This window comes from Pseudomonas fluorescens (assembly GCF_902498065.1).
GTDB classification, from domain to species: domain Bacteria; phylum Pseudomonadota; class Gammaproteobacteria; order Pseudomonadales; family Pseudomonadaceae; genus Aquipseudomonas; species Aquipseudomonas fluorescens_BJ.
In genome coordinates this window covers 1,824,005-1,880,171 of record NZ_CABVIR010000001.1, presented here as the reverse complement: position 1 = coordinate 1,880,171, position 56,167 = coordinate 1,824,005, and the positions used below count along the sequence as shown (strand labels likewise).

Annotated in this window: 54 protein-coding genes (2 of these 54 cut by a window edge); 36 read left to right on the top strand and 18 right to left on the bottom strand. The window is 57.7% G+C overall.

The genetic code is table 11. The features are described from left to right. Window positions 1-1,233, top strand: partial view of an OprD family porin gene (locus F8N43_RS08830; protein WP_150632610.1) — the 3' portion only. The gene continues 78 nt to the left of window position 1, outside the view; 1,233 of the gene's 1,311 nt are visible here — the last part of the coding sequence; its start codon lies beyond the left edge, outside the window; its stop codon occupies window positions 1,231-1,233. Between the two features lie 57 nt (window positions 1,234-1,290). Here the strand turns inward: F8N43_RS08830 and F8N43_RS08825 are convergent, their stop codons facing one another. After that, window positions 1,291-1,779 (bottom strand): MarR family winged helix-turn-helix transcriptional regulator, encoded by a 489-nt coding sequence (locus tag F8N43_RS08825; RefSeq protein WP_150653627.1) that lies wholly within the window; start codon window positions 1,777-1,779, stop codon window positions 1,291-1,293. 212 nt (window positions 1,780-1,991) lie between these two features. On the opposite strand from F8N43_RS08825, the gene F8N43_RS08820 reads away from it, so the two are divergent. The 6 genes from F8N43_RS08820 to F8N43_RS08795 all read left to right on the top strand — a co-directional run bounded on the left by F8N43_RS08820 (window position 1,992) and on the right by F8N43_RS08795 (window position 10,320). After that, the gene (locus F8N43_RS08820) at window positions 1,992-2,822 is read left to right on the top strand and encodes a p-hydroxycinnamoyl CoA hydratase/lyase (protein ID WP_150632608.1); all 831 of its coding nucleotides are present in this window, start codon (window positions 1,992-1,994) and stop codon (window positions 2,820-2,822) included. Window positions 2,823-2,929: 107 nt separating this feature from the next. Further along, the gene (locus tag F8N43_RS08815; protein WP_150639497.1) at window positions 2,930-4,378 is read left to right on the top strand and encodes an aldehyde dehydrogenase; all 1,449 of its coding nucleotides are present in this window, start codon (window positions 2,930-2,932) and stop codon (window positions 4,376-4,378) included. A 160-nt stretch (window positions 4,379-4,538) separates the two neighbouring features. Beyond that, entirely contained in the window at window positions 4,539-6,422 is a 1,884-nt protein-coding gene (locus tag F8N43_RS08810; protein ID WP_224787803.1) for a feruloyl-CoA synthase, read from the top strand. Next, window positions 6,419-7,660 carry a thiolase family protein gene (locus F8N43_RS08805; protein WP_150653625.1) on the top strand — a complete coding sequence of 414 codons (1,242 nt, stop codon included), beginning with the start codon at window positions 6,419-6,421 and terminating at the stop codon, window positions 7,658-7,660. Before F8N43_RS08810 ends, F8N43_RS08805 begins: the two co-directional genes overlap by 4 nt. 82 nt (window positions 7,661-7,742) lie before the next feature. After that, a complete protein-coding gene (locus F8N43_RS08800) occupies window positions 7,743-9,500 on the top strand; it encodes an acyl-CoA dehydrogenase (RefSeq protein ID WP_150632604.1) in 1,758 nt (585 codons plus the stop codon). Between the two features lie 106 nt (window positions 9,501-9,606). Next, complete coding sequence (locus F8N43_RS08795) at window positions 9,607-10,320, top strand: GntR family transcriptional regulator (RefSeq protein ID WP_150632603.1); 714 nt, start codon at window positions 9,607-9,609, stop codon at window positions 10,318-10,320. Between the two features lie 12 nt (window positions 10,321-10,332). Here F8N43_RS08795 and F8N43_RS08790 read toward each other — a convergent pair whose 3' ends face one another. The 3 genes from F8N43_RS08790 to F8N43_RS08780 all read right to left on the bottom strand — a co-directional run bounded on the left by F8N43_RS08790 (window position 10,333) and on the right by F8N43_RS08780 (window position 14,467). After that, on the bottom strand, window positions 10,333-11,283 hold the full coding sequence (locus tag F8N43_RS08790) for a PDR/VanB family oxidoreductase (protein ID WP_150632602.1): 951 nt from the start codon (window positions 11,281-11,283) through the stop codon (window positions 10,333-10,335). A gap of 99 nt (window positions 11,284-11,382) precedes the next feature. Next, a complete protein-coding gene (locus tag F8N43_RS08785; protein ID WP_150632601.1) occupies window positions 11,383-12,441 on the bottom strand; it encodes an aromatic ring-hydroxylating oxygenase subunit alpha in 1,059 nt (352 codons plus the stop codon). Window positions 12,442-12,682: 241 nt separating this feature from the next. Continuing rightward, window positions 12,683-14,467: a sigma-54-dependent Fis family transcriptional regulator gene (locus tag F8N43_RS08780; RefSeq protein WP_150653624.1), complete on the bottom strand. Its 1,785-nt coding sequence runs from the start codon at window positions 14,465-14,467 to the stop codon at window positions 12,683-12,685. 292 nt (window positions 14,468-14,759) lie between these two features. Between F8N43_RS08780 and F8N43_RS08775 the strand changes: the two genes are divergently transcribed. From F8N43_RS08775 to F8N43_RS08740, 7 genes are all read left to right on the top strand, one after another. Continuing rightward, window positions 14,760-16,235, top strand: coding sequence for a benzaldehyde dehydrogenase (locus F8N43_RS08775; RefSeq protein ID WP_150639492.1), 1,476 nt, complete (start codon window positions 14,760-14,762; stop codon window positions 16,233-16,235). 67 nt (window positions 16,236-16,302) lie between these two features. Further along, window positions 16,303-17,070: a coniferyl-alcohol dehydrogenase gene (locus tag F8N43_RS08770; protein WP_150653623.1), complete on the top strand. Its 768-nt coding sequence runs from the start codon at window positions 16,303-16,305 to the stop codon at window positions 17,068-17,070. 101 nt (window positions 17,071-17,171) lie between these two features. Further along, a complete protein-coding gene (locus F8N43_RS08765; RefSeq protein ID WP_150653622.1) occupies window positions 17,172-18,821 on the top strand; it encodes a DUF1302 domain-containing protein in 1,650 nt (549 codons plus the stop codon). Between the two features lie 15 nt (window positions 18,822-18,836). Next, on the top strand, window positions 18,837-20,198 hold the full coding sequence (locus F8N43_RS08760) for a DUF1329 domain-containing protein (protein WP_150653621.1): 1,362 nt from the start codon (window positions 18,837-18,839) through the stop codon (window positions 20,196-20,198). Between the two features lie 69 nt (window positions 20,199-20,267). Further along, window positions 20,268-21,371, top strand: coding sequence for a WD40/YVTN/BNR-like repeat-containing protein (locus F8N43_RS08755; RefSeq protein WP_150632597.1), 1,104 nt, complete (start codon window positions 20,268-20,270; stop codon window positions 21,369-21,371). Between the two features lie 52 nt (window positions 21,372-21,423). Beyond that, window positions 21,424-23,847, top strand: coding sequence for an efflux RND transporter permease subunit (locus F8N43_RS08750; protein WP_150639490.1), 2,424 nt, complete (start codon window positions 21,424-21,426; stop codon window positions 23,845-23,847). Between the two features lie 454 nt (window positions 23,848-24,301). Beyond that, a complete protein-coding gene (locus F8N43_RS08740) occupies window positions 24,302-26,428 on the top strand; it encodes a TonB-dependent siderophore receptor (RefSeq protein ID WP_150653620.1) in 2,127 nt (708 codons plus the stop codon). A 362-nt stretch (window positions 26,429-26,790) separates the two neighbouring features. Here F8N43_RS08740 and F8N43_RS08735 read toward each other — a convergent pair whose 3' ends face one another. The 4 genes from F8N43_RS08735 to xylA all read right to left on the bottom strand — a co-directional run bounded on the left by F8N43_RS08735 (window position 26,791) and on the right by xylA (window position 32,034). Further along, window positions 26,791-27,927 carry a sugar ABC transporter permease gene (locus F8N43_RS08735; protein WP_150632594.1) on the bottom strand — a complete coding sequence of 379 codons (1,137 nt, stop codon included), beginning with the start codon at window positions 27,925-27,927 and terminating at the stop codon, window positions 26,791-26,793. Continuing rightward, window positions 27,928-29,484, bottom strand: coding sequence for a D-xylose ABC transporter ATP-binding protein (xylG, locus tag F8N43_RS08730; protein ID WP_150632593.1), 1,557 nt, complete (start codon window positions 29,482-29,484; stop codon window positions 27,928-27,930). A gap of 82 nt (window positions 29,485-29,566) precedes the next feature. Further along, window positions 29,567-30,568: a D-xylose ABC transporter substrate-binding protein gene (gene xylF, locus F8N43_RS08725; RefSeq protein ID WP_123366393.1), complete on the bottom strand. Its 1,002-nt coding sequence runs from the start codon at window positions 30,566-30,568 to the stop codon at window positions 29,567-29,569. Window positions 30,569-30,717: 149 nt separating this feature from the next. Continuing rightward, window positions 30,718-32,034 (bottom strand): xylose isomerase, encoded by a 1,317-nt coding sequence (gene xylA, locus F8N43_RS08720; protein ID WP_150653619.1) that lies wholly within the window; start codon window positions 32,032-32,034, stop codon window positions 30,718-30,720. Window positions 32,035-32,210: 176 nt separating this feature from the next. Between xylA and F8N43_RS08715 the strand changes: the two genes are divergently transcribed. Continuing rightward, complete coding sequence (locus F8N43_RS08715; protein ID WP_150639486.1) at window positions 32,211-33,386, top strand: XylR family transcriptional regulator; 1,176 nt, start codon at window positions 32,211-32,213, stop codon at window positions 33,384-33,386. Window positions 33,387-33,443: 57 nt separating this feature from the next. After that, window positions 33,444-33,632, top strand: a complete 189-nt coding sequence (locus tag F8N43_RS08710; RefSeq protein ID WP_150632590.1) for a hypothetical protein — start codon at window positions 33,444-33,446, stop codon at window positions 33,630-33,632. Between the two features lie 317 nt (window positions 33,633-33,949). Here the strand turns inward: F8N43_RS08710 and F8N43_RS08705 are convergent, their stop codons facing one another. Beyond that, entirely contained in the window at window positions 33,950-34,999 is a 1,050-nt protein-coding gene (locus F8N43_RS08705) for a tyrosine-type recombinase/integrase (RefSeq protein WP_150653618.1), read from the bottom strand. A gap of 1 nt (window position 35,000) precedes the next feature. Next, a complete protein-coding gene (locus tag F8N43_RS08700) occupies window positions 35,001-35,243 on the bottom strand; it encodes a DUF4224 domain-containing protein (RefSeq protein WP_150653617.1) in 243 nt (80 codons plus the stop codon). Window positions 35,244-35,344: 101 nt separating this feature from the next. Here F8N43_RS08700 and F8N43_RS08695 point away from each other — a divergent pair, with 101 nt between their 5' ends. Both F8N43_RS08695 and F8N43_RS08690 read left to right on the top strand, forming a co-directional pair. Continuing rightward, window positions 35,345-35,554 carry a hypothetical protein gene (locus tag F8N43_RS08695; RefSeq protein WP_150653616.1) on the top strand — a complete coding sequence of 70 codons (210 nt, stop codon included), beginning with the start codon at window positions 35,345-35,347 and terminating at the stop codon, window positions 35,552-35,554. Window positions 35,555-35,583: 29 nt separating this feature from the next. Then, window positions 35,584-36,546: a HEPN domain-containing protein gene (locus F8N43_RS08690; RefSeq protein ID WP_150653615.1), complete on the top strand. Its 963-nt coding sequence runs from the start codon at window positions 35,584-35,586 to the stop codon at window positions 36,544-36,546. Between the two features lie 52 nt (window positions 36,547-36,598). On the opposite strand, the gene F8N43_RS08685 is transcribed toward F8N43_RS08690, so the two are convergent. After that, window positions 36,599-37,234 carry a hypothetical protein gene (locus F8N43_RS08685; protein WP_150653614.1) on the bottom strand — a complete coding sequence of 212 codons (636 nt, stop codon included), beginning with the start codon at window positions 37,232-37,234 and terminating at the stop codon, window positions 36,599-36,601. Window positions 37,235-37,286: 52 nt separating this feature from the next. On the opposite strand from F8N43_RS08685, the gene F8N43_RS08680 reads away from it, so the two are divergent. After that, a complete protein-coding gene (locus tag F8N43_RS08680; RefSeq protein ID WP_150653613.1) occupies window positions 37,287-37,934 on the top strand; it encodes a hypothetical protein in 648 nt (215 codons plus the stop codon). 167 nt (window positions 37,935-38,101) lie between these two features. Here F8N43_RS08680 and F8N43_RS08675 read toward each other — a convergent pair whose 3' ends face one another. Further along, entirely contained in the window at window positions 38,102-38,878 is a 777-nt protein-coding gene (locus tag F8N43_RS08675; RefSeq protein WP_150653612.1) for a DUF2786 domain-containing protein, read from the bottom strand. Between the two features lie 170 nt (window positions 38,879-39,048). Between F8N43_RS08675 and F8N43_RS08670 the strand changes: the two genes are divergently transcribed. After that, window positions 39,049-40,176: a putative phage abortive infection protein gene (locus F8N43_RS08670; RefSeq protein WP_224787816.1), complete on the top strand. Its 1,128-nt coding sequence runs from the start codon at window positions 39,049-39,051 to the stop codon at window positions 40,174-40,176. Between the two features lie 306 nt (window positions 40,177-40,482). Here F8N43_RS08670 and F8N43_RS08660 read toward each other — a convergent pair whose 3' ends face one another. Then, window positions 40,483-40,755, bottom strand: a complete 273-nt coding sequence (locus F8N43_RS08660) for a hypothetical protein (RefSeq protein WP_150653610.1) — start codon at window positions 40,753-40,755, stop codon at window positions 40,483-40,485. Continuing rightward, entirely contained in the window at window positions 40,752-41,027 is a 276-nt protein-coding gene (locus F8N43_RS08655; RefSeq protein ID WP_224787802.1) for a hypothetical protein, read from the bottom strand. Before F8N43_RS08655 ends, F8N43_RS08660 begins: the two co-directional genes overlap by 4 nt. 353 nt (window positions 41,028-41,380) lie before the next feature. Here F8N43_RS08655 and F8N43_RS08650 point away from each other — a divergent pair, with 353 nt between their 5' ends. Further along, a complete protein-coding gene (locus tag F8N43_RS08650) occupies window positions 41,381-42,316 on the top strand; it encodes a hypothetical protein (RefSeq protein ID WP_150653609.1) in 936 nt (311 codons plus the stop codon). Here F8N43_RS08650 and F8N43_RS08645 read toward each other — a convergent pair. From F8N43_RS08645 to F8N43_RS08635, 3 genes are all read right to left on the bottom strand, one after another. After that, the gene (locus F8N43_RS08645; RefSeq protein WP_150653608.1) at window positions 42,294-42,575 is read right to left on the bottom strand and encodes a hypothetical protein; all 282 of its coding nucleotides are present in this window, start codon (window positions 42,573-42,575) and stop codon (window positions 42,294-42,296) included. The two genes, F8N43_RS08650 and F8N43_RS08645, sit on opposite strands and share 23 nt — an antisense overlap. 385 nt (window positions 42,576-42,960) lie before the next feature. Further along, window positions 42,961-43,212 (bottom strand): DUF1654 domain-containing protein, encoded by a 252-nt coding sequence (locus F8N43_RS08640; protein ID WP_150653607.1) that lies wholly within the window; start codon window positions 43,210-43,212, stop codon window positions 42,961-42,963. Between the two features lie 145 nt (window positions 43,213-43,357). Beyond that, window positions 43,358-43,993, bottom strand: a complete 636-nt coding sequence (locus tag F8N43_RS08635; RefSeq protein WP_318182892.1) for an XRE family transcriptional regulator — start codon at window positions 43,991-43,993, stop codon at window positions 43,358-43,360. Between the two features lie 107 nt (window positions 43,994-44,100). On the opposite strand from F8N43_RS08635, the gene F8N43_RS08630 reads away from it, so the two are divergent. The 9 genes from F8N43_RS08630 to F8N43_RS08590 all read left to right on the top strand — a co-directional run bounded on the left by F8N43_RS08630 (window position 44,101) and on the right by F8N43_RS08590 (window position 49,664). Next, entirely contained in the window at window positions 44,101-44,313 is a 213-nt protein-coding gene (locus F8N43_RS08630) for a transcriptional regulator (protein ID WP_150653605.1), read from the top strand. Between the two features lie 66 nt (window positions 44,314-44,379). Next, window positions 44,380-44,802: a phage regulatory CII family protein gene (locus tag F8N43_RS08625; protein WP_150653665.1), complete on the top strand. Its 423-nt coding sequence runs from the start codon at window positions 44,380-44,382 to the stop codon at window positions 44,800-44,802. Window positions 44,803-45,086: 284 nt separating this feature from the next. Then, window positions 45,087-45,794: a helix-turn-helix domain-containing protein gene (locus tag F8N43_RS08620; protein ID WP_150653604.1), complete on the top strand. Its 708-nt coding sequence runs from the start codon at window positions 45,087-45,089 to the stop codon at window positions 45,792-45,794. Further along, window positions 45,787-47,166 carry a replicative DNA helicase gene (gene dnaB, locus F8N43_RS08615; RefSeq protein ID WP_150653603.1) on the top strand — a complete coding sequence of 460 codons (1,380 nt, stop codon included), beginning with the start codon at window positions 45,787-45,789 and terminating at the stop codon, window positions 47,164-47,166. The genes F8N43_RS08620 and dnaB overlap by 8 nt, the downstream gene beginning before the upstream one ends. Continuing rightward, window positions 47,166-47,375, top strand: a complete 210-nt coding sequence (locus F8N43_RS08610; RefSeq protein ID WP_150653602.1) for a hypothetical protein — start codon at window positions 47,166-47,168, stop codon at window positions 47,373-47,375. Before dnaB ends, F8N43_RS08610 begins: the two co-directional genes overlap by 1 nt. After that, a complete protein-coding gene (locus F8N43_RS08605; protein WP_150653601.1) occupies window positions 47,366-47,668 on the top strand; it encodes a nuclease domain-containing protein in 303 nt (100 codons plus the stop codon). Before F8N43_RS08610 ends, F8N43_RS08605 begins: the two co-directional genes overlap by 10 nt. Next, window positions 47,665-48,978, top strand: a complete 1,314-nt coding sequence (locus F8N43_RS08600) for a tyrosine-type recombinase/integrase (protein ID WP_150653600.1) — start codon at window positions 47,665-47,667, stop codon at window positions 48,976-48,978. The genes F8N43_RS08605 and F8N43_RS08600 overlap by 4 nt, the downstream gene beginning before the upstream one ends. Continuing rightward, on the top strand, window positions 48,950-49,270 hold the full coding sequence (locus tag F8N43_RS08595) for a hypothetical protein (protein WP_150653599.1): 321 nt from the start codon (window positions 48,950-48,952) through the stop codon (window positions 49,268-49,270). The genes F8N43_RS08600 and F8N43_RS08595 overlap by 29 nt, the downstream gene beginning before the upstream one ends. Window positions 49,271-49,274: 4 nt before the next feature. Then, window positions 49,275-49,664: an antiterminator Q family protein gene (locus F8N43_RS08590; RefSeq protein ID WP_191630111.1), complete on the top strand. Its 390-nt coding sequence runs from the start codon at window positions 49,275-49,277 to the stop codon at window positions 49,662-49,664. Between the two features lie 106 nt (window positions 49,665-49,770). On the opposite strand, the gene F8N43_RS08585 is transcribed toward F8N43_RS08590, so the two are convergent. Then, the gene (locus tag F8N43_RS08585; protein WP_150653598.1) at window positions 49,771-51,039 is read right to left on the bottom strand and encodes an AAA family ATPase; all 1,269 of its coding nucleotides are present in this window, start codon (window positions 51,037-51,039) and stop codon (window positions 49,771-49,773) included. A 330-nt stretch (window positions 51,040-51,369) separates the two neighbouring features. Here F8N43_RS08585 and F8N43_RS08580 point away from each other — a divergent pair, with 330 nt between their 5' ends. The 6 genes from F8N43_RS08580 to F8N43_RS08555 all read left to right on the top strand — a co-directional run. After that, the gene (locus tag F8N43_RS08580) at window positions 51,370-51,714 is read left to right on the top strand and encodes a phage holin family protein (protein ID WP_150653597.1); all 345 of its coding nucleotides are present in this window, start codon (window positions 51,370-51,372) and stop codon (window positions 51,712-51,714) included. A 26-nt stretch (window positions 51,715-51,740) separates the two neighbouring features. Then, window positions 51,741-52,475 (top strand): hypothetical protein, encoded by a 735-nt coding sequence (locus F8N43_RS08575; protein WP_150653596.1) that lies wholly within the window; start codon window positions 51,741-51,743, stop codon window positions 52,473-52,475. 174 nt (window positions 52,476-52,649) lie between these two features. Next, window positions 52,650-53,201 carry a terminase small subunit gene (locus F8N43_RS08570; protein WP_150653595.1) on the top strand — a complete coding sequence of 184 codons (552 nt, stop codon included), beginning with the start codon at window positions 52,650-52,652 and terminating at the stop codon, window positions 53,199-53,201. Then, a complete protein-coding gene (locus F8N43_RS08565; RefSeq protein WP_224787801.1) occupies window positions 53,164-55,215 on the top strand; it encodes a phage terminase large subunit family protein in 2,052 nt (683 codons plus the stop codon). Before F8N43_RS08570 ends, F8N43_RS08565 begins: the two co-directional genes overlap by 38 nt. Further along, entirely contained in the window at window positions 55,203-55,412 is a 210-nt protein-coding gene (locus F8N43_RS08560; RefSeq protein ID WP_150653593.1) for a primosomal replication protein PriB/PriC domain protein, read from the top strand. Before F8N43_RS08565 ends, F8N43_RS08560 begins: the two co-directional genes overlap by 13 nt. Beyond that, window positions 55,409-56,167, top strand: partial view of a phage portal protein gene (locus tag F8N43_RS08555; RefSeq protein WP_150653592.1) — the 5' portion only. The gene runs 777 nt beyond the window's last position; the window shows 759 of its 1,536 coding nt (coding positions 1-759); its start codon is at window positions 55,409-55,411; its stop codon lies beyond the right edge, outside the window. Before F8N43_RS08560 ends, F8N43_RS08555 begins: the two co-directional genes overlap by 4 nt.

Here is a 56,167-nt window from a genome sequence, read left to right as displayed (position 1 = left end):
CTGAGTTTGATTGCGCCATCGGCGCTGGCTGACGGTTTTATCGATGACAGTCATGGCACCTTGACCTTGCGCAATTACTACCTGGATCGGGACTACAAGGATGACGGGGCGAAAACCGCGGCACGGGAATGGGCTCAGGGTTTCATCATGAACGTGGAGTCGGGCTTTACCCCGGGGAGTGTCGGCTTCGGCCTGGATGCTCGGGGGTTGATGGGGGTCAAGCTGGATTCGTCGCCGGACCGTAGCGGCACCGAGTTGCTGCCGGTGTCCAGCAGCGACAAGCATGCGGCGGACGAGTATTCGCGCCTGGCCATGACTGCCAAGATGCGTGTTGCCCAGACCACGGTGAAAACCGGCGACGTGTCGATCTTCCTGCCATTCGCTTTCGCCAGCCCGTCGCGGCTGCTGCCGCAGACTTTTCGCGGCACCACGCTCAGCTCAAAGGACATCGACGGACTGATCTTCAACACCGGCTACATCGATCGCATCAACAAACGTGATTCCACCGACTACCAGCCAATGAGCATCGCTTCGCCAAACCGACGTTTCAACGGCGCGGCCACTTCATCGCACATGGCCTATGTCGGCGGCGATTACCAGGTGAACAAGGACCTCAGCCTGCGCGCTTATCACGCCGAAGTGGCGGACCTGTATCAGCAGAACACCTTGGCGTTACTGCACACGCTGCAGGTGGGCGAGGGCACGCTGACCAGCGACCTGCGCAGTTTTTTCAGCGATGAAGACGGCAGCGCCAAGGCCGGCAAAGTGGACAACCGCAACCTCTCGGCGCTGTTCGGCTATCGCTTTGGCGGCCATCGTCTGAGCGTCGGCTATATGCACGCCAGTGGCGACACAGCGACACCCTATGTCTCGGGCACCGAGTTGATGGGCATGAGCGAGCTGACCATGAGCTCGGACTTCCTCAATGCCAAGGAGCGGACCTGGCAAGCGATGTACGATTATGACTTCGCCGCCGCCGGGGTGCCTGGCCTGAAGAGCCGGCTGCGTTATGTGCGCGGTGACCATATCGAACTGGCGGCGTTGAATGCCGACGACCGCAAGGAGCGGGAGTTCCAGATGGAGCTGGGGTATGTGATCCAGAGTGGCCCGCTGAAGAATGTCGGGCTTATGGCGCGCAAGTCGATCTATCGCAATGACTTCCCCGCCGGCGCAGCGTTTCGCGATGAAAACCAGACCCGCTTTCTGGTGCTCTACACCTTGCCGATCTGGTAAGCCGTTTCACCTGTAATGACGCCGGCCGCTCCCCAGGAGCGTGCCGGCGCTTGCGTTTCAGGCTTGATAGACTTTTTTCAGCAACCTGAGCAGTACTTCGCGTTCCTGGCTGTCGAGAGCGGACGTGGCATCCATGTCGCTCTCGGCGGCGATCAGTTTCAACTCCTTGAGCAGCGTCTCGCCGGTTTTGCTGAGGAATATTCCATAAGAGCGTTTGTCCGGTTTGCAGCGTACCCGTACCGCCAGTGCCCGCTCTTCCAGCTTGTTCAGCAACGGCACCACTTGGGGTGGCTCTATGGCCAGGGCCTTAGCGAGGTCGGACTGCATCAGCCCGGGGTTCTGCTCGATGATCGCCAGGGCAGAGAACTGCGCGGGCCGCAAGTCGTGGGCAGACAGTCGGCTGATCAAATTCTGGAACAGTTTCAGCTGGGCTCGGCGCATGGCGTAACCGATTAGCTCGTCCAATGCGGAGTCCATGGGCGCCTGAATTTCGACGTCGTCGGCGAGGGCATCGGGGGCAGCGACATTTTTTGACGACTTGGCCATTGCGGGAAAATCCCTCGGGTTTCAGGTTAATAAAGATATCTAGTTTGACGAGGTTGGCCAGGAATAGCTACGGCAGGAAGCTAAAGTATTGACCTTTTGCAGGATTCGAAGGTGAAAAATATTTGGTTAATTCAATTAATAGTTAATTGACATAACTAGTTTGTCGGTTTAGTTTTTACCCATCGTCAAGCCAAGAACAAGAGAGCATCACCATGAGCAATTACGAAGGTCGCTGGACAACAGTCAAAGTGGAAATCGAGGAAGGCATCGCGTGGGTCATCCTCAACCGCCCGGAAAAACGCAACGCCATGAGCCCGACCCTGAACCGCGAGATGATCGACGTTCTGGAAACCCTCGAGCAGGACCCGGACGCGGGCGTACTTGTGCTGACCGGTGCGGGCGAAGCCTGGACCGCCGGCATGGACCTCAAGGAATACTTCCGTGAAGTGGACGCCGGCCCGGAAATCCTTCAGGAAAAAATTCGCCGCGAAGCCTCTCAGTGGCAATGGAAACTACTGCGCATGTACGCCAAGCCGACCATCGCCATGGTCAACGGCTGGTGTTTTGGCGGTGGTTTCAGCCCATTGGTCGCCTGCGACCTGGCGATCTGCGCCGACGAGGCAACCTTCGGCCTGTCAGAGATCAACTGGGGCATTCCGCCGGGCAATCTGGTGAGCAAGGCCATGGCGGACACCGTGGGCCATCGCCAGTCGCTTTACTACATCATGACCGGCAAGACCTTTGGCGGTCAGAAAGCTGCCGAGATGGGCCTGGTCAACGAGAGTGTGCCGCTGGCGCAACTGCGTGAGGTGACCGTCGACCTGGCGCGCAATCTGTTGGAGAAAAACCCGGTGGTGTTGCGTGCGGCCAAACATGGTTTCAAACGCTGCCGCGAGCTGACCTGGGAGCAGAACGAGGACTACCTGTACGCCAAGCTCGACCAGTCGCGACTGCTCGACACCGAAGGCGGCCGCGAGCAGGGCATGAAGCAATTCCTCGATGACAAAAGCATCAAGCCCGGCCTGCAGACGTATAAACGCTGAAACACGCAGCGCACGGCGGGCGCATCCTGCTGTTCGCTACCGCGTCCTGGCCCTGTTGTCACACCGCTTGAACGAATTCCCGATAAAGACAATAAAGAGGAATCACCATGTTGGACGTGCCCCTGCTGATCGGCGGCAAGTCGTGCCCAGCCCGTGACGGGCGAACTTTCGAGCGCCGCAACCCGGTGACGGGCGAGGTCGTGTCGCGAGTGGCCGCCGCTACCTTGGAAGATGCCGATGCGGCGGTCGCCGCGGCCAAGGCTGCGTTTCCTGCCTGGGCCGCACTGGCGCCCAATGAACGCCGCACGCGCTTGCTCGCCGCTGCCGAACAATTGCAGGCGCGCAGCGCGGAATTTATCGCCGCCGCCGGTGAAACCGGCGCCATGGCGAACTGGTATGGCTTCAACGTGCACCTGGCGGCCGGCATGCTGCGCGAGGCGGCATCGATGACCACGCAAATCAACGGCGAAGTGATTCCCTCCGACGTCCCAGGCAATTTCGCCATGGCCCTGCGCCAACCCTGTGGCGTGGTATTGGGAATCGCACCGTGGAACGCGCCGGTTATTCTCGCCACCCGTGCGATTGCCATGCCCCTGGCCTGCGGCAATACGGTGGTGCTCAAGGCCTCCGAACTGAGCCCGGCGGTGCATCGGTTGATCGGCCAGGTGTTGCAGGATGCCGGTCTGGGCGATGGGGTGGTCAATGTCATCAGCAATGCCCCGGCAGATGCCGCGGCCATCGTCGAGCGGCTGATCGCCAATCCGGCGGTGCGTCGAGTCAACTTTACCGGCTCAACCCATGTCGGGCGTATCGTCGGCGAACTGTCGGCGCGACACCTCAAGCCGGCACTGCTGGAGTTGGGTGGCAAGGCGCCGTTCCTGGTGCTGGACGACGCGGACCTTGACGCGGCGGTCGAGGCTGCAGCCTTCGGCGCCTACTTCAACCAGGGACAGATTTGCATGTCCACTGAGCGCCTGATCGTCGATGCCAGGGTCGCGGATGTGTTTGTCAGCAAGCTGGCGAGCAAGATCGCCACCTTGCGCGCCGGCGACCCGAACGCTGTCGACTCGGTACTGGGTTCCCTGGTCGATGCCGCAGCTGGCGAGCGCATCCGGGGGTTGATCGACGATGCCCTCGACAAGGGCGCACGCCTGGTTGCCGGTGGTCAGATCGAGCGCAGCATCATGCAGCCGACCTTGCTTGATGGGGTGACCCCCGAGATGCGCCTGTACCGCGAGGAGTCCTTCGGTCCGGTGGCGGTGCTGCTGCGTGGCGAGGGCGACGAGGAGTTACTGCGCCTGGCCAACGATTCCGAATTCGGTCTGTCGGCGGCGATCTTCAGTCGTGATACCGGGCGCGCCCTGGCCCTGGCCCAGAGAGTCGAGTCAGGCATCTGCCATATCAACGGGCCGACCGTGCACGATGAGGCGCAGATGCCCTTCGGCGGGGTCAAGTCCAGCGGCTATGGCAGTTTCGGCGGCAAAGCGGCGATCGAACATTTCACTCAATTGCGCTGGGTCACTTTGCAGAACGGGCCGCGGCACTACCCCATCTGATCGTTCGTTGCGTTTCTCGGGCTGCTGTCTCGTGCGAGCAGCCGCTTGCAAATGTAAACAAGGCATAACAATAACAAGGATGCAGCCAGACGCTGCCATGCTTGCACCGAACCGCTTGAGGGCTGGTCGGTGCTGGCATGCCTTGATGGAGGATAACGACGTGAGTTCCGAATTCAGACCGCAGCCCCAATCCGGCGTTGCTCAAACGCGTTACCGCCACGTGTCCATCGGCCATTCCGCAGTGGAGGTCAGTGAACGTCACGGCAACTTGCACATGCGCTCGCTGGAACCGCTGGCGCCACTGCCCATGCGCCTGCTCGACCGATTGGTGCATTGGGCACAGGTGCGCCCGCAGCAGACCTTTATCGCCGCCCGCGAACAAGGCGGCGATTGGCGCCGGGTCAGTTATGCCCAGATGCTCGACAGCGTTCGTGCCATCGCCCAGAGCCTGCTCGGCTACGGGCTTTCGGCCGAGCGACCGCTGGCGATCCTCTCGGGCAACGACATCGAACATTTGCAGATCGCCTTGGGCGCGATGTATGCGGGGATTCCTTATTGCCCGGTTTCTCCGGCCTATTCGTTACTGTCTCAGGATTTCGCCAAGCTGCGGCATGTCTGCGATCTGCTGCGGCCGGGGCTGATATTTGTCAGCGACGCGGCCGCCTACCAGCGGGCGATCGATGTGGTGTTGCCCGCCGAGACTCCATTGGTTGCTGTGCTCGGACAAGTGCCAGGGCGTCGCCAGGTGACTTTCGCCAGCCTGCTCGAACGCCCTGGCGGTGCAGAGGCCGATGTCGCTTTCAACGCCACGGGCCCGGACAGCATCGCCAAATTCCTGTTCACCTCGGGTTCGACCAAATTGCCCAAGGCGGTCATCACCACCCAACGCATGCTCTGCGCCAACCAGCAAATGCTGTTGCAGACCTTTCCAGTGTTTGGCGAGGAGCCGCCGGTACTGGTGGACTGGCTACCGTGGAACCATACGTTCGGCGGCAGTCACAACGTTGGCATCGTGCTTTACAACGGTGGCACCTTTTACCTGGATGACGGGAAGCCCACGGCTCAGGGCTTCGCTGAAACCCTGCGCAATCTGAAGGAAGTTTCGCCGACCGCTTACCTGACTGTTCCCAAGGGCTGGGAGGAACTGGTCTCGGCGCTGGAAAACGATGGCGAGTTGCGTGAACGTTTTTTTGCCCAAATGAAGCTGTTCTTTTTCGCCGCAGCCGGTCTCTCGCAGAGTGTCTGGGATCGGCTCGACCGGGTCGCAGAGCAACACTGTGGCGAACGCATCCGCATGATGGCCGGGCTCGGCATGACCGAAGCGTCTCCCTCTTGCACCTTCACCACCGGGCCGCTGTCCATGGCCGGTTACATCGGCCTGCCGGCGCCGGGTTGCGAGGTCCTGCTGGTGCCGGTGGATGGCAAGCTGGAAGGACGTTTCCGTGGGCCGCACATCATGCCCGGCTACTGGCGCGCACCGCAGCAGACTGCCGAAGTCTTCGACGATGAGGGCTTCTACTGTTCCGGTGATGCCATCAAATTGGCCGACCCGAGCGATCCGCAACTCGGCCTGATGTTCGATGGTCGTCTCGCCGAAGACTTCAAGTTGTCCTCCGGGGTGTTCGTCAGTGTCGGCCCGCTGCGCAATCGAGCGGTACTGGAGGGCTCGCCCTATGTGCAGGACCTCGTTGTCACGGCGCCGGATCGCGAGTGCCTGGGCGCACTGGTTTTTCCCCGCCTGTACGAGTGCCGTCGGCTCTCGGGGTTGACCAAGGCTGCCAGCGATGCCGAAGTTCTGGCCAGCGCGCCGGTTCGGGCGTGGTTCGCCGACTGGCTGCAGCGCCTCAATCGCGAAGCCAGCGGCAACGCCAGTCGCCTGGAGTGGATCGCGGTGCTCGACGAGGCCGCGTCTATCGATCGCGGTGAAATCACTGACAAGGGCTCGATCAACCAGCGGGCGGTCTTGCAGTGGCGTGCAGCCAAGGTCGAAGCGCTGTATCGCGGCGAAGACCTATCGATCCTGCGCGCCGGTCCACGGTCGTGAACTACGCAGGGCAGTATTCGGCCTTCACCGATGTGGCGATTCTCGGGGCCGTGCGCACGCCCTGGATTGACGTTGGCGGTGCGCTGGCTCAGGTGTCGCCCATCGATCTGGGCATCAAGGTCGGTCGTGAAGTGCTGGCCCGTGCCGGGTTCGATCCGCGAGCGGTCGACAGTGTGCTGGCGGGCTCCATGGCCCAGGCCAGCTTCGACGCCTACTTGCTGCCACGCCACATCGGTCTTTACAGCGGTGTGCCGCAACAGGTGCCGGCGCTGGCGGTGCAGCGCATCTGCGCCACCGGTTTCGAGCTGCTGCGCCAGGCCGGTGAGCAACTTCGCGACGGCGTGGAACTGGCGCTGTGCGTGGGCGCCGAATCCATGTCGCGCAACCCGATTGCTGCCTACACCCATCGGGACGGATTTCGTCTCGGTGCGTCGGTGGATTTCAAGGATTTCCTCTGGGAGGCGCTGTACGACCCGGCACCGGGACTGGACATGATCGCCACGGCGGAAAACCTTGCCCGGCGTCATGGCCTGAGTCGCGAAACGGTGGATACCTATGCCCTCAATAGCCACGAGCAAGCGTTGCAAGCGCAGGCTTCTGACTGGTTCGCCGATGAAATCGTCGCAGTGCGCAACGAGTCATTCGAGCTGGACGGCTATCAGCCTCGGGGCATTACGCTGCCGCGTCGGGTAGACGCAGTCACCCTCGACAGCCACATTCGGCCCACTGATTTACTCGCATTGGCGACGTTGCGGGCGATTCATGCGGGGGGCGTGCAAACCGCTGGTAACAGCTGTGCGGTGGTGGACGGTGCGGCGGCGGTGCTGGTCGGTCGCGCATCGGCGGGTACGCGACCGGCACTGGCAAACCTGCTGGCGACGGCGGTGGTCGGCGTGGCGCCGGAGTTCATGGGGATCGGCCCGGCTCCGGCAATCCAGCTGCTGCTGCAACGCAGCGGGTTGGTCCTGGATGATATCGCCCTGTTTGAAATCAACGAGGCACAGGGGGCGCAGGTGCTGGCAGTGGCCCAGGCGCTGGAGCTGGACACCAACAAGCTCAACCGCCGTGGCGGCTCAATTGCCCTTGGTCATCCGTTAGCCGCCACCGGCCTGCGTCTGGTGATGACCCTGGCCCGGCAGTTGCGCGAGCAGAATCTGCGCTACGGAATCGCCGCTGCCTGTGTCGGTGGCGGACAGGGCATGGCCGTGCTGATCGAGAACCCCCAGTACCGCGTCTGAGCCCTATCACCGCTTTGAACAGCGCCGGGCGAATATTGACCGGCCACAGACCCTTGCAACTTTCGACGCTATGAGGCTTTCCATGTGGCACTACCAAGCGCCGCTGCGCGACATGCAATTCATTTTCGAACACTGGCTGCAGGCACCCCGTGCATGGGGTCAAATGTCCGCCTTCGAAGCCCTGGACTTACCACTGGCGATTCAGGTTCTGGAAGAAGCCGGACGTTTCAGTACAGGTATTCTGGCGCCGCTCAACAGCAACGGTGATCGCCAGGGTTGCCGTTTCGAAGAGGGCCGGGTCAGTACCCCGGACGGTTTTGTCGAGGCTTACCGGGCATTCGCCGAAGGCGGTTGGCCGGCGCTGGCCTGTGATGAAGCGTTCGGCGGTCAGGGGTTGCCGCAACTGCTCGATGCTGCACTGCAGGAAATGCTTTATGCCAGCAACCACGGCTGGGCCATGTACACCGGCATCGCCCATGGCGCCTATCTGTGCCTCAAGGCCCATGCACCGCAGTGGATCAAAGACCGTTATCTGCCGCAGATCGTCAGTGGTGAAGCACTGCCTACGATGTGCCTGACCGAGCCTCAGGCTGGCAGCGACATCGGCCTGCTGCGCTGCCGCGCCGAGCCGCTGAGTGACGGCAGCTATCGCCTGAGTGGCAACAAGATCTTCATTTCCGGAGGCGAACACGACCTGACCGAAGACATCCTGCATCTGGTGCTGGCTCGATTGCCCGGGGCGCCGGCAGGCAGTCGGGGCATTTCGCTGTTTCTGGTGCCCAAACGCCTGGATGACGCTCAAGGCAATTCCGTGCGCTGCGACGGTATCGAACACAAGATGGGCATCAAGGGCAGCGCCACCTGCTCGCTGACGTTCGACGGTGCTCAAGGCTGGCTGATTGGCGAAGCCAATCGTGGTTTGGCGGCGATGTTCGTGATGATGAATTCGGCGCGACTGCATGTCGGCCTGCAGGGCCTGGGACACGCCGAAGCCGCTTGGCAGAATGCCCACGCCTACGCGTTGGAGCGCAAGCAAATGCGTGCACCCAATCGACCGGCCGGCATTGGCGCCGAGGCGGCCGACCCCATCCACTATCACCCGGCGATGCGTCGCGCTTTGCTTGAATTACGGGCCTACGCCGAGGGCATGCGCGCCGTCGGTTATTGGGCGGCGCACTTGCTCGATCAGGCCGAGCATGACCCAGACCTGGCGACTCGACAGCGAGCCTTGCAACTGGCGGAGCTGTTGACGCCGGTGATCAAGGCTTTCTTCACCGAGCAGGGTTTTCGTCTGGCCAGCAATGCCTTGCAGGTGTTCGGCGGTTATGGCTACGTCGCCGAGTTCGCCATTGAGCAGACCCTGCGCGACAGCCGGATCGCAATGATTTACGAGGGCAGTAACGAGATTCAGGCCAATGACCTGCTATTGCGCAAAGTATTGGGCGATGAAGGCCGCGCCTTCGGCCAGTTGCTGGCGGTGATGCGCGAAGAAGTCCGGGAAGCCGGCGAGACAGCTGGTTGCGCCAGCTTTTGCGCTGAGCTGGCGCTGCTCTGCGACAAGCTCGAGGGCGTGCAAGCAGAAGTTCGTGACCGGGCAGCCGAGGAGGGTGAGTACCCCTATCGCGCCGCCGGAGATTTTCTGCGCCTGTGTGGTGTGGCCCTGTTGGCTTTTGCCTGGGCCCGGGCGGCGCGTGTCTCTCGGTTACTGGTCGACAGTGATCCACTGCGCGCCAGCAAACTGGAAACCGCGAGCTTCTTTTTTGCGTATTTGCTGCCGGAGGCCGATTACCGGATCGCTGCCATTCGTGCAGCCAGGGCGCCGCTAGCGTTTCTGGAGTGAGTTTGGGTATGTGCCAATGCCGGTAGTGCCCGCTGTGCGAGTTGATCTCCAGCTTGTGCAAGGCTTGCGTTACTATGGCCGCCCACGTTTTCTGGAAGTTGCCTGGATGAGTAAGCCCGGTCAGTTGGTGCTGGTAGCGCTGCGCAAGATGATCGCCTCGGGCGAGCTGGTTGCTGGCGAACGACTGATGGAAATCCCCACGGCAGAGCTGTTCGGGGTGTCCCGGATGCCGGTGCGTATGGCGTTTCGAACCCTCGAACAGGAAGGGTTGCTGGTGCGTTTTGGCGGTCGAGGGTTTCAGGTGCGCTCGGTCAGTGCCGATGACATCGCTGGTGCCGTCGAGGTGCGCGGAGTGCTCGAAGGCCTGGCGGCGCGTCAGACCGCCGAGCGCGGGCTTTCGGCGGAGGGGCGCGCGATCCTGGAACTATGCCTGCTGCAAGGTGACGAGTTGTTCGACAAGGGCTATGTCACAGAAGACGATCTGGAGGTCTACCATGACCTCAACATGCGTTTCCATCAGGTGATCGTCGACGGCAGCCACAACCCGGCCATCGCCGATGCGCTGGCGCGCAATGACCACCTGCCGTTTGCTTCGGTGACCGCGTTGGCGGTGGATCGTAACGACATGGTCCGCGAGTATCGGCGTTTCAACTTCGCCCACATGCAACATCATTCCGTCTTCGATGCCTTGATCAATCGCCAGGGTGCCCGCGCCGAAGCGATCATGCGCGAACACGCCAACGCTACCCTGCGCTATGCCGAGATATTTGGTTCTGCGACAGCCAATGAGCGGATGAAGGTCATTCACCGCTCTGAGTGAGGCTCGGCCTTTTCAGAGGTCCAGCACCAGCAGCGGTGATTTCGAACGCGAGCAGCACGGAGTGAACTGATCATTAAGTGCCTGCTCATTTTCGGTGAGGAACAGGTCGCGGTGATCCGGCACGCCCTCCAGTACCCTGGTCAGGCACGTGCCGCAAATGCCTTGTTCGCAGGACATGGCGATATCGATGCCATGGCTTTCCAGTACTTGAACCACGGTCTTGTCGGCCGGGATTTCGAAGACCTGGCCGGTGCTGCCAACCTTGACCGAAAAGCTCCCGTCGTTGCTGGTATCGGCTGGCGTGGCGGCAAAGTATTCGCGGTGCAGCGAGTCTTCCTGCCAGCCTTGAGCCTTGGCGCTGTCCAGCACGTGCTGCATAAAACCGCCCGGCCCGCAAACATACAGATGAACGTTTTCTCCTGGCTGGGCCAATACCCTGGCGGCGTTCAGCGCTGTTTCGGGTTGTTCATCGAAATGCAGAAATACCCGGTCGGCGAAAGACGAGTTCCTGATTCGTTCGACAAAGGCTGCACGCTCGCTTGAGCGTGCGCAGTAATGCATCTCGAAGTCCGCGTCGCTGTGTGCAAGACGTTCAGCCATGCACAGAATCGGTGTGATACCGATGCCGCCGGCAAACAACAGGCTGCGCCTGGCCTGGTGTGCCAGCGGGAACAGATTGCGTGGCTCGCTGATGCGCAGGCGATCTCCAGTGTTGATCTGTTCGTGCAGGCATTGCGAGCCGCCGCGCGAGTCTGGATCCTTGAGCACACCGATCAGGTAACGGTGGCGCTCTTCGGGGTGATTGCACAGGGAGTATTGACGGATGAGTCCGCCGGGCAGGTGCACGTCAATGTGCGCGCCGGCACTGAAACCGGGCAGTGCGTTGTCATTGACGCAGGCCAATTCATAGCTGCAGATGTCCTGAGCTTCGTTTTTGCGCGATACCACCACTACATCGATCATGCTTCATCCTCGGAGCGTTGCCACCGCAGTGGTCACTTCTGGTTATTTTGAACGTGTGCTGCGCAAGGGACGGGCACGACATGGCGTGCCCTGGCCAGCCTATTGAGCGGTGGCGATCAATTGCGGTTCGGGGGCTCGCTCGCTGGCGATGATGCGTTCCAGGACACGGCGCGACTGCACGCCGCCCGCATCGATATTGAGCTTCAGCACATTGCGTTGGGGGTGGTCCAGCAGGTTTTGCTGCTGGCGTTCGAGCATCTCCAGGTCTTCGCTGAAAATCTTCCCCTGACCCTCGCGAATGGTCGCGGTGAGTGCTTCATCCTGAGGATTGAAGTTGCGCGCCATGCCCCAGAAGTACCAGATGGAGGTCTCGGTTTCCGGGGTGATGAAGTCAACCACGATGCTGGATGCCTTGAACTCGGGGGCGGCGTGGTAGCCGCCATTGCCGGCATGGGCGACACCCACTTCGATCAGTACGTGACTGGGTGGCGAGAAGCGGCAGATTTGCCAGCGGTCCACTGGCACATCGTCGGCCAGATTATTGCCGCGCAAGGCCATGCGCCAGAACGGCGGCGCCATGATGTTTTCCATGTGGCGTGCGGTGACCACTTCGTCGCCCTCGACCGTCGTGGTCGGGGCGGCCTCATCGATTTCTTTCTGGCCGATGCTGGACGCATGTACGTAGGTTTCGTGCGTCAGATCCATGAGGTTGTCGATCATCAGGCGATAGTCGCAGCCGATGTGGAACAGACCGCCGCCGTATGCCCATTGATCGCTTACGGCCCACTCCAGGTGGTGGATCAGTGTCGGGTCGGCCTTGTCCTGTTCACCAGGCCAGACCCAGATAAAACCGTAACGTTCGACCACCGCGAAAGTCTTGTTGCAAGGGAAGCCGCGTACCCGTTGCCCTGGCATTTCGACAGTTTTGCCGTCGCAACCCATGACCAGACCGTGATAGCCGCACACGAGGTTGCCGTTTTCGACATAGCCCAATGAGAGCGGCGCGCCGCGGTGCGGGCAAAAGTCCTCAACTGCTGCAACCTGGTTTTCCTGGCTGCGATAGAAAACGATTTTTTCGCCGCAGATCTGCCGCCCGAGGGGGCCTTGTGCAATTTCATCGGGGGTGCAGGCGACGTACCACGTGTTTTTTGGGTACATGAATATTCTCCAGGTCAGCGCTTGTTTTTGTTTTGATGGATCCATTAGGCGATAAGCGGATGTCGCAAGTCAACCGTGTCCTGCTGCCGTTTATGCTTATAATTAGGCATAAGGAGGTATGCCTTACTCAAGTCGAGTATGTTTTAGACATGCGTAATGGATCCATTGAAAAATATTTATGTACAAAAAAACCGCCAGTGGCGGTTTTTTTGGGGGTGATAAACGTGAATGGCTTTGCGCTTCAGGATGCCCGCTCTGCCGACGCCTGTTGGTACTTCTTCAGCCGATAGGCGAACTGCGCACGACTCAATCCCAGCAGTCGTGCGGCCGCAGCCAGATTGCCTTCGCTCTGTTGCAACGCTTCGTCGATCAAGCGCGACTCCAGTCCTTCAATGGAGAATCCTTGCTCCAGCCGGGTCAAGGTTTCCAGCAAGGCCGGGCGAGGCTGTGCGCTGGCGGGGCTCTGGTCGATGGCCGCGAGGCTACCCTTGTCGTCCAGAGAGTACAGCTCCTGTGGTATTGGCTCGTTGCGAAACAGGTGGACCAGATCGATGGCTTGACCATCCTCGCTGGCGATCAGACCGCGCTCTACCAGGTTCTGCAGTTCCCGCACGTTGCCGGGGAAGTCGTAGCGTAGCAATGCTTTGAGCGCGCGCATGGTCAGCCCGGCGGGTTTGCGCGCGTAGTCCTGGCAGAAGCGCCGCAGGAACGCGTTGACCAGTAACGGGATATCGTCGCGTCGTTCACGCAGTGGCGGCAGGGTGATGGGGAAGACGTTCAAGCGGTAGAACAGGTCCTCACGAAAGTCTCCAGCCGCTACCGCTTTGCGCAGGTCAACGTTGGTTGCCGCCACCACCCGTACATCGACCTTGATTGGCTGACCACCACCGATTCGTTCGATCTCGCGCTCCTGCAATGCCCGCAGCAGCTTGCCCTGACCGGGCAGGCTGAGGCTGGCGATTTCATCGAGAAACAGGGTGCCGCCATGAGCCCGTTCGAAGCGCCCGGGGCGCGAATGGGTGGCACCGGTGTAGGCGCCGCGCTCGACGCCGAACAGCTCCGCCTCGATCAGATTGTCCGGGATCGCGGCACAGTTGAGGGCCACGAAGGGCGCTTGATGGCGCGGGCTGTACTGATGCAGCTGGCGGGCAAATAGCTCCTTGCCGACCCCGGACTCACCGCTGAACAGTACCGTAGCGGGGGTCGGCGCCACGCGCTGCAACGCGAGGGTGGCGGCATTGAAGGCGGCGCTGGCTCCGATAGGTTTTGGCCCGCCAGGCATTTCACTGTCGTCATCGGGGGCGGGTGCTGGTGCTGGATGCTGCCTGGGAGCGACGCTTGATGGCGAGGCGGTGAGATAACTCAGGTCTTGTTCGACATCGCCCCATTGTTCGGCGGTCTTGCCGACCACTCGGCAGGTCTCGTGGCCCATGCCCCGGCATTCGGTTTCACGGAAGATCACCAGGCGGCCGAACAGCCCGCTGACATAACCGATGGCATAGCCCAGTTCGGTCCAGCACACCGGGTCCTGGCCGATCCCGTAAGCGGCGATATGTTCGTCGGCCTCGCAGGAGTGATGCCAGAGGAACTCACCTTCGTAGAAGCCGGAGTCGGCGTCGAACTTGAAGTGCAGGGGTTCGACCTTGGTCATGCCCTCGAGGGTGTGCAGGCGAGTGCCGGCGGAGAAAATCGCCGCGGCATCGGCGTCCGGCCAACGCTCGCGGATCAGCCGTGCATCGCGTGCGCCTGACAGGTAGCCGGTGCGGGTAAACAGACCCCGGGTCTGTTCCAGACCCTGGCGGTCGATGATCTCGCGCCGAAGTGCGCCGAAGGATGAACTGTGCAACAGCAGCATGCGCTGATCGTTGAGCCAGATGCGTCCGTCGACAGGGGAAAAGAACAGGCATTCGGTCAACTCGGCCACGGTCGGTGAGTTGCCCTCGGCTAGCTGGGTACTGTCCCCGCGGGGCGAGAAATGCTCCTCCCGCATCGCGAGACCGGGAAACAGCAAGTGGGGGTTATTCATTGTTATGCCCCTGAGCGCAATGACTGATCTAAATGAGCAACTTCAAAAATAGTTATTAAACATAACTTTATCATTTGAACAAGTGGCCCGGTGCTGGCGGAGTGTCGAGACCCTCGCCTGATCTTTGAGTGCTCATCTTGAGCCCACAGGCCAGAGCCTTCGCCATCTAAATAAGGGTGGCACGCAGGAAATCGGCACAGCCCTTGCTCTAGTGCTTTCACGACGCAGACGACTTCACCGCTTCAGCAAGGCGTCGTCGGGCGATGACAAACACAAGAGCCGGGAGGCCGAAATGTCGGTAAGTGAACCCTCTGATTTTCTGCGGGACGAGGTGTGGCGTGAACGCGTTTTCAATGGCGACTGGATACGCCCGTTAGGCGGAACCAATAGCGTACGCGAGCCAGCCACCGGCGAGGTGCTGACTGTCACCGGCCTGGCCGATGCGGCGGACATCGCGTTTGCCAGTCTCAACGCTGCCCGTGTCCAGCCGGCCTGGGCGGCATTGGGGCCGCGCGAGCGGGCGGAGATCTTTCGCAAAGCCGCAGCACTGGCCCAGCAACACTTTGCCGAGCTGGCGTTGTACATCGCTCGGGAAAGCGGCGGCAGTCTGTTCAAGGGTGAACATGAGGTCCGTGAGGCGATCGTCTTGCTGCATCAGGCGGCCGGTCTGCTGTCGCAACCCCATGGCCTGGTTCTTCCGAGCGAGGCGGGGCGCTTGTCCTATGCACGCCGGTTGCCCCATGGCGTGGTCGGGGTGATTTCTCCGTTCAACTTTCCTCTGGTGCTGTCCCTGCGCTCGGTGGCGCCCGCACTAGCGGCCGGCAACGCTGTGGTGCTCAAGCCTGATCCGCAGACCCCGGTCAGTGGTGGCTTCATCATTGCCCGGTTGTTCGAGGCAGCCGGTCTGCCCAAAGGTTTGCTGCAGGTTTTGCCGGGTGCAGCGGTGGCCGGTGAGGCGCTGTGCCGCGACCCGCATGTGCGGATGATCGCGTTCACCGGCTCTACCGCGGCGGGACGCAAGGTCGCGGAGGTGGCTGGGCGTCATCTGAAGAAAGTGGCCCTGGAGTTGGGCGGCAAGAACTCGCTGATCGTGCTCGAAGACGCCGATCTCGACCTGGCGGCCAGCAATGCCGCTTGGGGTGCCTGGCTGCACCAGGGGCAAATCTGCATGGCCACCGGACGTATCCTGGCCCATGAGTCGATCGCTGAAGAGCTGGTCCGCAGACTGGCAGAGAAAGCACGGACGATCACGGTCGGCAATGCCGCTCGCGGCGAGGCGGTACTGGGGCCTTTGATCAGCAAACGACAGTTGCAACGTGTGCATGAAATCGTCACGGACAGTTTAAGTGCCGGGGCAACACTGGAAGCCGGCGGCGAGTTTGAACAGCTCTTCTATCAACCTACGGTTCTTTCAGGCGTGCGCCCGGGCATGCGTGCGTTCGACGAGGAGATCTTCGGTCCGGTGGCCACGGTGGTGAGTTTTGCCAGTGACGAGGAGGCCATCGAGTTGGCCAATCGCACCGAGTATGGCTTGTCCGCGGCGATCATCTCGCCTTCGGTCGGGCGTGCCATGGCGATGGGTGAGCAACTCAATTGCGGTCTTCTGCACATCAACGATCAGACGGTGGCCGACGAATGCGTCAATCCATTCGGTGGGCGTGGCAGTTCGGGAAATGCCGGCAGCGTTGGTGGCCCGGCCGACTGGGACGAATACACCCAATGGCAATGGGTGACGGTCAAGGACACCGCGCCGCGCTACCCATTCTGACGGGAGCCGGCCTAAGCGAGTGGTTGGCCAACCGGGTGAATACACAAAAACAATAAGAGGACACAACATGAAACTCGACAACAAGATTGTACTGGTGACCGGGGTCTCCTCGGGTATCGGCGCCGCCACTGCAAGCCTGCTGCGCGGCCACGGTGCCCAAGTGATTGGCGTGGATCTGAAGGCCCCGCACATGACCCTGGACGGCTTTGTCCAGGGCGATCTGAGCAGTGCCGAGAGCATCGACCGGCTGTTGCCGCAGTTACCGGCACGGATCGATAGCCTGTGCAATATCGCCGGGGTCCCGGGCACCGCGAATCCGCAACTGCTGGCGCAGGTCAATTACCTGGGGTTGCGCCACCTGAGCAGCGCGCTACTGCCGCGCATCACGGCTGGCGGCAGCATCGTCAATATCGCCTCGATCCTCGGTGCCGAATGGCCGCAGCGCCTGGACCTGCACAAGGCGCTGGCGAGCATCGAAGATTTTGCCGCCGCGCAAACCTGGCTGGCCGAACACCCGGTACCGGACGAGACCTGCTACCAGTATTTCAAGGAAGCCTTGATCGTCTGGAACTACGTGCAGGCCCAGCCCTGGTTTCTCGAGCATTCGGTGCGCATGAACAGCGTGGCGCCAGGCCCGGTTTTCACGCCGATCCTCGGCGACTTCGTAAGCATGCTCGGTGAGGCCCGGACCCAGGCTGATGCCCATCGCATGAAACGCCCCGGTTATGCCGATGAGGTGGCGGCGGTGATCGCTTTCCTGTGTGCCGACGAGTCGCGCTGGATCAACGGCGTCAACCTGGCAGTCGATGGCGGGTTGGCCTCCACCTACATCTGAAACGGACACCCGTAGACAGCGGCGCAAGCCGCTACCCGAGCGTGTTGGCTGGCGCCATGCGTGCAAAGCCATGCAAAAAATAAAAATAATGAGGAGCGTCCATGGACAACGTTAAACGTTGCTTTCGTTTCAAGCATTGCGCCCTGGTTCTGGCGTTATGCAGCACAGGTGTGATGGTCGGAAGGGTCGAGGCCATGCAAATGGACCTCGGTGATTCCGACTGGAAACTGCGTTGGGACAACACCATCAAATACAGCCAGGCCTGGCGTCTACAGGGTCAGGACAGCCGTTTGGTCAACGCGCCGACCGCCAACGGCCTGTATCCCTCGATCCAGAGCCAGGGCGATAAAAATTTCAGTAGCGGTCTGGTCTCCAACCGTCTGGACCTGTTTTCCGAAATGGACCTCAGTCGGCAAAACTACGGGCTGCGTGTGAGTGGCGCGGCCTGGTACGACGATATCTACAACAAGGACACCGACAGCAGCGAGCAAACGCATTTCCTCAGTGAGACCCGTAAGCTCCATGGCCGCGACGGCGAAATCCTCGACGCCTTTGTGTTCCTGCGCGGTGACCTCGGTGAAGACTCCCAGGGCGTGGTGCGTCTGGGGCGGCACAGCCTGATCTACGGTGAAAGCCTGTTCTACGGCGGCAACGGGATTGCCAATGCCCAGGGCCCGACCGACGTGGTCAAGTTGCTTAGCGTGCCGGGGACCCAGTTCAAGGAGATCCTGCGTCCGGTCAATCAGATCTCCGGGCAGTTGCAGATCAATCCGCAGTTGTCGGTGGGCGCCTACTACCAGTTCGAGTGGGAGCGTTCCAATCTGCCCGGTGCCGGCAGCTACCTGAGCGATGCCGATGCCATCGGCTACGGCAGCGGTTCGCTGCGCGAGGTGTTTGGCAACGACACCGTGAATGGCGGCGATCTGAAACCGAAGAACTCGGGGCAGGGCGGTATGCAGATTCGTTTCAAACCGACCGGGACCGAACTGGAACTGGGTTTTTACGCCGCGCAGTATCACGACAAAACCCCGATTGGGCTGTACGCCTACCTTGACGGCGCCGCGGCGGCGGCCACCGGGTTGCCGATCCTGAGTTCTTATCGTCAGGTCTACGCCGAAGATATCAAGACTGCCGGCGTCAGCTTTTCCACTGCCTATGGCCCGTTCAACTTCGCCGGTGAAACCTCTGTGCGCTGGAATGCGCCGCTGGTGAGTAATCTGCAAGTGGTGACACCGGGCACGGATGCAGATGGCGGCGACAACTCGCTGTTTGCTCGGGGCAAAACCGCGCACGCCAACCTGTCGGCGATTTACCTGTTATCACCGACGGCTTTCTGGGACGGCGGCTCGGCACTGGCCGAACTGGCCTGGAACCGAACCCTGAGCGTCACCGAGAACGCCGCGGCGCTGGATTCCAACACGACCCGCGATGCGACGGCATTGCGCGTGTTGGTGGAGCCGGCGTACTTCCAGATTGTCGACGGGATCGACCTGACCGTGCCGATCGGCATGGGCGTGGTGCTCGATGGGAGCTCTTCGGCCGTTAACAAATCGGGCTTCGGCAATACCCATTCCGGCGACTGGAGTGTCGGGCTCAAGGCCACTTATCTACAGCGCTGGGATGTTGGCCTCAACTACGTGAACTTCTTCGGTGCGCCGAAAGCCGGGCTGCGCGAGGACGGGAATTTCAGCTACGGGCAGTCGCTGGCCGACCGCGACTTCGTCTCGCTCTACGTGAAAACCTCATTCTAATAAGGTGGATTCGCCATGCAGAACAAAGCATTTCTCAACACGTGCGTCCTCACCCTGGCCCTTGCCGGCATGAGCCTGACACAGGCAGCGGTGTCGCCCGAACAGGCGGCCCGTTTGAAGTCCGAACTGACACCCCTTGGCGGCGAGCGCGCCGGCAACGCCGATGGCAGCATCCCGGCCTGGGATGGCGGCTACACCAAGGTTGCGCCGGGTTACAAGGCGGGCGACAAACGTCCCGATCCATTCGCCGGCGAGAAACCGCTGTACTCGATCAAGGCCTCGAACATGGAGCAGTACGCCAGCGAGCTGGCCGAAGGTACCAAGGTTCTGTTGAAGAAATACCCGGACTACCGGCTGGACGTTTACCCCACCCATCGCTCGGCAGCAGCCCCGCAATGGGTCTATGACAACACCGCCAAGAATGCCCTCCGCGCCACGCTGGACGTTGAGACCGAGAAAGTCGCCAGCGCCTACGGCGGCATCCCGTTCCCGATTCCGGACAACGGCGCGCAAGTCCTGTGGAACTATCGGCTGTCCTGGCAGGGCGGCGATACCATCAGCTCGCCTTTCGACACTTGGCTGATGACGGCGGGCGGCAAGAAAGTCCAGGCGACCCGTGCCCAGTACACCTACCAGTTTCCCTACTACGTCGAAAACGGCAGCCCGGAGAATTTTTCCGGCAAATACCTGATTGGCAAACTGTTGACCGAACTGCCGTCGTCGAAGGCCGGCGAAGGCCTGATGACCCATTGGGACCTGGACCCGACCAACCGTGCGGCCTGGCAGTACCTGGTTGGCCAGCGTCGTGTGCGCCGGGCGCCGAACATCGCCTACGACACCCCGGACTTCGTCACCTCCGGGGTCGGTCTGTTCGACGAAGCGTTCATGCTGTTCGGACCGACCGATCGCTACGACCTCAAGCTGATGGGCAAGAAAGAACTGATCGTCGCCTACAACAACAACCGCGCCGGTCTTGCCAAGAGCGACGATTTGGTCAAACAGAACTTCCTCAATCCCGATCTGGTGCGCTGGGAGAAACATCGGGTCTGGGTGGTCGAGGCCACGCTTAAATCCGGCAAGCGCCATGTGGTGCCGCGCCGGACCTACTACGTCGACGAGGACTCCTGGCAGATCCTGATGGCCGACGGTTATGACGCGCAGGGCAAACTGGGGCGCCAGATGTATTCGCTGACGCTGTTGGCACCGGACCTGCCGGCGCTCACTGCACAGGTCATGTGGGGCAGTTACAACCTCGACACCGGCGCCTACTTCCTCAACTCCTCGAGCAATGATCTGGCGGTTCAGTACCAGAAAGTCGCGAAGCCTTCGGCCTCCTACTTCACGCCGGATGCCATGGCCAACGAAAACATGCGTTGAACCCTGGGTGGCCGTGGCGGGCGAAAAGCTCGTCACGGTCGCGAGCGATTTTCCAAGCGGGATAAAGACATGAACGTTGAAAAATGCTTTGCGAGTTTCGGCCGGCGATGGGGGGCCTTCGCCCTGACGTTGTGTCTGTTGGCGAGCACGTCCATTGCTGCGCAGGCCGCGACGTTCGCGGTGCTGCAGCAGCCGGCATTGCCGACCGCCAAGGTCCAGCGCTCGGTAATGCTCGGGTTGGCCCGGGCCGGGGAGCGCTTGGTGGCGGTCGGAGAGCGGGGCATCGTGCTGCTCTCGGACGATTCGGGAAATACCTGGCGCCAGGCCAGCGTACCGGTCAGCGTCAGCCTGACAGCGGTGCAATTCGTCGACGCGGAGCAGGGTTGGGCAGTGGGTCATCTAGGTGTCGTACTGCACAGCGAGGACGGCGGTGAAACCTGGCACAAACAGCTAGACGGTGAAAGTGCCGCCAGGCTGGCGCTGCAGGATGCGCAGCGCAATGCCGATCAACCGGGCGGTGCCAGCAACCTGGAACAGGCGCGGCATTTACTGAGCGACGGACCGGACAAGCCGTTTCTCGACCTGTACTTCAGTGACCGGTTACATGGCTACATCGTGGGTGCCTACAACCAGATCTACCGCACTGACGATGGCGGGCAAAACTGGCGACCGTGGATGCAGCATGTGGACAATCCACAGGGCCTGAACCTGTATGGCATTCGTGCGTCGGGCAATGACCTGCTGCTGGTGGGGGAGCGCGGTTTACTGTTGCGTTCGACCGATGCCGGGCATTCGTTCCAGGCCTTGAAATCACCTTATGAAGGCAGCTTTTTCGGTCTGCTCGGCACCCGTGGCGGTGCCTTGATTGCCTATGGCCTGCGCGGCAACGCCTGGTGGTCAGATGACCGTGGCGACAGCTGGCGGCGCCTCGACACCGGCGTCGAGTCAACGCTGGCGACAGCCATCGAACTGCGCGACGGCAGTCTGCTGATGGTCAGCCAGAGCGGTGAACTCTTGTTCAGCCACGACCAGGGTCGCAGCTTCAACAAACGTCAGAGCCGCAGCGGCGCAACGGTCGCCGCCGTGCAACAGGCGGTGGACGGCAGTTTGGCTAGCGTCGGTTTGAGCGGCGTGGCCGCTGACCAGGATCCGCGGGCATCCGGCCAACCTTGAAACTTCACGGTGCAGCGCTATCGGGCCGAGGCCCGTGCAACAGGAGTCAGACTTGAAAGACGACAAAACCCAAACCGTGATCGGCCGCCTGGAAGACTTTGACCAGGCGTCGGGCAACTTCGCCGAGCGGGCGATCTTCAACCATCGACCGCTGGTAATCCTGCTGTGTCTGCTGGTGACCCTGCTGCTTGGCTGGCAAGCCACGGGCATCGGCATCAACGCCAGTTATGAGAAGACCATTCCTACCGGTCACCCCTATGTCGCCAACTTCCTGGAAAATCGCAGCGAGCTCAGCGGCCTGGGCAACTCGCTGCGCATCGCCGTGGAGGTCAAGCAGGGCAGCATCTTCACCAAGGACTACCTCGACACCCTGGCCAGGCTCAACGACGAGCTCTATCTGCTGCCGGGCGTCGATCGGCCTTATATGAAGTCGTTATGGACCCCGACCACGCGCTGGACCGCAGTGACAGAGGAGGGCCTGGATGGCGGTACGGTGATCCCCGACGACTACGATGGTTCTGCCGCCAGTATCGAACAGGTGCGAACCAACGTCGCCCGCTCCGGCGAGGTCGGTCAATTGGTGGCCGGCAACTTCAAGTCCAGCGTGATCTTCGTGCCCCTGCTGGAAATCAGTCCGCAGACTGGCAAAGCCCTGGACTACGGCGAGTTTTCCCGGCAACTGGAAACCCTGCGGGACAAATACCAGACCGATGATGTGCAGATTCACATCACCGGTTTCACCAAGATCGTTGGTGATCTGATCGAGGGGTTGACCCAGGTACTGCTGTTTTTCGTGGTGGCAGTACTGGTGACCGTGGTGGTGCTCTATGGCTACACCCGTTGCGCGCGCAGTACCCTGGTGGTGGTGACGTGCTCGCTGGTGGCGGTGCTCTGGCAGCTCGGTCTGCTCGCCATCCTCGGTTATGAGCTGGACCCTTATTCGGCGCTGGTGCCGTTTCTGGTGTTCGCCATCGGCATGAGTCATGGCGCGCAAAAGATGAACGGCATCATGCAGGACGTCGGTCGCGGCACCCATCGGGTGGTGGCTGCGCGTTATACCTTTCGCCGATTGTTTGCCGCCGGCATGACCGCGTTGCTCTGCGATGCGGTGGGCTTCGCGGTGTTGCTGCTGATCAATATTCGGGTGATTCAGGACCTGGCGATCACCGCCAGCCTCGGCGTGGCGGTGCTGATCTTCACCAACCTGATTCTGCTGCCGATCCTGCTCAGCTACATCGGTGTCAGCCCGGCAGCGGCACAACGCAGCCTGAGTTCGGAAACCGCCGAGCTGCAGGCGCAGATCAAGCATCCGTTGTGGCGTTTTCTCGATCTGTTCACCCAGCGGCGCTGGGCCATTGGCGCCATGCTGGGCGGCCTGCTGCTGGCCGCGTTCGGTTTTGCCGTGAGCCTGCACCTGAAGATCGGCGATCTCGATCCCGGCGCGCCGGAGTTGCGGGCCGACTCGCGCTACAACCGCGACGCGCTGTTCATGACCCGCAACTACGCCGCCAGCTCGGATATTTTCGTGGTCATGATCAAAACTCCGGAGGATCAGTGCACGCGCTACGCCAGCCTGTCTGCGGTGGATGCGCTGGCCTGGCAGCTGGAGCAACTACCGGGTGTGGAGTCGACCACCTCCATGGCGGCGCTGAGCAAGATCGCCACGGTGGGTTACAACGAAGGTAACTTCAGATGGTATGAGCTGATCCCCAATGACGGCGCGTTGGGTGCGGTGCAGACCCGAGCGCCGCGAGAGCTCTTCAATCAGGGCTGCTCGATGCTGTCGCTGTACGTTTACCTGGCCGATCACAAGGCCGATACCCTGAACCGGGTAGTGGAGGCCAGCGAGAAATTTATCGCTGAGCATCAGGTGCCAGAGGTCAAGTTCATGTTGGCCGCCGGCAGTGCCGGGATCGAAGCCGCGACCAACATCGTGGTGAAAAAATCCATGAACGAGATGCTGTTCTGGGTTTACGGTGCGGTCAGCCTGTTATGCCTGCTGACCTTCCGCAGTTGGCGCGCCACCCTCTGTGCAATGCTGCCGCTGATGCTCACCTCGATTCTTTGCGAGGCGCTGATGGTGAGTCTGGGCATGGGAGTGAAAGTCGCGACACTGCCGGTGATCGCACTCGGCGTGGGCATCGGCGTTGACTACGCGCTCTATGTGTTGAGCGTGATCCTGGCTCGAATGCGTGCTGGCGATACCCTGGCCCAAGCGTATTACCAGTCGCTGCTGTTCACCGGCAAAGTGGTCTTGCTGACCGGCATGACACTGGCGGTCGCGGTGTCGACCTGGGCTTTATCACCGATCAAGTTCCAGGCGGACATGGGCATCCTGCTGGCCTTCATGTTCCTGGTGAACATGCTCGGCGCCTTGATCTTGCTGCCAGCATTGGCCTGGCTGCTGCTGCCGCAGAAGGTCTTCGCAAAAAAGCCTGAAACGAGGCTGCTTGCGCAGTTAATCAAGGAGAGCTGAAGGGCTCGGCAAGGAGGCACACCGCGACAACGCCCCGGGTAAGTCCAGGATATCGCCAATGGCATTCTGGTGGGGCATGCCATTGAGAGACCCGGCATCCGGTCTACCGTTTCGCTCACTACGCTCCGGGAGCGCAGAAACAGTCGCCTGGCGTTGAGTTGGGAAAAAATTCTGTTGGAAACTTTAGAAGAGCTTGTGACGGTTGGAGCCTGGAAGGAGGCCACTCTTTGGCTTGGTAGAGAGGGCGCGTGAGAGAGCATCACTTGAGCATCGCAGCGAAAATTCAGTGGATGGCGCACCGCTCGTTTCGCCCATTCTCCGAATGACGTGATGAGTTGTTCATGTGCGCTAATGGGAATTAGTTTTAATTGCGAATGGTTTTGTATAGCATGCGCGGGTCTTTATTGGCGTTTTTACCCTGTGCATTGGCCTATTCGTAAAGGTTTTCCTCTCCATGCGTCGAACCCTGTTTTCCATTTGTGTACTGCAAGCGTTGTCGTCTTCCTCATGGGCTGAACAAACGGATGTAGGCCCCTCAACGCTTGAGCTGGACGCAACCGATGTTGTCGGTACCGCGAATTACGAAAGGGCGGACGGGCCGGTTCAGGGTTATCGGGCAACGCGCTCGGCCAGCGCCACGCGTACCGACACGTCGATCCATGAAACCCCGCAATCGATCAGTGTGGTCTCGAAGGATGCGGTCGAGGATCTCGGAGCGACCCGTTTGCAGGAAGCACTGGACTACGCCGGGGGCGTGGGGCGGGCGAACAATTTCGGTGGGCAGGGCCTGACCACGTTTACCGTTCGTGGCTTCACCACTGGCGAGTTTTACCGCAACGGTTTTCCGATCAACCGCGGCTACCCGAACATGCCGGATGCCAACTCTATCGAGCGACTCGAAGTGCTGCGCGGCCCGGCAACCATGCTCTACGGTCGGGGTGATCCTGGCGGGACGTTCAACGTGGTTTCCAAGCAGCCGCTACCCGAGCGCACCGTCACCTTGGGCAGTCAATTGAACGATCAGGGCATGAAGCGCGGCACGCTGGACGCTTCCGGCCCGCTCGACGAAGAAGGCCGCCTGGCTTATCGACTGAACGTAGTGGGCGAGGGCGGCGACACCTTCCGCGATCACGTCGAAACCGAGCGCTACGGAATCACTCCTGTGCTGACGTGGCAGGCAACCGAAGCGACCAAGCTCATTTTCGAAGGCGATTTCATGCGCAACAACGCGCCTCTGGATCGTGGCGTTACGCGTTACGCCAAACAGATTGGCACCGCCTCCCGCGACAGCTTTTTCGGCGAAAAAGACGTTGGCAAATTGCACAACGACAACAACATGGCGCAATTGCGTTTCGAGCACATGCTCAATGACGACTGGACGCTGGGCGGCGGCTTCCAGTGGCTTGATGGTTCGCTCAAGGGCAACGCGGTCGAGGCCAACGGTATTGCCGATGACGGCCGCACCTTGGGGCGCAACTTTAACTATCGCAAGCTGGAGTGGACCGACAAGGACACCCAACTCAATTTGACCGGCCATTTCGATACCGCTGGTTTGCAGCACACTTTGCTCACCGGTATCGAGTACGAAGATTACGACTACAAGTCGATCATTCAACGCTCCAGCGGTGCTGTCAGCGCGTACCCGATCGACATCTTCGATCCAGTGTACGGCCAGCCGCGTCCGGCGCTGACTCGCACGCCGACTCATGACAAGGAAAACCTCAAGACGTATGCCGCGTTCGTGCAGGATCAGGTGGCACTGACCGACAAACTGAAAGTGCTGGCAGGGGCGCGTTTCGAACGTTTCGAACATGACTACGAAACCTACGTGCCGGGCGGCAAGAGCTGGCAGGCCAGTGACAACGCGGTGACCCCGCGCATTGGCGTGACCTACGACTTGACCGAGACATTAGCGGTCTACGCCGACACCGCGCGATCGTTCAAGCCCAACACCGGGGCAAGCCGTCTCGGCGGTGGGTTTGCGCCTGAGAAGGGCAAGTCTTACGAAATGGGTATCAAGTGGGAAGCACTGGATGAGCAGTTGAGTGTCGACGCGGCGATCTATCAGATCGAGAAGCGTAACGTTTTGACCACCGATCCCGTTGATTCGACCTTCAGCGTTGCTGCCGGTGAAGTGCGCAGCCGCGGTTTCGACGTCAACGTCGCCGGTAACCTTACCCCCGAATGGCGCGTGATCGGCGGCTACGCCTATGTTGATGCCGCGGTGACCAAAGATAACGTGCTGCGCTCTGGCACGCGCCTGCTGAACATCCCGAAAAACAGCTTCAGCCTTTTGAATATGTATGAGTTCCAGGACGGCACCCTCAAGGGACTTGGCTTGGGCACCGGACTCAAGTACGTCGACGAGCGCGCTGGGCAAACCGCCAACACCGCGTTTTCGATGGGCAGCTACACCGTCGTTGACTTGCTCAGCTTCTACAAGATCAATGACAAGGTGCGGCTCAATCTTGACGTGAAAAACCTGTTTGATCGCGATTACGAAGAAGGTGCGTTCGGCAACGTATACGCCTATCCGGGTGCGCCACGAACCGTGCAAGTCGGTATTTCCTACACCTTGTAGCGCGTCTTTGTGGCGCACGCTGAGCTTGCTCGATGAAGCTGGAAGCGAGGCGAAGTTTGCCAGCGCTGGTGGTCCTGCAAAGGCGGCATTTGCAGGCCTCAGTTATTTTCAATCAGCAGGCGAGAGGGGGGTGTAAATTGCGAGATAAATGCGGAAACGAGCTGTGGGTGGCATGTCAATAAAGCTGACGCCCGGAAACGACAAAGCCCTGAATAATCAGGGCTTTGTCGTATAAAGATGGCGGAGGCGATGTCGTTTATTTTGATGTTCATTGATGTTCTGTTTGGTGCATAAGACAAATTCAAAAACAGTCAGTTATGAAGATTTTTGTCTTTTGTGTTCCGTGTACTTTCCGCAGCGAATCAACGTCTCCCGGTCCGAGTGCTCACATCCACCCACACGGCCAACACTAGAATGCTGCCTTTGACGATCATCTGCCAGTAACTGTCGACGTCGAGCATGGACATGCCGTTATCCAGGCTGGTGATGACCAGCGCGCCGAGGAGGGCGCCATAGACCGTACCGGAGCCGCCGCGCATGGAGGTGCCGCCGATGAAGCAGGCGGCGATGGCGTCGAGTTCGCCCATGCTGCCGGCCGAGGGCGAACCAGCGGCCAGGCGTGCGGTGTTGACCACGCCGGCGAGGGCGCACATGACGCCCATGATCCCGAAAATCCAGAGCTTCACGGCTTGCACATTGATACCGGACAGGCGTGTCGCTTCCATGTTGCTGCCCACGGAATAGACGCGTCGGCCGAACACTGTCTGGCTGGTCACGTAGCTGAACCCGCCCAGTAGAACCAGCAGAAGCAGGACCGGCACGGGAATGCCGTCGTAGCTGTTGAGGGTCTGGACGAAGCCGGCCAGCACCGCGCCGATCAACAGCACGCGGACTACGTCACGCACCAGTGAGTGTGCCGCCAGGCCGTGAAGGGCGCGATTGCGCCGTTGTTTCCAGGTCAGGAATAACGTCAGTGCAAACAGCAGAACGCCCAGGCCCGTGCCGATCGAGTGCGGCAAATAACCCTGGCCGATATAGACGAGCTCCGGCGATACCGGGGCGATAGTCGTGCCGCCGGTAATCCCCAGCAAAATGCCCCTAAAAGCCAGCATGCCCCCCAGCCCGACGATGAAAGACGGAATGCGAAGGTAGGCGGCCATATAGCCGTTGGCGAGGCCGATCAACAGTCCGCACAGGGCGACAAGGCTCAGGTTCGCCAGCAACGGTATGTGGTAGATCACGTCGAGAATAGCCGCGACGCCACCGAGCAGGCCCAGCAATGAGCCGACTGATAAATCGATCTCGCCGCTGATGATGACCAGTACCATGCCGCAGGCGAGAATCCCGGTAATGGACATCTGGCGCAGCAGATTGGAGAGGTTGCGCGGTGTCAGGAATCCGCCCTCGGTCTGCCAGCTGAAGAACAGCCAGATGAACGCCACGGCAAACACCAGTGCGAGCATCTTGTAGCGGGTGAAGAGTTGTTTGACCTGATTCATTTACGCGGATTTCCGATCATTATTGTTATTGCCAGCAGGCTGGCTGAGTGCGGCGGCGAGCAACTGTTCCTGAGTGAGTCCGTGGTTGATGAAGTCGCCACGCAACTGGCCTTCGCCGATCACCAGTACGCGGTCGGAAACGCCTAGCACTTCGGCCAGCTCCGACGACACCATGATGATCGACACACCTTCGGCCGCCAGCGCTCCCATCAGCTTGTAGATCTCGTATTTGGCGCCGACATCCACACCTCGGGTGGGCTCATCGAGAATCAGCACCCGGGGTTTGGTCAGCAGCATCTTCGCCAAGACGGCTTTTTGTTGATTGCCGCCGGACAGACTGGTAATCGGCAGGAACGGGCTCGCGGTCTTGAGGTGCAGGCGCGAAATTTCCCGATCGATGCTGCCTAGTTCGGCTTCGGCATCGATGCGGGTCAGTTTCGAGTAACTGTCCAGCACGGCCAGGGTGATGTTCTGGCCGACGCCCAGGTCTGGAATGATGCCCTGGCGCTTGCGGTCCTCGGGCACCAGGCACAGGCCAGCACGGATTGACTTGAGCGGCGTGCGGGTGTCGATGAGTTGGCCTTCCAGCCAGACTTCGCCTTCGTGGCGGCCGGGGTAGGCGCCGAACAGCGCTGTCACCAGTTCGGTGCGGCCTGCACCGACCAGTCCGGCGATGCCGAGAATTTCCCCGCGCTTGAGGCTGAACGAAATATCGTCGACCCGTTTGCGCCTGGGGTTGTCGACGTCGTAGCAGGTGATGTGGCGAGCCTCGAAAATCACCTCGCCAATGTCGTGTGGCTCGGTGGGGTAGAGGTTGCTCATTTCCCGTCCGACCATCTGGGTGATGATCTGTGGAATATCCATGTCCGCCATGGCGGTCGTGGCGATGTGTTTGCCGTCGCGGATCACCGAAATGGTGTCGCACACGGCGGCCACTTCATCGAGCTTGTGGGAGATGTAGACACAGGCAACACCCTTGGCTTTGAGTTCGCGGATGATGTCCAGCAACACCTCGATTTCCGAACGGGTCAGGGCCGATGAAGGCTCGTCGAGGATCAACAGGCGGGCGTGCTTGTTCAGTGCCTTGGCGATTTCCACCAGTTGCTGATAGCCGCCGCCGTACTGCGAAACTGGCAGCGATACGTTCATGTCCGGCACTTTCAGTTCACGCATCAGGGCTTCGGCGCGGTGGATCATCGCCGGATAATTCATCCGCCCACCGGGCAGCGTCAGTTCATGGCCCATGAAAATGTTCTCGGCCACCGACAGGTCGGGAACCAGCGTCAGTTCCTGGTGAATGATGACGATACCGGCGGCTTCCGTTTCGCTGATCGATTGCGCCTTCAGGGGTTGACCGTCCCAGAGGATTTCACCGTCCCAGGTGCCATGGGGGTAGACCGCGGAAAGGATCTTCATCAGCGTGGATTTGCCTGCGCCGTTCTCGCCGCACAACCCGACGCACTCACCCGGCTTGACCTTGATGTCGATGCCATTGAGCGCTTTGACACCGCCGAAAGTTTTGACGATACCGTTCATTTGCAGCAGATAGTCGGACATGGCAGAGACTCATAAGCGGCAGATACGAGGCCGGTCCCGCAGGAGCAAGTTCGCTCCTGCAGGTGGCATTACGGGGCGACGATCACTGCCCGGCAATCTGCGCCTTGGTGTAAAACCCGTCTTGTTCCAGCAAGTCGATGTTGTCCTTGGTCAACGGAGTCGGAGTGAGCAGGATGGTGTCGACTTTTTTGCTGCCATTGTCGTACTGCGAGCTGTAGGCGGGTTTCTCGTTACGCGCCAGTTGCACCGAGAGCTTGGCGGCTTCGGAGGCGATGAGTTTGAGCGGTTTGTACACGGTCATGGTTTGCGTGCCGGCGATCACTCGCTTGACAGCTGCGAGGTCTGCGTCCTGCCCGGAAATCGGCACCTTGCCGGCCAGTTGCTGAGAGGCCAGTGCCTGGATGGCGCCGCCTGCCGTGGCGTCGTTGGAGGCGACGATACCGTCGATTTTGTTGTCGTTGCGGGTCAAGGCGTTTTCAACAATGCTCAGCGCTTCGGTAGGGTTCCATTCCTTTACCCATTGTTGGCCGACGATCTTGATATCGCCCTTGTCGATGGCCGGTTGCAGCACTTTCATCTGACCTTCACGCAGGACTTTTGCGTTGTTGTCAGTGGGCGCACCACCGAGCAGAAAGTAATTACCCTTGGGCGCTGCGTGCAGCACGCCGCTGGCCTGCATCTCGCCGACCTTCTCGTTATCGAAGGAAATGTAGGCGTCGATATCCGCGTTGAGTATCAGGCGGTCATAGGACACGACCTTGATGCCGGCTTTCTTCGCTTCGGCCACCGCATTGGTCAGCACCGTGGCGTTGAACGGCACGATGACGATGACATCGACGCCACGGGAAATGAGGTTTTCGATTTGCGAAATCTGCTTTTGCTCGTTGGCATCGGCAGACTGAACGAAGACCTTGGCGTCCATTTTCTCCGCCGCCGCAACGAAGTAATCGCGGTCACGCGACCAGCGTTCCAGCCGCAGATCATCAATGGAGAAGCCGATTTTCGGGTGGGCAGCATCGGCCATTACCGGTAGCGACAGCAGCGCCAGGGCGCTGGCCAATAGCGCGCGTTTTACATTCTTCATGGTGGTGCGTCCTTTTATTTTTGTTTGAAAGACACTGCCTGACGATGAGTCTCGGGCTGGTAGAACTGTAGAGAATCGGTAGACGCAGCGAACACAGATTTGTCGTGCGAATGTCACAGCGTTGTTGCGCCCGCAGACTCCGTTGGCGATCAGCGATAGATGAACCGGTTGACGACGTTTTCGAGCATTTCCTGCCTGCCGCTGACGGCCTGCGGATTCAGTTCGTTGGCGAAGGCATATTCGGCCAATGACTGGAGATTGAACTCACCCGTCAACACCGCCTGCCCGAACGGCTGCTGCCAGCCGGCGTAGCGTTGATCTTTGAGCTGCTGCAGCTGATCGTTCTGCACCATGGCGGCTGCCCGTTCCAGGGACAGGGCCAGGACGTCCATGGCGCCGACGTGACCATGGAACAGATCGATCTCATCGAGGCTCTGGCGGCGAACCTTGGAGTCGAAGTTGTACCCGCCATTCTTGAACCCGCCGGCCTTGAGAATTTCATAGGTGGCCAGGGTCATTTCTTCGACGCTGTTGGGGAATTGATCGGTGTCCCAGCCGTTTTGCGGATCACCGCGGTTGGCATCGATGCTGCCGAAAATACCCAGCGAGACGGCTGTTGCAATCTCGTGATGAAAGCTATGACCGGCCAGGGTCGCGTGGTTCGCTTCGATGTTGACCTTGATTTCCTTTTCCAGGCCGAACTGCTGAAGAAAGCCAAACACCGTGGCGCTGTCATAATCGTATTGGTGCTTGGTCGGCTCTTGCGGCTTGGGTTCGATCAGCAGGTCGCCTTTGAAACCGATCTTGTGCTTGTGCTCGACCACCATGCGCATGAAGCGACCCAGTTGTTCGCGTTCACGTTTCAAGTCGGTATTGAGCAGGGTTTCGTAGCCTTCGCGACCGCCCCACAACACGTAGTTGGAGCCTTTCAGGCGTTGGGTCGCGTTCATGGCGCTGAACACCTGGGCAGCGGCGAAGGCAAACACTTCGGGGTCCGGGTTGCTGGCGGCGCCGGCGGCAAAGCGCGGATTACTGAAGCAGTTGGCGGTGCCCCACAGCAGTTTGATCCCGCTTTCTTCCTGGTGTCGCTCCAGGTGATCAATCATTTGCGCGAAGTGGTTGCGATACTCCTTCAGCGAATTGCCCTCCGGGGCGACATCCGTGTCGTGGAAGCAGTAATAGTCGATGCCCAATTTGGAGAAGAACTCGAACGCGGCGTCGGCCTTGCCAATGGCAAGCTCCATCGGGTCGCCGGCGTGTTGCCACGGGCGCTTGAACGTTCCTGCGCCGAACACATCGGAACCCGGCCAGACGAAGGTGTGCCAATAGCAGGCGGCCATGCGCAGGTGTTCGCGCATGGGTTTGCCGAGGATGATTTTGTCGGCGTCGTAATGACGGAAGGCGAGGGGAGAATCGCTGGCAGGGCCTTCGTAGCGAATCTTGTCGACTTCGGGGAAGTACGGCATTGGCAATGTCCTTGTTGTTCTTGGCGGTGTCTCGATACTAGCAACGGCCCCATGCCTGCTGATTATGAAAATCACCAACGCGGGGTGCGATTTTGCGTATTGAGATTCATCGTCTGCGCGCCTAGTCTGTGCAAACCGCCTCCGTGAGAAGGGGCCCCGGAACAAGCATAAAAACAATGAAAACAGTACCGCCTGTTCACCGCATCGCACTGTTGTTCAACGGGAGCAAGATCTATGACCGGGGCATCATCAGCGGTATCGGCAACTACCTGAGCAGCACCCGCGCGTCCTGGGACCTGTTCCTGGAAGAGGATTTTCTCTGCCGGTTGAAAGGGATCGAGCGCTGGCAAGGTGACGGGATCATTGCCGACTTCGACGATCCGCTGATTGGCGAGGCGCTGGCCGACATCAAGTTGCCGGTGGTGGCAGTGGGTGGTTCCTATCAGGATGAGCGCGCCTATCCGAAAGGAATTCCTTACGTCGCCACCGACAATAACGCACTGATCACCCTGGCTTACGAACACTTGATCGAGGCGGGGCTGCAGCGTTTTGCCTGCTTCAGCCTGCCTGAAGCGCAGGCCAATCGTTGGGCCCAGGAACGGGAAAAATCCTTTCGACGACTGATGCAACGTGACGGCTTGCACGCTGAGGTCTATCGCGGCATGGGCACCAGCGCACCGCTCTGGGACAGCGCCGTCGAACAACTGATCGCCTGGCTGCAAAGCTTGCCCAAGCCCATCGGTATCATCGCCGTCAGTGACGCCCGCGCCCGGCAGTTGCTGCAAGCCTGCTTGACCGCCGGGATCGCCGTACCCGAGCAGGTGGCATTGATCGGTATCGACAACGACCCCCTGACACGCAGCCTGACCCGGGTCCCCCTGAGTTCTGTTATCCAGGGCACCGAAACCATGGGCCGCACCGCCGCGCAGTTACTTCACCAGATGCTGCACGGCATGCCGTCCACGGGCACGCACATCCTGATTCCGCCTGATGCGATCAACGTGCAGGTGTCGAGTTTGCACCAACCTTTGGGCAACCCCTACGTCATGCAAGCGCTGTTGTTTATCCGCCAATATGCCTGCCAGGGCATCAAGACGGCGCAGGTAGCGGCGTATGTCGGCGTGTCGCGCTCATCGCTGGAGTCGCACTTTCGCACCGTGCGCGGCTGCAGCGTGCACGACGAGATTCTGCGTTTCAAATTGGCGGCGGCCACCAGCGGGCTGGAAAATACTGACACCGCGATTGCGGACGTTGCCCGCAGTTGCGGCTTCAAATCCGCACAATATCTGCACACGGTGTTCCGTCGCGAGTTTGGATGTACGCCTCGTGAATATCAGCAGGGTGCCAGGTAGTCGGTCAAATGCGGTCGTTCTGACGTTCCTGGGAAAACCGACAAGGAGAAAGGGTCAATGGACTTCGTAATCGATTTGATAGCTCATCGCATGGGCGTTTTTGTGCTGGGCTTGCTCAGTGGCGGCCGTTTCAAGGGAGACAGTGGTTTTGCCTGGGGCTGGGCAGTTGTCGTCGGGGGGCTGATTCTGCTTTCTCCATTCGCAGCTTTCATAGCCTTGCTCATCTATACCAGTGGCATTAAATGATTGCGGGAGATTGCGGAGGGCGTTGCGGAAATAGCCGAAAAGATGCGGAAACGTCCACGGAGCGGGCGACCCCAATGCACAAACCCCAGAAACGAAAAAGCCCTGACTAATCAGGGCTCTAACGTATTCAAGATGGCGGAGGCGATGGGATTCGAACTCATGGACCTGTTACAGTCGACGGTTTTCAAGACCGATATTCAAAGCCTGTGAAACCGTGGCTAGTAGCCGACTTTCGTTACGATACCTTTATTTTTCAACATCTCTACAGCCCGCATTCTACAAGGGGCGAAGTTTGAGTTTTGTAACGGTTTTTCGGGCTATTTCGAGGGCTTGGCGATGGCGCCAATTCGTCGATAGACGCGCTCGGTGATGTCCCCTTTGGTGTGCCCCAAGAGCAGGCTCGCATCACCAATATCGAGGATTTCCGACGCCGCTTTCGGTCTGATGTCTCTGAACTGGAAGCCTCCGATTTTCTCCGCCAGCTGAACATCGCCTTTTTCATCAGCTTCTTTCTTGGCCCTTTCTCTGGCGTCGTCCCATCGATCGCGAAGCATCTTCGCGGTCATCCGCTTGCCGCGTGCGCTCACGATCAAATAGCTGCAAATGTGCTGAGCATTGCGCTCGGCCATTTTCCCGATCAACAGGCCCAGGCTGTTTGGCTCATCACCGTCAGTCATCTGGATACGCAGCTTTTTGTGTGTCTTGTTTTGCTGAACTCCCAAGTAATTTCCCTCGACGTCGTCCTTTCTCATAACCAGAACATCTGCCGGTCGCTGCCCGGTCAGATAGGCCAAGTCCATCGCGTCTTTCAGCTCTTGAGCTGCCTTCATGTAAACAGCATCCCAAACCACATCATTCGCGTAATAGTCCCTCGGCGTTTCCTTGTTTTTGCGCACGCCCTGGCAGGGATTCTCTTTGGTCGTCAGTCCCCATTCCCGAGCAATGTTGAACACGTGGGAGAGGGTGGCGATCTCGCGATTCGCGCGAACCTTGGCGGTCCGCGCGTCGCGGTACCCGGCGATAGTTGCTGGGGTGATTGAGTCGATAGGAGCGCTGTCGAACATCGGCCGAAGCTGCTTGATTTCCGCCAAATTATCCTTCTGCGTCCTCGCCGCTTTCTTCGATACGATGTCGCGGATGTATCGGTCGAAGATGCCCTTCATGGTGCGCAGATCGAGGGGCTTCTCCTTCGCCTCCAAATCCGCCCATTTGATCCTGGCCAAGTCCAAATCCCTGCCCAGCGGGATCGCCTTGCCTGTCATGTCCAGGTAGTAATAGGCGATCCACACCTTTCCGCTCTTCCTTTTTCGTGTCCACTGATACATCCGGGGAGGTAAATGGCGTGTTTCGGTCTTGCGGGGGCGCATATCAGTTCACCTGCGAATAGTCTGGCGTCCATGCCGGTGTTGCCGGCGGCGGGTTCGGATCGGCAATCGTAGGGCTGATCATGCCCAGCTTCATGCGGGCGTACATGCGGCCCACCAGCGGGCGCTTGCCGCGGCTTTCGACGAACACCCATTGGCGATCAATTAGCCAGCGTCGCTGGTAGGCCCGAGCCTTGTAGCCAGTGAGTTCGGCCAGTTCCTCGTCGGAGAGGATTTCTGTTTCCATTGTGATGCTCCATGTCGCGCGTGGCGGCAGAAGGTGGTTGATATTGGGTGGTTGCGCTTGGGCTACAGTTGATCGATGCGCAACTGATGCGGAGTATTCGGATGTTCAATAAGTATCCCGAGCAAAAGCAAATCCGGACGGTACTGGGGGCGCTCGGTGCCGCACTCCTGACGCTGGGAATATTTCTGGTCGTCATCGATGCGGTTGGTGGGTTTATTTTCGTCGTCGCGGGAGACGGCCTTGTCATGCTGGCGTGGGTGGCGAGTGAGCGAACATTCGAGAGAGTGCTGCGAGTGCTGAACTGGTTATGATGGAGGTTTTTAACCTGGACGGGGTTTATATGTGGAAGGTCAAGCTATTAACTACTATCAGATATTTGAATTTCAATGTTCCTTCTGGTAGTTATGAGTTTATGCCGGGCGTTAATCTAGTTGTTGGAGCTAAAAATGTATCGGACTATATTGGTTCAGATTTTAGGCGCTACGCGGGGGAAATAGAATACTCTCACTTTCAAGCAGCAAGTAACATAGTGGTTGGTGAGTTTGATCATGCTGCTTGGGGGGATGATTCGCCTGCTTCAGAGGTTCTTTTTTGTTGGTTGGTGTGGATTGAGTGGATTCTGCAAGATTCGTGGCTTGTCTATGATAGTTGTATTCATAGTGAAATTGCTTTCGCAAAAAAAAGTGAAAAAGGCAAAGTGGTAGAATGGTCGAATAATAACTTGGCATCACATGCGAGCAACTCTTATGGTGGGCGGCTAACTGTCAAAACTATTAATTTAAATGATCTGGAGCAGTGGATTGAAAGGAGTTTAAAGCTTAGAACTTATATTCATGATCGTGGCGTAACGATTGCAACCCCCGTCATATCAAAGAGTTATACTCGTTTTGCTAGATTCATAAATTTTGTTCAGCTGGCACGTAGAACCTCGCACCCCGCGATGAAAATAGCTCAGATGTGTAGCGCTCTAGAGAGCTTGTTTTCTACTGATACTTCCGAACTGACTCATAGGCTGTCCGAACGTGTGTCGATGTTCCTGGGCGGTGACGGCGAAGCGATGGAGAAGAGCTATCAGATGATGAAAAAATGTTATGCGGTACGATCTCAAATAACACACGGATCTCATATTAAAGATAGTGTCGCTGAACAGGTACCTGACATGAGCTTAGATATGATGGTTATGTTGCGAGAGATCGCGTTAAAGATTATTGATAGTCCAGAGTTGTCCAAGCTTTTTGATGGTGAGAACGACGGTATTGAAGCGTATTTCAGGAAGCTCTTGTTCGGTATAGCCAGGACGTAGTGAGCAGGGTTTTCCTTTATTTATGGCTAGCACGGAGATAAAGAATTAGTCTTCATATGTTTACGACGTAGTGGTGAACAGCTGACTGTATCGTTTCAACAATGCGGCGCAGGTACGTGAATTCGTGGTTTTCCTCGACCGCGTTGTCGTCGACTGGGTAATGCCATTCATCTCCGAACAGCGCGGCCAGCAGCTTGTCGTGATGCCGGCATTCACTCGGCGACTCGACGCTGCGCAGAGCCTCGATGTCGTGCCAAAGCTCGCGGGCCTCATCTTTGCTCAGCTCATCCAGCTCCCAGTCGTGTCGGCCCGTCTGTTGCTGACGGCGCTGGACGATGCACTTTTTGGCGAAGGTATGAAGCGCAGTGCCACTGAATCGCGTGCTGCTGATCCCGCGATCCAAACAGTTCAAGATGTAGTGCCAGTCGCAGTCGGAGACGAATTCTGCAACGGTTCGGGGGCCCATGCCGCCCCAGTAGGCGTTCCAGCTGTTGTCCCTGCAGTTGATCGTGATCTTGCCTTGGGCGGTCTGGTAGTTCGGATCAGACTCGGTCGGGCAGTTACGGCGCCCGAAGTCTTCGAGGAAAACCGTGATCGGATCAAGCCGTGGAGCGCCGGTGATCACCAGTTTCGTCACAGTCGAGCAATCAACCTTCAGCGGCTCGGTCGGTTTGTTTTCTGTGGGCATGGGGATACCTCATCTGTAGAATTATTTGAGGGTTATTCTGCTAGGGACGCACATGAACATTTGTCTTGCAATTTCAGATGTCGACTGGACATTAACCAAGGATGCATTCAGTTTGCTTGGGACGGCGGTCTCATTAATCGGAGTGATCGCGGCGGTTTGTTTTGGGGCGCAAGGTTTGTCTGCGTGGAAAAAGCAACTTAGGGGCAGTACTGACCATAGTCTAGCGATGGAGATGTTGATAAGTTTATATCAGTTTAGAGATTCAATTTCAGCTGCTCGTGAGCCCGTCTTTATTGCGAATTCATTGAATTTTGGGGGTGCAATGATATCTATGGAAAGACAAGTAGCAAACTATGAGGTCTTGGCCGACGCCTTAAGGGCTAGACATGAGCAGGCTCTTTCAGCTAAGGCGCGACTAGAGGCTGCCGCCATTGGCTGCGAAGCCGCCTGGGGTGATTTAATGGTTGCTCGATTAAAACGTCTACAAAAACTCTATTCAGAGTTGGAAGCGGCTGTAAAAACACTGTTGATAAAAGAAAATCCGCAAATTCTTGGAGATGCTGAAGAGTTCTATGTCGGATTATATAGGGGGGACGAAAATATTGCGTTCGATAACTCTGAACAAGCATCTTCGGCATTCACTGATGAATTTTTAAAGGCGCTGTACGATTTGGAGTCTTCGTTGAAATCCAAGTTATAGAAGTGGCAACGTTATCTGCTGAAAGGAGGTGTGGATCTACTCTGACTCTGTTCACCTGAAATATCAGGGGACTGTCAAATTATCCTCTGACTTTGGTGAACAGATGATTTCTGGGGCCATAGGGCGTCCTATGCAGGGGCATGCCCGGGCGGTGGAGGGTGGTGGTATCAGGCAGTGGATGGTAGGGCAAGAGTGTCTTCGCCGCCGCGCGCAATGCCGGCGTGTAGATCAACCATGCGGCCGGCGAGCATTCCCGCGATTTGCGCATTCAGGTCGATATCGACGTTACGCGCTTTGCGGGCTTTGCCCACGCCTTTGTTTGCGAGGTACTCGGTGATCAGTGCCTTGTCTTGCGCTTCGACGGCGATGATGTCGCGGCCGTCGCTTGCTGACGGGATATCGTCTTCGCCTTTCGGGACAAGGGCGCTTAGCTTCCCGTAAACCTCGTTGACCCATGCCAGGGCGAAGTGGTCGCCTGCTGTTTCAGCTGAGTAGGGGCTGCGGTGCACGCCTGCACGTATCGCAGCGACGTATTCCTTGCGGGCAAACTTCAGCTTTGTCAGCAGCGCCTCAAACGCATAGAGCGCGATATGCTGCGCAGGTGTCACCCCCACGAAGGACACGCGGGCTATGATTCGATCTTTTTCCTTGCAGTACTTCCGACCGTACAGAGAGGTGCACCCGAACACATGAGCGACAGCCCCGCTCAGACTCCGCTCCCACACGGGGAGGCGTTCGACTCGAGAGAATTGCGACTCGACTTCACCGACGTCGCTCAACTTCACATCCATTTCGCTCAGGCGATACTCGCGCATCAGTGCCTGAGCCTGCCGCAGCGCCGTGGCTGCTTCGTTCTCGTTGGCGCTCTGAGCCAGTGCCAAGCAGTGCTTGATCTTGCGAATCGCGCGCTCGAGTTTCTTTTCGTCGATCTGTTGTACGGACATAGAAAGTCCTCCTTATGGGGCGGCGTTATTGACTCAAGAGGGGCGACTGTGAGGAGCTTTTTGACAAGGCTGTACTGAAGTTTCGGCTCCCCAAGGGTGTACTGACGTATTTGGTGGATCAGTGATTGTTTTTTGATATCATTGAGCATTTGGGGAATTGAATTGTGAAGATGCGTATCTCCTTGTCAGCCAAACCTAAAAGGAGTGAGGTGAGAAACGTAGAGGATTTATGGGAAATCTTTTCTAAAGAAGATCTGGAATCGATGAAGCAAGGCTGGAAAGATGCTTGGGCAGCGGTAAAAACAAAATATATCTATTTTTTGGCTTTGGTTGCTATAGCCCCAATTATATTGGTGGTCTCAGCTGTTTTTTTTCACTTTCAAGGTGGTTTCGATCTGCCTTGGGTTAATGTCCAATATCCTGAGACCGCTGCGCATTGGGGGCAACTTGGAGACTTTGTTGGAGGAATACTCAACCCGCTTCTAAGTTTTGTTGCTTTTATAGCGGTTTTAATAAACTTGGTGCTGCAACGGCAGGATTTGTCTCTTGCACGAGACGAGGCAAGAGAAGCAAACAAAACCCAAAAAATGCAAAGTAGGATATTTGAGAAGCAAAATCAGGCAGTCGAAAGGCAGAGTTTTGAGACTACATTTTTTCGCTTGCTAGATATGCATTCCCAACAAGCTAAAGCTGCTTCTGTTACTGTAATAAATACTGGTAATATTAAAGTTGGCGTGCAGTGTTTTGATTGGGTAAGTTCCAAGTTCTTACCTAGAGCAACCTTTGGTGTGGAAGCCGTCGAACTGGTTTTGCAGAACAAAGAGTATTATTCTAATGAGTACTCAATGGGTATGTTGCGTTACTTTAGAAATTTGCATCAAATATTGAAGTTTATCGATGGCTATGGCAATACTAGCGGCCTTCGCGAAGGGGCTCTAGTAGGAATGCGTATTCGTAAAGCTGTAAGGCAATATGGAGATCAGCGAACCTATGCCAATATGCTCCGAGCGCAGCTGAGCAACGACGAGCAGTGCTGCATATTTGTTAATTGCTTAACTGAAAAAGGCTCTGGTCTTAAATATTATGTAGAGAAATACTCTCTGCTCAAAGGCGTGGAGCTCCCTGCTCCCTACAGGGACGATAGGGTAAAAAATCTATATCAGAGCATTGCTTACGCTGACAGTGAAGAAATAACTCAGGCTCAAATTTTCGATGTTATATCCCAAAAATATGCTGGCGCAACATTGCATCGGTCAGCTGGCGATACAGACTTTGGTGACGATTCTGATCATCGGTAATTTGGACTAAGACTGTCGAAACCGTCTCCTGCCATTCCTCGAAGTCGTGACGCTCTCCCAATATTTGTAGCGCGTCATCGAGCGCCTTCGAAACAATCAGCAGCGCTTCTCGACGCCGATCCGTTCGAGTAGAGCATTCTCCTTGGCACGCTTGTCCTGCTGCATATCCGAGTTGCTCTTGGCCATGGTCTACCTCTTCAATCCCACTGGCTGGCAATCCCAACCATGTCGGCCGGCGCCGGGCGTAGGTCAGTTTGTTGAAGCGCCTCATTTGGACGAGGCGAACTGGAAGCTTTTCTTTGGCGATCAGTTCTTTTTGTTTTTGCCGGATGCGGTTTGGGTAGCCGCTGCGCTCGAGGTGATGCCTGTTGCAGCCATGCTCTTGAGCATCGGTGCGAGCTTGTCGCGTTCGAGGCGCAGCTTGTTGCTGTGCGAGGTACCGAACATTGCCTCTCGTTCACCACTCACGACTGCGGGCACCTGCTCAGCTGTCTTGCCAGCGTCAAAGAATTGATCCAGCTGTTTGTTCAAGTTGCTGATGATCAGATCGCGGGGATTGGGTTGTGGTGCGCTGATCAATGCACACCTTCTGCCAAGCGATTGGCCTGCTTCTCGAATGCGATCGCCATGTTCAGCGCGACCTGATAGTTGAAGCGGAAGGCCATGGTCTTGCCAGTGACCTGGTCAACGATGTGGTAGGCATTGCCGACCGTCTTCACCTGAAAGCGAACTTTCTTATCCGGTGCCGCAAGACCTGCAAGGCGAGCGAACTCTCCACGGGCTGCGTGGGTGCGAATCAACAGGGCGTCGAGAACTTCCCGGCGCTGTTGAATCAGTGGGTGCATTTGCATGGCTGATCCCTCGGTGGTGGGGCTGCGTTCATTCGTCACCACTCGGCGCCGCCTGCTGTTTGCCATTGGGCGCAGGGGAGAGTGCTGACGAATAAAGGCAGGCGTAAAAAAGCCCGATCGGAACCGGGTTTTGTATGCTTCACGAAGACCTCCCTACGTGAGCGCTGGTGCCGCCATTGGGAGGGCTTCAATTGAGCTATTACATGGCTGCCAATCCTCAATGTTGGTTGACGTGAAAATGCAGGGGGCCGGGTTGTGCAGTGAGAACTCGTCCGCATTTGTGTATGCCGGTGATGGCTGTTTGCTATACGATTATCTGCCATCCGATTGGCCGGCATAGGAGATGCACAGCGATGGCAATCAGTGTGAAGACCGTTGAAGAGCTTCGAGATCGACCTCTTTACCGTGAGTCACTGAATTTCAGTGATGGCTCACGAGAACTTCTAGATATACTCGGTGAATACACTTTCCCAGAAACGAAAATGATTCCGTGCGGAATACAGGGATGTCGGACACCGCACATGAGAGGTTTCTTAGTTGTTACCACTGATGGTTTTGAAACTAACATTGGGAATGTTTGTGGAAAAAAACACCTTGGTGTAAATTTCCAAGAGAAGCGGACGGCATTCCGCCAGAAACAAAGCGAAGTTAGAAATGTTGAGAAAATATTTGAAGTTAGACAACTGCTTGCAACTCTGCAACCTTCGCTGGACGATCTTGAGCTGCGATCTGGCAGGGTTGCCAGGCTTAAAATTTTCCTGAACAAAGCCCACCCCCAATTGGCTCGCTTGATATTGGGTAGAGCAAAGCTAGCTCAGGTCAAACTGTTCAAGACTGTTTTGATGGACGAGTCAGAAGCTCTACGCCAGTACTCCCATGAAGTTGAGCCTGATAGCAAAGGGAACTTGGAGCCATTCGAGCATTGGTTTGCTCGACGCCGTCCGACGAAATCTGCACCGGCAGGCGTTTTGGCCGGGCTCAGCTTCTGGAAGTACGATCTTCACCAATTGCTTCGGCAAGATATCCTGAACACAGTAAACGAGCTAAACAGACTAAACGATTCCGAAGTTGCTCAATTGACATCGTCAGAGCTGCGCCGATACGCGAAGTGGGCGCAGACGTTAGAACCTCGAATTCATGAAACGACTCTGGTCGTCTTGGAGGGCGAGAGCTTTTTTAGCATAGAAAATATTGAGGCTCTGCGGCTGCTTGAACCTGATTTAGATCGCTCCTCCAGACGCGAAGTCAAAGTAGCGTTGGATCAACTCAAGGCAGCTTCGTCTCAATAATTGATTTTAGTGAAAGCTCAATAAATGCCCGGTCGTTCAGGGCATTTAGTAGATCTGCTTCAGATGGCAATTCATGCCACAGTTCTGCCAATCCATCTGGCAAAGCATTCCCCATGGCCGAGATAAATTCATCGCCAGACCAAGTAGCCAAGTGATAACCATCACATGAGTTGTAAATCAAGATCGTCTGATTGATTGGCGGCTTGATCCAAGCTGTTCGCTTAAAGTAAAAGTTAGTGTCACCCAACACATTTTTCATTTCGTGAACCTCCTGTAGTCATCCCAAAGCACCCTCGCAAGAAGGTGCTTCAGTGATGCTCTCCATCCTATTGCCGCCGGAAGGGGCGGGGCGCGTTGCATACCGGGTCACTCACACGGTAGAGGCGTTTCACCATCGAGCAGCCGTCCAGGTTGTTCCTGTCGTTGGCAGGCTTTCGGGCCTGTCTGCTCGCCGGTCGCCGGTAGAGGCAATGTGGTCTGTTGGTTTGTTTGTTGCGCTGACTGTTAAAGAGCGGCGCAGCTTTCACTGCTGGCCGTGCTGTTCGGCTTGAATCAAATATAAGCGTGCTTATCGCCTCTCGTCAATAAGTAAACTTATAAAATTTACGCGGGACGATAAAAAGCCCGCATTGCGCGGGCTTCGTTCAGTAGTCGAGGTATCTCCTCCAGCCGATCCGTACGCTATCAATATCCAGCCTTTCCACCGTTATACCGTCCGTATCGTCAAGTTCTTGCAAGATGCGATTCCAAGCTTCCAGGGCTTCATCCTCGCGCCTGGTTATGGTGATTGCCTGATACTTCTGCACTCTCGGATCTGACAACATTCGTTGAAATCTTCGGCCTACTTGTTCATAACAGGTATTGGTGCCGGCGACGTTTGTATTGCTTTGATTCATGCCATCTTCCTTGGCGTTGCTGTATGGATAAACAGTATTTCATCCTTGGCAAAACGGCAATGTGTATGGAGTACAATTGTACTCTTTTGTGGGGCGGACATTAAAAAGCCCACCAGGTGGCGGGCTTCGATAACGAGGTCAACGACTAGAGCTTGCCGGTCATTCGAACGGCGACGCCGATTATCCGGCAGTCCTCATCCATCTCAACCATTCTGTATGCCGGGTTGAGCGGCTTCAGATACCGCACACCACCGTCTTCTATAAGTTTCTTGAAGGTGGCCTCGTTGCTGGCCGGGAGTTTCGCGATTACCAATTTTCCAGGTTTAACGTCGGCTTCTGTATCCACCAAAATCATCATGCCTTCAGGAACGCTGACCCCTGACGGTGCCGTCATCGAGTCACCTTTCACCTCGAGCCAAAAAGCCGGGCCTTTCGAGTCGTAATCTGAAAGCTCGTAGCGATCGGAGAATCCGTCAGGGTATGGTTGAACTGCCTCTTCCCAAGAACCAGCGGAAACCCAACTGATTACTGGATATCGATAAAGCTGGGCGGGTTGTGGTGCCATTTTCACGTTGGAGTCGCCCGACAGTTTGTCTGTCATCGATCCAATCCCATCAGAAAGCCAGATCGCACTTACACCGCAAAGGTGGGCAAATTTCGCGAGATGGACGCTCTGCTGGTTTTTTCCTGTCTCCAGTTGCGAAATTACGGGTTGCTCTACTCCGGCCTTATCGGCCAGCGCTTTCTGGGTCAGGTTCGCATGCTTGCGTGCGAGCTTCATGCGTTCGGCTAGTGTCGTCATATCCGTAATTTATAAGTTCCCTTATGCTCTTGCAAATAAGCCTCCTTCTTAATACGATATAAGCATGCTTATTAGGAGGGCTCTTTATGACCCCTATCGAAAGGCTCGTCGAGCACTTCGGCGGGCAGACCAAAACAGCTCTTGCGCTGGGGGTTACTCAAGCCGCGGTTTCCTACTGGGTCACGGGAGCCTATTCCATGAGTGCGAAAACCGCGTTCAAAGCAGAAGAGCTTACCAATGGGCTGATATCGGCCCGCGACCTATGCGCAGAACCAAAAACCGCGGTCAGTGTTGCGTAGTCGATGAAGAACATTTTGCGGGTTGCGGTTGCTACTCGCCACGGAAACAAATTTGAGGGTTTACGAATGGAAGATTTCTTGAGGGCTTGCCACACCACCGTCAAGGAAAGTGGGGCAGAGGAGCTGGCCGGGAAGATGTGCATGGCACACGTGAGCTTGCTCCAGCGCTCGAACCCGGACAACGCGGCGCATCACCTGACTATTGAGCACCTGTTCGGAATCTTGCTGCACACCGAGGACATGCGTCCGCTGAAAGCCTTGGCCGATCAGTTTGGTTTTGAACTCGTTCCAAAGATCGCTCCGGCACCTAAGGAGCTGACCGCGTCTCTGGTGCACGTCGGCAAAGAAGTCGCAGACCTGACTATCGCAGTGCACGAAGCACTGGATGATCAGCACGTTTCGCTAAGTGAAAAGACCGACATTCTCAACGAGATCGGTCATGTCCGCGAAAGTCTGCATTTGCTTGAAAGCTCGGTCAAAGCCGCCTGAATTGCAAGCATAAAAAAACCGCCTGGCAGGGCGGCTTAGTACAACTTCATTTCGAGGTGAATAGTGACCAATAAGACCCCCAGAGTCAACAGTTCCGGTGATGTCGCGACACCTTATGACCAGTCTGCAAAAGTGTCTCGACACCACCATGCAAGCCAGTCTGCAGCGATGAATGCCGCCCTCATGGTTGGTTCGCAGTACTCGCACGAATCCAAATCTCACTTCTGCCGGCAATGCCTGAATCACCTCAAGGCATCACTGGCAACTGTCCAGGATGTTTCTGCATGAGCACCATCATTATGAGTCTGTGTTGGCCGTTGCAGGGCATGAGCGGCCCGCAAAAGGCTGTGCTCATATCGCTGGCAGATAATGCTAACGACGAGGGCGTCTGCTGGCCTTCGGTTGCCCGTATTTCGGAGCGAACCTGCCTTGCTGAACGGACAGTTCAAACTGCAATCAAGTGGCTGGGGCAGGTTGGGTTGCTGTCAGTTCGTGAGCGAATGGGTCGTTCGACAATGTACACCCTAACCCCAGCAGCATATGCACCCCCGCGAGAGTCGCACCCCGCAGCAGCTGCACCATCACCCCCGCAGCTCACTACAGAACCCCCCGCAGCAGCTGCACCCAGAACCGTAATAGAACCATCAAGTGAACCGTCACCTCTTGTCGGCGATGAGCAAACGCCGAAAGTCTCGAAGACGAAATGCCCGACTCAGGCAATCGTGGACTTGTTCAACAAGACCATTCCCGAGTTTCCTCGCGTCGTGATGCTGACCAAGGATCGGATCGCCAAGATCGGTGCTCGCTGGAATGAAAGCGAAGTCCATCAGGATCTCCAGTTCTGGGCTGAGTACTTCGCTTTGGTGCGTTCGAGCAAGTTCCTGATGGGGGAGGTATCCGCTTCCGGGGGCACTCCTTTCCGCTGCAACTTCGATTGGCTGATTGCACCGAGCAACTTCGTCAAGGTCGTTGAGGGTAACTATCATGCGTGACCCTCACAGCATCGAGGCTGAACACGGCCTGCTGGGCGCCATGATGCAGCGCCCAGACCTGATCGATACGCTTTCTGAAGACTTGTCGGCAGAGGCGTTTTACTTCCCGGCAAACGCCGATGTGTACCGCAGCATCATGGCTATCCGTTCGGCTGGTCAGGCGGTTGACTTCCTGACTGTGGGTAATCACGTCGGTTCGATGGACGACGGCAGCCCGGCATTCGCCTATTGCGCCGAAATCGTCAAAAACACTCCGAGCATTGCTAACGCCAGAACATACGCACAGATCGTTCGTGAACGCGCTATTGACCGGGCGCTCTACGAGCTTGGCAGCCAAGCGATGGAAATATCCCAAGGTACCGAGGACACGCAGGCGAAAATTGCCGCTGTTCAGGCTGCGGCCATGGCGATTGATTGCGGTTCGGGTGATGACGACATCGTCAAGGTGGGTGACGTGTTGATCGACCAGATCGAGGTCTGGCAGGAACGCCATGATCGTCATTCTCGCGGTGAAACGCTGATCGGTTTATCCACCGGCCTGAAAGATCTGGATGAAAAGCTGGGTGGCTTACAGCCAGATCACCTGTACATCGTTGCCGGCCGTCCTGCCATGGGCAAGACCACGCTCGCCATGGGGTTCTCAATCGATGCGGCGGTGCGCCAAAACAAGTCAGCGCTCGTCATCAGCCTTGAGATGAACAAAGGTCAGCTGGTGGACAGGGCTACGGCTTCCGAGGGGCGCATCCCACTAACGCTGGTGAAAAACGGAACCGCCTGCGAGACACACGGCACTGAACTACAGGCCGCTGCTGGGGTACTTCGCCGCGCTCCGCTGTACATCGCTGACCGAGCTGGCTCGTCAATTGGACGCATCCGTTCGCTCGCTCGCCGCCACAAAATGCGTTACGGCCTAGACCTGCTGATGATCGATTACCTGCAATTGGTGGAGGGCGAGGGCGGCAACCGGACCGAAGAGGTCAGCAGCATAAGCCGCGGCTGCAAGTTGCTCGCCAAGGAACTGGGCATCCCCGTTGTGTTGCTCAGCCAGCTCTCCCGCAAATGCGAGGAGCGTCCGAACAAGCGCCCAATCCCTTCTGATTTGCGGGAGTCCGGAGCCATTGAGCAGGACGCCGATGTGATCCTGTTCGTGTATCGCGACGAGGTCTATCACGAAAACACGGAAGCCAAAGGCATTGCCGAAATAATCATCGGCAAGGGGCGCGACATCGAGATGGGCACTGTCCGCACGGCGTTTCTTGGTCAATTTAACCGTTTCGAAAACCTTGCTGCCGGGTGGAAGCCGGAGCCTGTCAAGCAGCCGGAAAAAGTCACCAGCCTAGCCAGCCGTTACCGCAAAAAGGATTCGTTTTGATGAATACAAGGCGACTCGCTGTTCCGGACCCGTCCACCTACCGTTTCGCGGTGTTCTGCTGCTCGTTCAAGGTTGACCTGAGCTCTCCGCCGGATCACGCACTGGCATTGTTCGCGGATGAGGCCATGGCCAGACGTTACGGCGCATGGATGTGGCCGGGTACCTACGAAGTCGTCGACGTCACGACGGGTAGACCGCCATGCGCGTGACCTCGAAGAAGCTCCGAGCCTCCGCCAACGGCCAGGAATGCACCGTCCGGATGCCGGGAATCTGCAACCACAATCCAGAAACCACCGTCCTCGCGCATCTGCCTTGCGGGCAGAAGGGCATGGGTATGAAGGGCTTCGACACCGTCGCGGTGTATGCCTGCTGCGCCTGTCACGACGTAATCGATGGTCGCGCCGCCGGCGACATCGATTGGCATGATATGCCACGCGCCGTTGCTGAAACCCACGAAGGCTTGATTCGGGCCGGAATTCTTACCGTAAAGGGGGCTACATGAGCACTGCTGCGGTGAAGGTCACCGATGCCGAATTAAAGCGGCAATCGGCGGGCACAGTGCAGGACGTGCGCGACCTCGAAAACAAAGGACTGTACCTGCGCTTCAACAAGGCCCGCACAGGTGGTTCGTGGTATCTGGTGCTGAAGGGCAAATGGAATCCCATCGGCACGTTCCCCGAGCTGATTCACAAACAGGTCGTAGCGGCGCTGCCGTCGCTTCGGCTGCGTCTGGCCGCCGGGGAGGGCGCGAGCCTGTCGAAGTGGAACACTGTCGGCGAACTGCTTGACTGGTTCGCTGACCGAATGTCGCGCGATCGCAATCTATCGACCAAGCGCAAGAACACCGGCGCCTCGATCATCAAGTGCCATCTGAAGCCGCGCCTCGGAGAGCTGCCGCTGATCGGCATCGACAAGGCCACGCTCGATACCCTGCTGATGTGGCCACTGCAAGAGACAGTTTCCATCGACTACGTGCGCTCGGCGTTCCAGCTGCTGGCCCTCGCATTCAGGCAGGCGGCCAAGCTGGGCATGGTCTCGTCCAATCCAATGGCGGCGATCCGCTTCAATGACTTCTCCAAGGCAAAGGTCGGTATCAAGCCATCGCGCTTGCGAGGTGTTCAGTTGGAAGGCCTGCTCGAGCAACTGGCCAAAGTCATGACTACGGCGCCGCTGGATTCGATGCTCGCGTTGATGATGCTCTGCCATGGCACGCGGATCGGGGAAACACGCATGGCGCGCTGGTCGCACATTAGCCTGGCCGAGCGGGAATGGTTCATCCCAGCGGAGCACACGAAAACCGGTGTCGAGCATCACCTGCCCCTGACCGAGCAAGTGTGCACGCTGCTGACCCGGTACCGCGAAGGCCAATACGCCCGAGGCTATGAGGGCCAGTGCCTGTTCCCGGCGCGCAACGGCAAGGCGCTGGGTGAGGCTCAGGGCTGCGCCGTGTTCCGTCGGTTGGGGCAGGGCGAGTGGACCAGTCACGACCTGCGCAAGGTGGCCCGCACTGGCTGGGCAGATCTCGGGATCGATCACCTGATTGGTGAACTGCTGATCAACCACGCGATGGGCCACAACGTGAAGGTGTACATCCAATCGGACGTGATGAGCCGCAAGCGTGACGCCCTCGAACGGTGGCACGCGCATCTAGATCAGAAAGGCTTTACAGCGATTCACGGATTGACCGGCTTTAGATTTGAAGATTCTGGTAATTCACTGCAAGCCACAGAACATAAGGCCAGCAAGACCACTGAAGAAACAACCATAGGCGAGGTTTTAAATCATGCAGAAAGGGCGAGTGCCTGGCTTTAAGCGTGAACGGATCGAGCTCGAGCCTTGCTTGATCTGCGCGGGAAAAGCGGTAGTAAAAGGTTTGTTTTATGAACTGGTTTGCACTGATTGCAACGGTTCAGGTTGGGTTGTTAGGGGCAGCAAGTTGGTGCTTTCTTCCGACGAGTTGGTCACTCAGTTGAGTTTCAAATTACAGCACGCACAACGTGAAATTTTGGCTCTGAAAAGCCCGAGCCAGGTGGATGGGTTACAGAGCAAAAACGACAAAGCGAACCGCCTGGGGGCGGGCGGAACAAACTACACTGGGGATTGAGAACATGATGATTCGAAAGCCGGCAGGGCGACCACTGGGAGATACCGAATACCTACTTGAGCAGTGGGGATGGTGGCGAATGGATGGTGCAGGATTGCCTACCTACATTTCCCCGACGTTCGCGTTGATGCGGCAAGCAGTTACGCAAGTGTCCGCGAGTAAAAATTATTGCATCACCGATGACTGGGCTATTGTCATTGACCGCGCGGTAGCCCTGCTCACGCGCCGAGATCAGCAAATGGGCGATATTATCTGGTTGTACTTTGGTGCGAAATGGCCGATGGCGCGTGTAGGTAAGCACTATCGGATCAGCGAGGGTAAAGCTCGTGAGTTAGCTAGGGCTGGTGCTGCGTGGATCGACTGTGCAGTGAGTGAGAAGCGTGATGCGGCATGACATGTACCTATGATGCTTTAATTCTATAGGAGGTGTCTCTATTCCTGAGTAGCCGGCACAAATGTGCCGGCTGTGACATAAAGATAATTACTTTTTTTTGGGTGTGTTAAATAGTCCAAATTTTACCTTTGTACAAGAAGTCGCTTATTTTTGGTGGTTCTAATTTTACCGATGGATGGTTGGAAAGGATTAAGCGTATCATTCGAATCGCGCTATAAGCCTCTATCATCAGAGCCCTTTGCTCATGGAAATATTTTTGATCGAATGCGTCTTCTTTAATAGAGTGTGCAGGACTTTGCCTTAACTTTCGTACTTTTCGAAACGCATCCATCATCTCTTTTATTGGTTCCTCTTCTTCAGCGACGAAGCAAGTGTGTGCCCATTCATCAAGAAGCGCAATTGTGCCTTTTTGGCGAACTTCGATTTTGCCGTCAGGTCTTTCATTGTCCTCTTCAAGCTCTAGCTCAGGCGAGAAGAATTTTTTATTCAGATTGTCCGACATCATTTGGTCTAGCAGTAAAACAAACTTATTAAACTCGGCTAGTGTGGGTCGAAGCAGAAATCCAAAGTCTCTTGGCTTTTCATTGATAAAGCTTTTTCGGAATAAAGGTGGCTTTTTGATGATTTCTGCCATTTTGTTGATTAAATCAATTTCTTGAGTGAAGGCAGAAAATATTGATATTTTTGTTCCCCAGTGACCCATGCTATTTGCTAAGTAACCAGGATGGAGCTGATGCTCGTCGCAAAGTTCTTTTGCTTTCCATATAGCCTGGTGTTCTGGGCTTAGGTCGGAAAGATACCTTAAGAAAACTGCAACTGCTCTGTTTAGGTCTTTGTCGTGAGCAAAGCCAAAGGATTGCAGTAATATTTGATCGTGCTCGGGCATAGAAGACGATTCGAAATATTCGTCCCGTATAGATATGTTTCCATTGATAAAGTCGGTTTCGTAATGGTAGCGAGGGTCATTTCGATAATGTTCGAGTACAGATAGATCAAACACCCTGAAGTCTAGTTGGCCGGCGCCGAGTGCAAGCAGTTTTGTGTAGGGTGTTGGCGTGAAGTCGGGAAGTGCGGGAAATCCTTCTAGAGTTTGCGGCACCGGATAGAGGCAGAAATGATCTGAGAACTCTAGCGTATCAAGGAATTCTAGTTGCTGGGCTACAGACGTTCCTGAAAATGCTTTGATGTGGGGGTTCGGGTGAATGTTGCCAAAGACTACTTCAATAAGGTTGCTCGATACGAGGTCTACAAGCACCTGTTTTGCTTTTGTGTTATTAAGTTTGAAGTCTTTTTTTAGGGCGTGAACAGGGTATCCATTAAAATCATTAGAGTTCAAATAGAAGCGTGTGACTTTGTCAGTGATTAGGTCGAGCATGCTTATTACCGTAGTTGGTTTGACAGTCTGAATTCGATTCTTGTCGACTGTGATTGCGTTAAAATTGTTCTGTGTAGGCTGTTCCGTAGGGTAGCTGACTTCCCTTCAAAAAGGTGTTTTCCGCGCGGAATAGATCTGTTTTCATAGCAGCGTGTGTTGCTGTGAACGCAGCGAGACGCTTTCAAAAACCCGGCCAATGAGTCGGGTTTTTTGTACCTACTTACAAGCCCCGCCATTGAGCGGGGCTTTTTCGTTTTCGGCCCCATGCCTGCCTCTTTGCTCTGCGCGGATGACAGTGACATGGAGGCCGAACCTATTTGAGGACTACAGATGAGCACAGAGCAACAAGCTCTCGCGGATGTACCCCTTTGGCTGTTGATACTGTTGAGCATGGCGGGCCTATCAGGAGAGATGCTGAGAGCGTCAGGTAGTGACCTGGGCCTACAGCAGATCCTGCAACGCGTAGCGTTACGGTTTCTCGCGTCCGGTCTTCTGGGAATGGCTACTTTGCTGCTAGCAATGGCGCTCTGGAACAACCTGTATTTAGCTGCGGGACTGGGCATCGTGATCGCGGTGATTGGGGCAGATGTCGCGGGAGGCCTTTACACCCAGTTTTTGGCCAGGAAGGCGGGTGTTAGCAGCCCACCGACAACCAAAAAATTGGGCGATCAGTAATAGCTGGCAGAGGGGAGGGTTGTGCAGTGTTCAAGGTAGGTATTGGATTGGATGCTGCCCCAGTTCTCTGGGAGCTGGACGATATGGCCCGGCGGCAGGTGCCCTTTGCGCGGGTATTGATGGCCACCCGGCTAGCTAAGCGGGTCAAAAAAGGCATGATCCCGGTGATGAAGACGCGACTTGATCGACCGACACCGACCACGCTGAACAGCCTGTTTACGAAGGCGGCCACTACTGCTGGTAAGCCGGCCGAGGTGTATTTCAAGGACTCATGGACGTCTGGCATCCCCGCTGATGTTTACCTTCAACAGGCTGTTGCTGGTGGTCTGCGTCCGCACAAGCGCTTTGAAAAGGCTCTGATTGCGCGCGGCATCATGCAGTCCAGTGAGTATGCCGTTCCCACGGCGCCATTCATGAACCAATACGGCAACGTCTCGCGCGGCACCATGACCAAGATCCTTTCGGGCTTGGGCGCCGCTTCGATGCGCGCGGGCTATCAGGCCAATGCCACTAACAGCCGGCGAAGCAACGCCAAAGGAAACGCCCATCGGTACTTCTCTGGTGAGGTTGATGGTTCGCGGGCAGTGTGGGAGCGAGTCGGTAAGGGTGATGAAGTCCGCCCGGTCTTTGTCTTCAGCGCATCGGCGCCGCGTTACCGCACCATTTTTCCGTTCTTCAAGATCGGCGAGAACATCGTAAAGGCGAACCACGCGGCCGAGTTTGCCCAGGCATTCGCCGATGCGCGCGCGTCGGCTCGCTGATCACGCGTCGAGGGCGCGAAATGTCGAAAAACATCCCCTTTTCGTGCGGTTTTCGTTGACAGGCGGCCTCGGGGTGAAATCCAGAAGGTACTCCCAGACCCCACCCCCATTGGGGGTAATTCGGGCCCCGCCTCATCGCTATGTATGACCCTTTTCCAGAGGTTGGTTGTTGTTATGTCTTCCAAGATCATCACGATCACGCGGCAGCCGGGCTGGCTGAACAAGAAGAACATGGCCGACAGCCTCGGTATTTCGGTGCAGGCCTTTGATAAATGGGACGTCGCGGCAGTCGCGAAGATCGGCCGCGAGTCGTTTTATGACGTTCGGTCGGTGCTGGATAACCGCCTGCAACACCAGACCGGGAAGCAACAACCGGGCGCCGAGGAAGTCGATCCGCTCATTGGCTACAAGATCGATTGCGAGCGCCTGCGACTGACCCGGGAGCAGGCCGACGCCCAAGCCCGCAAAAACAAGATCGGCGACAAGGAGTTGGCCCCGGTCGCTTTCATGACTTTCGCGCTGTCCAAGTTGTCGGCGCAATTGGCCGTAACCCTTAACACCATCCCCAAGCTCGTGAAACGCAAGCACCCCGATATCGCCGTGCGTCATCTTGATGCCGTCGAGAACGAAATTGCCGTTACGCGTAACGCTGCTATTGGGCTGGCTGACCGTGTGCCGGAGCTTTTGGATGAGTACATCGCCACCTTGGATGAGGTCGCTAGTTGACGCTGTCCGCCGCGGGCTGAAGAGCCTGCACAAAGATGCGCCACTAACGGCGGTCGAATGGGCAGACAAGTATTTCTACATGTCGTCAGAGTCGTCCTACGGCGAAGGCAAATGGACCACCGAGGCGTTTCAAGTGCCCTTGCTAAACGCCATGGGCAACGACCTGATCGAAGAACTGAACCTGCTGAAGTCGGCGCGGGTGGGTTACACCAAGATGTTGGTGGCGAACATCGCCTACAAGATCGAACACAAAAAGCGCAGCGTCTGCATGTGGAGTCCGACCGACGACGACGCCAAAGACATCATGAAAAAGCACGTCGATCCGATGATTCGCGACGTGCCGGTGATCAAGGCCCTGGCGCCCTGGTGCGGAAAGAAACACGGCGACAACACCCAAGAATCCAAGGTCTTCGAAAACCGCAAGGTGCTGTGGTGGCTGGGTGGCACGGCCGGCGGTAACTACCGCGAGAAAAGCCCGGACGAAGTGGGTTATGACGAGCTGTCGAACTTCGATGAAGACATTGACGGCGAGGGTTCGCCGACGTTCCTCGGCGATAAGCGCCTGGAGGGTGCGACCTATCCCAAGTCGATTCGCGGTTCTACGCCCAAGTTAGCTGGCACCTGCCAGATCACCCGGGCGGCCGAGGAATCGGCCTACCTGATGCGCTTTCACATTCGCTGCCCGCATTGCCGCACCGAGCAGACTCTGAAGTGGGGCGGCCCGGATGAGGCGTTTGGAATCAAGTGGCTGAAGGATGAGCGCGGCGAGGTCGTCAAGGCTTGGTATCTGTGCGAGTCCGGTAACGGCTGTACGTTCGAACACCACGAGATGATCGAGGCGTCCCGAACCGGCCGGTACATCTGCGAGAAGACCGGCATTTGGACGCGCGACAGTATCGAGTGGTTCGAAGCGGACGATACGCCGGTGCGCACGCCGCGGCGGCTCACGTTCCATATCTGGACGGTGTATTCGACGTTCACCACTTGGGTAAAAATCGCCGACGAGCGCGTCAAGGCCGGCAAGGACCGGGGCAAGCTCAAGACCTTTACCAACACCACGTTGGGCGAGACCTGGGAGGAAGACCAGACCGAGAAAGTCGATTGGGAGCTGTTGCACGGACGGCGTGAGGTGTACGCCGCTCAAGTGCCGCCGCGAGTGGTCGTGCTGACCGGTTCGGTGGATACCCAGGACGACCGTTACGAATTGCGGGTGTGGGGTTGGGGGGCCGGCGAAGAGGCGTGGCTGATCTATCGCAAGATTCTGTACGGCGATCCATCCAGTGCGGTGCTCAAGCGCAAGGTGGGGCTTGAGCTGCACCGCATGTTCACCCGTGCTGACGGTGCGCTGATGCGGGTCGAGCGGTGGTGCTGGGACTCCGGCGGCCACCATTCGGACGCTGTCCGGGCTGAAAGCCGCAAGCATGGCGTGCATTGGGTGATACCGATCTTCGGGGCCAGTACCTACGGCAAGCCGATTGCGAGCTTCCCGCGGCGCAAGGAAAAGAAGTCAAAAACCTACCTGACCGAAATTGGTACCGACAACGCCAAAGAGGTGATTTACAACCGGCTCAAGTTGCAGCCGGATGGTGATCGTCCGGTGCCGGGGCTGGTGCATTTTCCTGCCGATGACCAGATCTGCGATGAGCACGAACTGAAGCAGATCACCAGTGAAACCAAGAAGTGGATCATGGCCCGCGGGCGCCGCGTGCTGCGTTGGGATGCCAGCAAGCGGCGCAACGAGGCGCTCGACTGCTTTGTGTACGCCTTGGCGGCCTTGCGGATCTGTCAGGAAAAATTCGGCCTCGACCTTGACCTGTTGGCCAGCCAAAACACGGCGTCGGGCATGTGGGAGGTGTCCGACGAACCGGACGATCCCGAAGACGGCACCGAGCCAGATCAACCCGTTGTCGAGTCGGTGCCAGAACCGGCCCCGGCGCCGATCCAATCTCAACCCGACCACCAGCCTGCCGCCGGCGGCTGGATTGAAACAGGAGCGAGCGCATGGCTGCGTTAACACCTCAGGAAATGCTTGATAAGTACCTGCAAGCCGAGGCGGACGTGCTGGCCGGCAAAGACGTGCAGTTCAACGGCCGCCGGGTCGTCATGTCCGACTTGCCAGCCATCCGCACCGGCCGGCTGGAGTGGGAGCGGCGTGTGGCCATGGCGCAGCGTGGGGGGCGCCCGGGTTATTCCCTGGCGACGTTCGGTTGAACCTGCTCGATAAAGCCCTGGCGCCGCTGTTTCCCGGCATGGTCGCCGAGCGCCTGCGCGCCCGGAACGTGATCATGGCCTTTGAGGCGGCCACGGTGACCCGCACGCACAAGGCCAAGAAACAGGCGCGCAGTGCCGACGGCTCGCTGAATCGCACGCTGAAATCGTTGCGTGAGCAGTGCCGCAAGCTGGACGAGGATCACGACCTTGTCACCGGCCTGTTTGACCGCCTGGAAGAGCGCGTGGTGGGCGGCCCCGGCATTGCGGTGGAGCCGATCCCGCTGGGCTATGACGGTGCGGTGCATGTCGATTTTGCGGCCGCGATCAAAGCCCTGTGGGGGGAATGGTCGCTCAAGCCGGAGACGTCCGGGGAACTGAGCCGGCCGCAAATGGAACGCTTGGTCTGTCGCACCTGGCTGCGCGATGGCGAAACCTTGGCGCAAAAGCTGATCGGCAAGGTGCCGGGCTACGAGCATTTGCACGGTGTGCCCTTCGCCCTGGAGCTGTTGGAACCGGATTACTTGCCCATTGAGTACACCGATTTATCCAAGGGCATCGTCCAGGGCGTCGAGCGCAATGCCTGGCGCCGGGTGCGGGCTTATCACCTGCTGAAGACCCACCCCGGCGACCTGGGCGGCAATCTGGCGCAGAAGACCAAGCGGGTGCCGGTCGAGCAGATGATTCACATCGCGCACCGCAAGCGCATTGGTCAGAACCGTGGCCAGCCGCTGCTGCACGCGGTGCTGATCCGTTTG

What these genes read in the sequence shown, in the direction of transcription:
- F8N43_RS08655 (WP_224787802.1), bottom strand. Translation starts at nt 41,027, where the DNA reads ATGCAAATGCACCCACTGATTCAACAGCGCCGGGAAGTTCTCGACGCC.
- F8N43_RS08760 (WP_150653621.1), top strand. Translation starts at nt 18,837, where the DNA reads ATGCAGAACAAAGCATTTCTCAACACGTGCGTCCTCACCCTGGCCCTT.
- F8N43_RS08780 (WP_150653624.1), bottom strand. Translation starts at nt 14,467, where the DNA reads ATGAATAACCCCCACTTGCTGTTTCCCGGTCTCGCGATGCGGGAGGAG.
- F8N43_RS08565 (WP_224787801.1), top strand. Translation starts at nt 53,164, where the DNA reads ATGAGTACATCGCCACCTTGGATGAGGTCGCTAGTTGACGCTGTCCGC.
- F8N43_RS08825 (WP_150653627.1), bottom strand. Translation starts at nt 1,779, where the DNA reads ATGGCCAAGTCGTCAAAAAATGTCGCTGCCCCCGATGCCCTCGCCGAC.
- F8N43_RS08795 (WP_150632603.1), top strand. Translation starts at nt 9,607, where the DNA reads ATGAGTAAGCCCGGTCAGTTGGTGCTGGTAGCGCTGCGCAAGATGATC.
- F8N43_RS08690 (WP_150653615.1), top strand. Translation starts at nt 35,584, where the DNA reads ATGTGGAAGGTCAAGCTATTAACTACTATCAGATATTTGAATTTCAAT.
- F8N43_RS08650 (WP_150653609.1), top strand. Translation starts at nt 41,381, where the DNA reads ATGGCAATCAGTGTGAAGACCGTTGAAGAGCTTCGAGATCGACCTCTT.
- F8N43_RS08815 (WP_150639497.1), top strand. Translation starts at nt 2,930, where the DNA reads ATGTTGGACGTGCCCCTGCTGATCGGCGGCAAGTCGTGCCCAGCCCGT.
- F8N43_RS08630 (WP_150653605.1), top strand. Translation starts at nt 44,101, where the DNA reads ATGACCCCTATCGAAAGGCTCGTCGAGCACTTCGGCGGGCAGACCAAA.
- F8N43_RS08640 (WP_150653607.1), bottom strand. Translation starts at nt 43,212, where the DNA reads ATGAATCAAAGCAATACAAACGTCGCCGGCACCAATACCTGTTATGAA.
- F8N43_RS08580 (WP_150653597.1), top strand. Translation starts at nt 51,370, where the DNA reads ATGAGCACAGAGCAACAAGCTCTCGCGGATGTACCCCTTTGGCTGTTG.
- F8N43_RS08785 (WP_150632601.1), bottom strand. Translation starts at nt 12,441, where the DNA reads ATGTACCCAAAAAACACGTGGTACGTCGCCTGCACCCCCGATGAAATT.
- F8N43_RS08790 (WP_150632602.1), bottom strand. Translation starts at nt 11,283, where the DNA reads ATGATCGATGTAGTGGTGGTATCGCGCAAAAACGAAGCTCAGGACATC.
- dnaB (WP_150653603.1), top strand. Translation starts at nt 45,787, where the DNA reads ATGCGTGACCCTCACAGCATCGAGGCTGAACACGGCCTGCTGGGCGCC.
- F8N43_RS08560 (WP_150653593.1), top strand. Translation starts at nt 55,203, where the DNA reads ATGGCTGCGTTAACACCTCAGGAAATGCTTGATAAGTACCTGCAAGCC.
- F8N43_RS08675 (WP_150653612.1), bottom strand. Translation starts at nt 38,878, where the DNA reads ATGTCCGTACAACAGATCGACGAAAAGAAACTCGAGCGCGCGATTCGC.
- F8N43_RS08645 (WP_150653608.1), bottom strand. Translation starts at nt 42,575, where the DNA reads ATGAAAAATGTGTTGGGTGACACTAACTTTTACTTTAAGCGAACAGCT.
- F8N43_RS08625 (WP_150653665.1), top strand. Translation starts at nt 44,380, where the DNA reads ATGGAAGATTTCTTGAGGGCTTGCCACACCACCGTCAAGGAAAGTGGG.
- F8N43_RS08715 (WP_150639486.1), top strand. Translation starts at nt 32,211, where the DNA reads ATGAAAACAGTACCGCCTGTTCACCGCATCGCACTGTTGTTCAACGGG.
- F8N43_RS08570 (WP_150653595.1), top strand. Translation starts at nt 52,650, where the DNA reads ATGTCTTCCAAGATCATCACGATCACGCGGCAGCCGGGCTGGCTGAAC.
- F8N43_RS08740 (WP_150653620.1), top strand. Translation starts at nt 24,302, where the DNA reads ATGCGTCGAACCCTGTTTTCCATTTGTGTACTGCAAGCGTTGTCGTCT.
- F8N43_RS08685 (WP_150653614.1), bottom strand. Translation starts at nt 37,234, where the DNA reads ATGCCCACAGAAAACAAACCGACCGAGCCGCTGAAGGTTGATTGCTCG.
- F8N43_RS08820 (WP_150632608.1), top strand. Translation starts at nt 1,992, where the DNA reads ATGAGCAATTACGAAGGTCGCTGGACAACAGTCAAAGTGGAAATCGAG.
- F8N43_RS08775 (WP_150639492.1), top strand. Translation starts at nt 14,760, where the DNA reads ATGTCGGTAAGTGAACCCTCTGATTTTCTGCGGGACGAGGTGTGGCGT.
- F8N43_RS08680 (WP_150653613.1), top strand. Translation starts at nt 37,287, where the DNA reads ATGAACATTTGTCTTGCAATTTCAGATGTCGACTGGACATTAACCAAG.
- F8N43_RS08600 (WP_150653600.1), top strand. Translation starts at nt 47,665, where the DNA reads ATGAGCACTGCTGCGGTGAAGGTCACCGATGCCGAATTAAAGCGGCAA.
- F8N43_RS08755 (WP_150632597.1), top strand. Translation starts at nt 20,268, where the DNA reads ATGAACGTTGAAAAATGCTTTGCGAGTTTCGGCCGGCGATGGGGGGCC.
- F8N43_RS08770 (WP_150653623.1), top strand. Translation starts at nt 16,303, where the DNA reads ATGAAACTCGACAACAAGATTGTACTGGTGACCGGGGTCTCCTCGGGT.
- F8N43_RS08620 (WP_150653604.1), top strand. Translation starts at nt 45,087, where the DNA reads ATGAGCACCATCATTATGAGTCTGTGTTGGCCGTTGCAGGGCATGAGC.
- F8N43_RS08605 (WP_150653601.1), top strand. Translation starts at nt 47,366, where the DNA reads ATGCGCGTGACCTCGAAGAAGCTCCGAGCCTCCGCCAACGGCCAGGAA.
- F8N43_RS08610 (WP_150653602.1), top strand. Translation starts at nt 47,166, where the DNA reads ATGAATACAAGGCGACTCGCTGTTCCGGACCCGTCCACCTACCGTTTC.
- F8N43_RS08735 (WP_150632594.1), bottom strand. Translation starts at nt 27,927, where the DNA reads ATGAATCAGGTCAAACAACTCTTCACCCGCTACAAGATGCTCGCACTG.
- F8N43_RS08590 (WP_191630111.1), top strand. Translation starts at nt 49,275, where the DNA reads ATGATGATTCGAAAGCCGGCAGGGCGACCACTGGGAGATACCGAATAC.
- F8N43_RS08670 (WP_224787816.1), top strand. Translation starts at nt 39,049, where the DNA reads ATGCGTATCTCCTTGTCAGCCAAACCTAAAAGGAGTGAGGTGAGAAAC.
- xylA (WP_150653619.1), bottom strand. Translation starts at nt 32,034, where the DNA reads ATGCCGTACTTCCCCGAAGTCGACAAGATTCGCTACGAAGGCCCTGCC.
- F8N43_RS08635 (WP_318182892.1), bottom strand. Translation starts at nt 43,993, where the DNA reads ATGAAGCTCGCACGCAAGCATGCGAACCTGACCCAGAAAGCGCTGGCC.
- F8N43_RS08595 (WP_150653599.1), top strand. Translation starts at nt 48,950, where the DNA reads ATGCAGAAAGGGCGAGTGCCTGGCTTTAAGCGTGAACGGATCGAGCTC.
- F8N43_RS08710 (WP_150632590.1), top strand. Translation starts at nt 33,444, where the DNA reads ATGGACTTCGTAATCGATTTGATAGCTCATCGCATGGGCGTTTTTGTG.
- xylG (WP_150632593.1), bottom strand. Translation starts at nt 29,484, where the DNA reads ATGTCCGACTATCTGCTGCAAATGAACGGTATCGTCAAAACTTTCGGC.
- F8N43_RS08800 (WP_150632604.1), top strand. Translation starts at nt 7,743, where the DNA reads ATGTGGCACTACCAAGCGCCGCTGCGCGACATGCAATTCATTTTCGAA.
- F8N43_RS08695 (WP_150653616.1), top strand. Translation starts at nt 35,345, where the DNA reads ATGTTCAATAAGTATCCCGAGCAAAAGCAAATCCGGACGGTACTGGGG.
- F8N43_RS08585 (WP_150653598.1), bottom strand. Translation starts at nt 51,039, where the DNA reads ATGCTCGACCTAATCACTGACAAAGTCACACGCTTCTATTTGAACTCT.
- xylF (WP_123366393.1), bottom strand. Translation starts at nt 30,568, where the DNA reads ATGAAGAATGTAAAACGCGCGCTATTGGCCAGCGCCCTGGCGCTGCTG.
- F8N43_RS08700 (WP_150653617.1), bottom strand. Translation starts at nt 35,243, where the DNA reads ATGGAAACAGAAATCCTCTCCGACGAGGAACTGGCCGAACTCACTGGC.
- F8N43_RS08705 (WP_150653618.1), bottom strand. Translation starts at nt 34,999, where the DNA reads ATGCGCCCCCGCAAGACCGAAACACGCCATTTACCTCCCCGGATGTAT.
- F8N43_RS08765 (WP_150653622.1), top strand. Translation starts at nt 17,172, where the DNA reads ATGGACAACGTTAAACGTTGCTTTCGTTTCAAGCATTGCGCCCTGGTT.